The organism is Paracoccus sp. TRP, assembly GCF_000185925.1.
Classification (GTDB): Bacteria; Pseudomonadota; Alphaproteobacteria; order Rhodobacterales; family Rhodobacteraceae; genus Paracoccus; species Paracoccus kondratievae.
Window position 1 is genome coordinate 1 of record NZ_AEPN01000008.1, and the last position, 54986, is coordinate 54986.

Below are 54986 nucleotides of genomic sequence, written 5' to 3' on the forward strand. Positions count from 1 at the left end.
AAGCGGCAGGCCACTTGGGGAATGTCGGTCCAAAGCCCGTGCAGGAAAGAGAGAACTATTCTCTGGCTGCGCCCGACAGGGGAACGTCAATGCTTGCGTGCTAAATGCAGCGGCCGGAATGATACGCCGACCTCATGGCCTGAGCCCCAGGTGCATTCCACGGGCTATCTGACCAATATGCACCAATCTGCCAGGCACGCCGTTGGTCCTGATCCTGATGGCCGCCGACAACACGGCATCCGGATAATACCTTTGTGGTCGCCCGCTTTGCCATCACGGTTCACGATGAAAATGGCAATCCGAGCGCATCCCAGCAGGACGGCAGGCTCATGCAGATAACCTGTTCTTTGGCCCCTGGGCACCAACCCCGCATGACTGAAGGGATATCACTCAGATATCACGGGTCGAGATTATCGGTATGCAGCCCACGACAGACAAACCCCGTCGCCCCGATAGGTTTCTATACCGGGATATTCGAAACGAGTATTGTCTGCTTTACCTGCCGCACGTTCATCGAATGTGCTGGCAGCCAGGAGAGGGTATGGCCCGGACCGCCGACAACGGTTTGCAACCCCTTCACTGGGTCGGCTTGGTCAAGCTTGGCCCGGCCGAATTGGCCGCCAGTCCCAAACTGCACCCTCTCCGCATCCGCGCCGGGGCTTTGGGGAATGGCACACCAGGTCCGGACCTGATGGTCTCGCCTCAGCCCCGGGCGCACAAGCTGGCCAACCGCCATATTCAGCACCACTGTCCTGTGATGTGCTGATTGCAACGGTAAGAAACGCGAACAGGGTCACGGCAACAACCGTGACCCTGCTTTTCAGCTGTGCTTTCGTCTGTCAGGCTTCGCAGGTCACCGCATTGGCGGCGCTACGCTGACGACCCAGCCAGACCAACACCAACCCGGCCGCAGCGGTCAGACCACCTGCAACGGGAACGGCGGCATAGCCCAGCCCCGCGCTGATCACCGCACCACCAAGCGCCGCGCCAATCGCATTGCCAAGGTTGAAGGCCCCGATATTGATCGACGAGGCAAGGCCTGGCGCATCATGGGCGGCTTGCATGACCCGCATCTGAACCGGAGGCACGATCGCAAAGGCCGCCGCACCCCAGATCAGCAAGGTGACCGCCGCACCGACAGGGGTGCTGATAAGCAGGGGCGAAATCAGCATGATCCCCGCCAGCGCGGCAAGAAAGATCGCCGTCGCACCGTCAAGCGACCAGTCGGCAACTTTGCCGCCCAACCAGTTGCCGATGGTAAAGCCCAGCCCGATCAGCACCAGCGCCAGCGTGACGAAACCGTCCGACACTCCGGTCACTTTCGTCAGGATCGGCGCGACATAGGTGTAAAGGGCAAACATCGCGCTTGCGCCCATCACCGTGGTCAGCATCGCGATGACCACCTCGGGCCGGGCCAGCACACGCAACTCGCGCCGCAGTTCAGGCCGCACGCCGGGTGCGCCTTTGGGCAGGGCCATCCACAGCGCCGCAATGGTCAGCAGCCCCAAAACAGCGGTACCGGCAAAGGCCGCGCGCCAGCCGATCTGTTGCCCGATCCAGGTCGCCACCGGCACGCCGCCGATATTGGCAATGGTCAGGCCCATGAACATGGACGCAACCGCGCTTGCCCGTTTTTCAGGGGCAACGACGCTGGCCGCCACCACCGCGCCCAGTCCAAAGAATGCGCCGTGGTTAAGGCTGGTCACCACGCGTGAGATCAGCAGGGTCCAGTAATCCGGCGACAAGGCAGACAGGATATTGCCCAGGGTGAAAATCCCCATCAGGGCCATCAATGCCGTCCGCTTGCCAAAGCGACTGAAAAGCAAGGTCATCACCGGCGCGCCAACCATCACCCCGATGGCATAGGCGCTGACCAGAAGCCCCGCCGAAGGAATCGAGACCCCGACCCCTTCGGCAATTACCGGCAACATCCCCATGGGCGAGAATTCGGTCACCCCGATCCCAAAAGCACCCACGGCCAGCGCCAGCAGCGGCCAGTTGAATTTCTGCGTTGTCATGGCGGTTTCCTTATGCAGCCCAGTCAGGGGCAAGACCTTCGGGGCTGACCAGACGGCCATCGGCACGGGCAAGACCGCCAATCGCCTTTATTTCGTCATCGCTGAGGGTAAAGTCGAAGATGTCGAAATTCTCGGCCACCCGGGCAGGTTTGGCGGTTTTCGACAGAACGATGATCCCCTGCTGGATCTGCCAGCGCAGGCCGACTTGTGCAGCGGTTTTGCCATGTTTCGCACCGATCTGCGAGATCAGCTCATCACCCGGAACCGCGCCGTCGGCCATGCCGAAATAACCCGTCAGGGCGGTACCGGTCTCAGCGGCAAGGCCCAGCATAGCCGACTGATCGAGATATGGGTGAATCTCAATCTGGTTCGTCACAACCGGTGCCTCGCTGACCGAGATCGCCTCACGCAACTGGCTGCGGTTATAATTGCTGACGCCGATGAACCGGGTTTTGCCAGCAGCCTGCACCTCATTCAGCCATTCAATCTGCTGGGCCACCGGGACCGTATTGCCCGGCCAATGTGCCAGCAGCAAATCGACCTGATCAACGCCCAGCTTGTCCAGGCTTTCATCAACCGAAGCGGCAAAGCGATCGGCGCTGTAATTATCGACCCAGACCTTGGTGGTCAGAAACAGTTCGTCCCGTTTTGCACCGGCACTGACCAGCGCCCGGCCAAGCGCGGCCTCGTTCTGGTAGATCTGGGCAGTGTCGAAATGACGGAAGCCAGCTTCAAGCGCGGCGGGGATCACGGCCTCAACCTCGGTGTCCGACATGCGGAACACCCCAAAGCCAAGCGCGGGAATCTCGGCGCCATGGGCTTTCACATATTGCATCGTTCTTCTCCTGTTCATGCTGCCTGGCAACCGAGTGCCTGTCAGACGCCGACCTTCGCACGGCGGGGCGGCTGGATGGTTCTGTTTGATGAACCTGCAGATAGATGCAAAGGCGGTGCTTGATAATCCGCCAGCTTGGCACATTATCTGTGAAGTGATTTCATCAATGGGGACCGGATGGACAACCGCGTGGGCGAGATGCAGGTCTTTCTGCGCGTCGTCGATACTGGCAGCTTTTCCGAGGCGGCACGGCAGATGCTGATGACGCCCTCGACCGTGTCAAAGCTGGTCGCCCGGATTGAGGCGCGACTGGGGGTAAGGTTGCTCGAACGCTCGACCCGCAGACTGTCCGTGACCGACGAAGGCCGCATCTATTATGAGCGCAGCCAATCCCTGCTGGCCGAACTTGATGCCGTCGAGCAAGACCTTTCCCATGGCATGGCGCGCATTTCCGGCACAATACGGGTCACCGCGTCGGTCGGCTTTGGCATGGTCGCGGTCGAGCCTTTGCTTCCCGCCTTTTGGCAAGAGTTTCCCGATATTGTCGTGGACCTGTCGCTGTCCGATGAGATCGTGGATCTGTACATGGACCGCACCGATGTGGCCTTTCGCGTAGGGACGCTGGCGAATTCCAGCCTGACGGCGCGCAAACTTGGCACCGCACCGCGCAAAATCGTCGCTTCGCCCGACTATCTGCGCCGCCACGGCACGCCCGGTACAATCTACGACCTGGCCCATCATTCCTGTCTGGGCTTCAACTTTCGCCGCTCGACCCCGGTCTGGCCGTTGCGCGACAGCGGGCGAATCCTCGACCGTGGTGTCAGCGGGCCTTTGCTTGCCAATAACGGCGAAACAGTGCGGCGGATGGCGCTTGCCGGTATGGGGCTTGCACATATGGGCGAGTTTCACGTGCGCGAAGACCTGCGTTCCGGCGCGCTTGTCGAAGTGCTGTCAGAGGCCGTCGAAGGCGATACCGAGGATGTGCACGCGCTGTTTCTAGGCAGTGAACGGATGCCGCACCGGGTCCGGGCCTTTCTTGACTTCATGACACCAAGGTTGCGGTCATTTCTGGAAATCAAGGCAGCGAATTGAAGCCGCTGCTGCGCCGGTGGCTGTGCAAGGCACCAGGCCCGCTTAAAACCGCGCCCTCATGCAGCGGCCCGGGATGCGAACACCCCCAGCCAATTAGCACCCCACTGCTGGCGGAAAAATACTTGACGCCGCTTGGAAAGTCAGAAAATGACGTAGCGTCAAGATACCCCTGAATTGCGAAGTCGCAGCCGAGAGAAAGAAATTATGTTGATAAGTTACAATTGGTTGCTTAAAATTTCTTCGACTTGGAAATATGCCCCGCCATGGGTTGACATATATGTGATTTGAAGGCCGTTCGGACATTAGATATATATGCCGGCTTCTTGTTCACCCGGCCTCCGCCAGAATGAGTAATTAAATACCGCGGTCACATGAAATTATGTAGCCCGCACTGACGATCATCCTGTCAGCTGAGTCCTGAAACTACCTCTGTCTGAACTTGCACCAATCGATCAGAAGGTTCCCTGCCGCCATGCCTTACACGCTCACGCTGACCTCTTCGCAAAATATTTCCGGCGGGCCGACCACCGAACATCCGGACAGTGATTTCGTCCTGTCCCAGACCTACGACCCCTCGCTGGACACCACCCGGATCACCTTTTCCGACTACAACCAAACTCTGGATGATATGGCGACCGGAGGGAATAATCCGCCCGGCTCAAGCCCGGATCAGAAGTACGAAAACTCGCAAGGTCAGGAAATCGGTCTTGATCAGGTGCAGACAGCCAAGGTCGTTCACGGCGGGGTTGACTATGGCGAAGTCAAAATCATGCTTGGATATAAATCCGAGCTGGATTGGCAGGGCGGCGAAAACGGCAGCTCATCTACACTGATCGTCGGCAATTTTACCATGTTCGCCATCTGGGCCGAACTCACGCCGGGTGATTGGCAGATTATTGGCTATACCGCGACGGGTATATCAATCAGGGAGGCTACCGATCTTGCGCCGGGTTCCGGTGCCACAGGCTCTCCGGACGCGCCGGATAACCTTACGGCAAGCAAGTTGGAAGGAACGCTGGACGGCAAGGTCCAAGGCACGGATGGCGACGATTTAATTGACGCAAATTACACCGGCGACCCCGATGGAGATGTGATCGACGGAGGGGACAATACTGGTCGCTTTGGTGAATCCGGATCAGACGACGATTACATCGAGGCCGGGGCGGGCAACGATACCGTTTACGCAGGGTTGGGAAACGATACTGTTTATGCCGGAGCAGGCGACGACCTTGTATATGGCGGCGAGGGCGATGACACCATATATGGCGGCGACGGGAACGATACCCTGTATGGCGGACCAGGAAACGATCTGTTTTACGGAGGATACGGCAATGACTGGATGGAAGGTGGAGATGGCGACGATATCATAACCGCCGAGTACGGTCAGGACACTGTTTATGGCGGGGCCGGAAACGATTTTCTATTTGCGCAGTACGGAGACCACTATCTGGACGGTGGTGAGGGAAATGATACTCTTTCTTTTCACGGAGGAAACAGCACCTTAACTGGCGGCGAAGGTTTCGACCATTTTTACGTGTATAATGGCCTGGATCCTGCTAATGACTACGTCCTGATCACGGATTTTAATACTGGCACTGGTCAGGACATCCATGACGGCGACCAATCGAACAACGACTTCATCGCCTTGCACCAAGCGGGCTATTCTTACTACAATCTCGATCTCTACAATAAACTGCACGGCACGAATTATAAAAACCCGCTGCAATGGATGCGGGCCGATCAGGCCGATGACGGCACGCTGAACATGCTGGATGGCCAGAACGGCCTGCCCTATCTGAACGTCAGACTTGAAAACAACGGCAGCCCCGTTGCACCCGAAGACCTGACCTTCGACAACACCGGCGTACCCTGCTTTGCTGGCAGCACGTTGATCGAAACCGATCACGGCCAATGCTGCATCGAGGATCTGCGGCCCGGCAACCTTATCCAGACTGCCGATAACGGCATGCAGCCCATCCGCTGGATCGGCTCGATCAAGCTGGATGCCCGCGCACTGGCGGCCAACCCCAAGCTGCGCCCCATCCGCATCCGGGCCGGGGCGCTGGGGAACGGGACGCCGTCCTCGGACCTTGTGCTTTCGCCGCAGCATCGGGTGCTGGTCCGCTCGCGCATCGCACAAAAGATGTTCGGCGCCACAGAAGTGCTGGTCGCCGCCAGGCAATTGCTGCTGCTTGACGGTATCGACATCGCTACCGACCTGACCGAGGTTGAATATTTCCACATGCTCTTTGACCGGCATGAGGTCGTGATCTCGAACGGTGCGCTGACCGAGTCGCTTTATACAGGTGCACAGGCCCTGCAAGCGGTCGGCAAGGCGGCTAGGGACGAGATCTTTACGCTTTTCCCGCAACTGGGTGAGCAAGGGTTTGAACCAGCCCCAGCCCGCCCCCTGCCTTCGGGCCGCCGCGCGCGCAAGCTTGCAAACCGCCATCTGCAAAACCATCGCCCGATGATGTGTTGACCGTAGCCGCACGCCAAATGGGTCACGGCATCCGCCCTGGCCCATTTGGACGGCACGCGATCAACGCTTTAGCAATCAGGCAGGCACGGTTTCGCCACGCAACAGCGGCAGCAGGATGCGGCCCTGATACCCGGTCTGTTGCAGATAGGGCGTGTCGGACAGGATGAACCTGGTTATCCCCTGCCTGGCTTATTCCCGCGGCGAATTGGCAACCTCTTCGGCAGAGCCAACCAGCCAGGTGGTTGCGGCACCGCCTGCTCTGAACTTGCCGGGCGTGGTGTAAAAGCACCTCGCCCCGCTGTTGCAGATCCCCGCTGTTGCAGATCCAGCAACCGCTACTGGCCATGCGCCACAACCCGGCGATGGTCATGCCCGCCAGCCCCCTCGATCGCAGCCATCTGTGCGACCTTTGCCTCGGCATCGCGCCATGCCTCGGCACTGGTGTCGCGGATCAGTGGATACATAGCTCTTGCCATCTGACTATGCACCGCAGCCACGATCCCGTCCCGGTCCACGCCGACATTCCGGCGACATGGCTGCTGAAGATTGGAGAGCAGGAATTCAAGTTAAACCATTCGTTCGCAGGCAACAGCATGAAGCCGGAAATTCTCTGGCCTGTCCTTATGCCATTGCCACAGGTCCTGCCCCAAGGCCAAGGAACTGAAGCCAGTCAGCGTGATTGTTACCGTTCCCGTCCCGCCGATCATCGACCGCAAAACTTTCGAGGCGGTTCAGAAGCTGCTCAAAGCCCGCAATCCCAAGGTCATACCCGCCCGCGTCATCAGTGGCCCAACCATGCTGACCGGCCTGATCCATTGCGCCAAATGCGGCGAGGCCATGACTATCCGCACCGGCAAAGGCGGGCGCTATCGCTATTATGCCTGCTTGATGAAGGCGCGGCGGGGTCCGACCGCCTGCGAGGGCATGGCCGTGCCGATGGAAAGCTGGACGATCTTGTCGTCAATCACCTTGAGAAACAGCTATTTCAGCCTGAGCGGCTGGAAACCGTTCTTGCCGCTGTACTCAACCGCAGGGAGGAACATGCAGGGCGCCGCCGCGAGCATATCGCCGAGTTGAGCAAGCGCGCCACAGAACCGGAACTGCGCCTCAAGCGGCTCTATGGCGCTATCGAGGCGGGCATTGCCGATCTGGACGACCCGGCGCTGAAAGACCGCATCGACGGCCTCAAGGCCACCCGCCTATCGCGTCCTTCACGGGGTCGAAGATGGCCCGGAGGTCGGCGCGGGCTGGAAGGATGTCGGCGAAAAGGCCGGCGACTACACTTCGCTGGTGATCGAGGATCCCGCCTTGCCGCAGCCGATCCGCGTCAACTTTTTCCGGGACGGCAACACAAGACGGCCTGGTCGCTGCATTGGAGCCGCTCCGCGTGGCGGGCGGGACTGAAAGCCATGCGCTATCGCGTCATCTCCGCGTTCAAAACTCTCATCCCGTTATTCGCAGAAAGGCCGTCTCATCCCGTCGTCCCGCTCCGGCGCGCGCAGCGAAGCCTCTGGCCGACGTCGCGCCTTGCCCTTGACCGCAGCGAGCACGCTGGAGGGCGAGCCGAGACAGGGAGATTGTGCAATATGCCGGTCTCATGCTGGCTGGCGTACTCGTGATCACAGCCTGTCCGGTCGCCGTATCGGCGCAGGCCGCACCAGTGGCGGGCGTGAATTCCGTCGATCCCTATGCCGGCTTCATCACCGAAGCCTCCCAGCGTTTCGGCGCTCCCGAACGCTGGATTCGCGCCGTGCTGCGCGCCGAGAGCGCACAATCCCGTCGGCCGGAGCGATGGGGCTGATGCAGGTGATGCCCGAGACATGGGCGGGCCTGCGCGAACGCCATGGCCTCGGCCGCGATCCCTATGACCCCCGCGACAACATCATGGCGGGTGCGGCTTATCTGCGCGCAATGTGGGACCGTTACGGCAATGTCGCTGCAATGCTCGCGGCCTGCAATGCCGGTCCCGGCCGCTACGACGAACATCGCACGACCGGCCGCGCCTTGCCCGCCGAGACGCGCGCCTATGTCACCGCGCTTGCGCCAGTTCCGGGCAGCGCGGTCACACCCGAAACATCCGCGCCAGCACCACCACCGCCGCCCGACTGGCGCGATGCGCCGCTCTTCGTCATGCGTCCGAGCGCCAGGCGAAGCGCCGATCCGGTGCAGACCATCGGCACATCAGGCGACGCTCGTCCGACCGTTCCGGTGCGCGAGCGCCGCGATGCGGAGCCGCGTGACGGCGGCATGTTCATCACGCGGGCCGACGACGGGAGAGCGCCGTGACGATGGCGCTCCCGCGTCTGTTCGCGCTGGTTTCGGTGTGCAGTCAGGCAGGGTCGCGCCTGGCTGCATTTCCAGTTGGAAGGGCGGAAAGGTCAGAAAGGGCGAACGGCCGCCCGTAATTTGCCAGGCGCCCCATCTGCGGGCGCAGTGGTCGTGAGTGGCGCTAAAGTATCGTCCCCGAAACCACGCAGGAGGCGGACGATGGAATTCTTTTGTGGGCTGGATGTCGCGACCGAGGAGACGGCGGTATGCGTCGTCGATAATCATGGCGAGGTGCATTTGACGGTGAAGGTCGCGACCGAGCCGGATGCGCTGTTCGCCGTACTGAAACCGTTTGTGACGCGGCTCAGGCGCGTCGGTCTTGAAGCGGGATCGTTGTCACCCTGGCTGCAGCCGGAGTTGCTGAAGCTCGGCCTGCCAGCGACCTGCCTGGAGACGCAGCATGTACGTGCGGCGATGTCGGCGCAGCGCAACAAGACCGACGAGAAGGACACCCTCGGCATTGCCTATATCATGCGCACCGGCGGGTTCCGCGCCGCGCATGTGAAAACGGAGAGTTGCTACCGGATGCGCCTGCTTCTGACACACCGGCGCAACCTGAAACGCAGGTTTCTCGACCTGGAGAACGCCGTCCGCCATTCGCTCAAGAGTTTTGGGATCAAGCTCGGCGGCGTCTCGCGCAGCAAGTTCGACCAGGCGGTGCGCGAGGCCGCGGCGGATGATCCGTTCATTGCCGAGTTGACGGACGCCATGCTGACGGCGCGGGCGGCGCTGTGGAAGGAGTATTGCCGGCTAAGATGGTGGCGCAGAGCGAACTGCGCCGCCGCTTCATGGCGATCCCCGGCGTCTGACCTGTGATGGCGCTGTCCTTCATGACGGCGATGCCGATGTCGGGCGCGCGCTCTACGAGGCGGCGTCCGGTCTGATGACCCTCTTCAAAGGCAAGGACAAGACCTAGGGCCAGCAGATCGCCAGACGTTCCTGCCAACGCAAAGCGGTGGTGGCGGTAGCACGCAAGCTGGCGGTGATCATGCACGCCATGTGGAGCGACGGAACCTTCTATGTCGGCGATCAGACGGAGGCTGAAACCGACGCGGCCAAGCGCGCGCAGATCAAGGCGCGCAAGCATCTGGGAGCGCACGCATGAACCGATCATCGGCAATTGAAACGCATCGCGTCCGCAAGGTGACGGACGCCATTTGAACACACGAGCTCCGCTCCGGCGGATGAAGACCGATGCAGACCATCAACGACGGAACGCACGATATCTTGTCTGCGGCCGCACCGGACATCAACCGACCGGACCGCGCCCGAGTGCCTGTGACAATGCTTCGTCAGTCCGATGGAAAAATGCGCTGCGACGGTTCGGGCGCTGCCGAGATGCAGCCGGAACACCCCGTCGCAAAGCGCGGACGAGTGCAAGGCGCATCGGAACTCGAAGACTGGAGGAAGCAGCGTGATACCTGCAAGAAAAGCGTATATCTTCGTAACCTGAAGGAAAAACGACGATGGATGCAAAGTCTCGCCAAACACGACCGATTAAGAGGGCAAGATAAAGGAAACCGGCACCGTGCGGCGGCGGTTTCTGGGCAGGCCCTTGTCTGCACACTGTTTTGGGGCGGCGCTGGCGGCACCTTGGTTTTGGACGCCGCGCGTCGCGTCATGGCGCAACGCCTTGGCTTTACAGGGTTTCGGCCGGCACCATGGCCCGAAACCGGGCGGTTTTCGGCATTTCCGGCCGGCGGCGTGTCTTTGAGCGCCGATGATGAATTTCGCTTCCGACCGAAGCCCGGCCGCATCCGATCCGACACGCCGAAGGCCGGCAAGACCAGAAGTTTTTTCACGCAGGTCAAGATGATTACCCGCCAGCATCAGGCGGCCTCTCGTCGCGGTCATCGTCGTCATCGTTGCCCCGCTCCAGATCGGCGGCGACCACGAAGGGCGGCAAGGCCACGCGCTCCGCCAAGGGGCCGGGCCTGAAACGGGGAAGCGGCGCGGCCTTCGTCCGTGCCCGCACCTTGTCGGGCGGATGGAAACACAGCGCTCGGGGAATCCGCCGCGTCGTCATCAAGACCCGCAGCCACGGCGCAAGCGTGTAGCTCAGGAACTCGCGGCCCTTCTGTTCCGAGTTGCTCCATGTCGCACGTTCCAGATCGCCCAGCATCGGGCTGGGGATGTTGAAGGCGCGGGCGATCTCCTGAATCTGGAACTTGCGGTTTTCCAGAAACTGCGCGTCCGTCGAGTTGAAGGTGAACGGGGTGAAATCCATCCCGTCGAAAAGAATCGCCGTGCGGCCATGATCCTCGTCCTCATGCGCCGTGCGCCACGCATCCCGCGCCGCCTTCACCGCTTCCTCGCCCATACCTTTCGGGATCTTCAGCGCCCCCGAGGGACGGGCACCGCGCGTGAACAGTTTGCCCGCGTGACGATCCAGAGCAACCGCGATCCCGATGGCCTCTCGCGCCAGCGACAGCGGGCAGCGGTCAAGCGGCGGCAGAAGGTGGATCACATCGCGGGCCGGGATCGGGCGATTGTTGAGCCGATAGCGGCGTTCGCCGGTCTCAAGGTCGAGGTCGAATTGCAGGAAGCTCGGGCGATAGCGGATGATCTCCCGCTCCTCTCCATTGGCCCGGTTGACCCATGCCAGCCCGCCAGCATCGCTCATCAGGGCATCACGGACGATCTGGCGGATCAGCTCAAAGCCGGTCATCCAGTCGTCTGCCTCATCGCGCAGCAGCGCCAGCACCGGATGCTCAGGCACGTCGATTTCGGTCTGGCCCTCGATCCGCTTCACCGTCACGTCGAGCGAGGCAACGGCTTCCGAAATCAGCTGGATCGCATTGGCAACCGCAGGGACGCGCAGCGCAGCCGAGGTGCTGACGACGATCCCGGTCGTGGTCGCCTCCGCGCCGAATACCTCAACCAGCGCCGCGTCAGGCGATGCCAGCGATTTCCTCTCGGGCGCGAAGGTCTTGCGCAGGGTGGTCCAGATGCTCATGGACCAGTTTATGCGACCGGCAATGGCGGTGACGGAAGCTGGCAAAACCATGCAAAGTGCAGAAATGTGTCGCAAACTTATGCATCAGCGACCACGCCGCCATGCCAGCAACTGGCCCCTTTCAGCAAACCACCGGCCCATGGGCCTGCGCACGGGCATGCCACTGTCCAGATCTGCGGCCCAACGGCGGGCAGTATCGACTGAAACGTCCAGGCATGCTGCGATGGCTCGCATACCCCATAACGGCCGGTTCAGCTTCAAAACTGAATCTATGCGCTACCGATCCAGTGGTGGTTGATCGTTTTTTGCCTGTTTCGCCAGCATGTTTTTCTGCCTTCCCGTCATCTGCCCTCTCCATCTCATTGACCTGAAATCAGAAAGCCTACTTCCCGCAAATGTAGCGCCCGGCCCCCCCGCCGGTCCCCGCTAAAGGCCCAAAGCCCAGACCACCCCCCGGACAAGAACCGGCACCCGCCAGTCACCCGCGCAACGTTCCGCCTCAAGGATCGCTTGGATATAGCTGGCACCGTCCCAAAGCACCGTCTGGCCGCCATCATCCTCAATCAGCAGGACCATGAACCGAGCCGGACAGGCAGTAGGCGCTCCGAGTGGGATCAGCGCATCACGGCAAGCGCGGCCCGCTTGCCGACAGGCCAACAAACTCGATCCGGTCAGGGCCGCAAAGCGCAGCATGTGTCATACTCTCACACCCCGCACCCCGCACCTGCGCCACGGTCAGCCAACGCCAGCAGAACCAGCTTGGCCGATGGCTTCAAACCTCGCTGCTGGAACGCCCGGTTCATCGCTACATGGCTCATGCCAGGCACCGGATTTCTGGTTTACAGTAAAGCGCATCGTTCCCGCTATGCCCTCTTTCTGTCCCCCGCTCCTGAAAGACGCTTTCTTCGCAGGGTCAATGCGCTTAGCGTTTTCGCGCATATCCCTGCACTTTTCCTTTCTCTCTGGTTTTTCGGCCCGGCGACGCCTATTTCATGCGTCATGCAAGGAAAGACCGCTGCGATGAAAGACCTGACCAACTCCGAAGCCGATGCTCTGATCGCGGATATGGGCCGCAAAGCGCGCGAAGCCGCCTCGGTGCTGGCCGAAGCCACGGCCGAGCGTAAGCACGCCGCCCTGATCAGTGCCGCCGATGCAATCCTGAAGGCCGGGGATGCGATCCTCGACGCCAATATTCTGGACATGCACCACGCCGGGGAAAAAGGTCTGTCGCCAGCCATGCTGGACCGGCTGAAGCTTGATCCCGACCGCATCCGCGCCATGGCCGATGGCCTGCGCTCAGTCGCGGAACAGTCCGACCCGGTCGGACGGGTTCTTGCAGAATGGGACCGGCCGAACGGGCTGCATATCCAGCGCGTGGCGACCCCTTTGGGTGTCATCGGCGTGATCTATGAAAGCCGGCCGAACGTCACCGCGGATGCGGCGGCGCTGGCGCTAAAGGCTGGCAATGCCGTGATCCTGCGCGGCGGATCCGAAAGCCTGAACAGCGCGACTGCGATCCATCAGGCGCTGGTTACCGGCCTGCGCCAGGCCGGTCTGCCCGAGACAGCGGTCCAGATGGTGCCGACCCGCGACCGCGAAGCGGTGGCCGCAATGCTGCGGGCGCAAGAGTTCATCGACGTAATCGTGCCGCGCGGCGGCAAGGGACTGGTCGGACTGGTCCAGCGCGAGGCCCGCGTGCCGGTTTTCGCCCATCTCGAAGGTATCTGCCATGTTTATGCCGACCGCGACGCCGATCTTGAAAAAGCTCGCCGCGTGGTTCTGAACGCCAAAACCCGGCGCACCGGCATTTGCGGCGCAGCTGAATGCCTGCTGATCGACTGGCAGTTCTACACCAAACACGGCACAGTCCTGGTCCAGGATCTGCTGGACGCCGGGGTCGAGGTGCGGGCCGAAGGTGAACTGGCAAAGATCCCGGGTACGATCCCCGCCGAGCCTTCGGATTTCGGGCAAGAATTCCTCGACAAGATCATCGCCATCAGACTGGTCGATGGTGTGGAAGAGGCGATCGCCCATATCCGTCGCTTTGGCTCGGGCCATACCGAGTCGGTCCTGACCGAAAATGACGCGACCGCCGAACGCTTCTTCAAAGGGCTCGACAGCGCCATTCTGATGCGCAACGCCTCGACCCAGTTCGCCGACGGCGGCGAATTCGGTATGGGTGCTGAAATCGGCATCGCCACCGGCAAGATGCATGCGCGCGGGCCTGTGGGGGCAGAACAGCTGACCAGCTTTAAATATCTGGTCATCGGTGACGGCACCGTCCGCACCTAAAGAAAACACAAGGGATGCGCTGACTTATGGCGCATCCCTCAGGTATTTTCCAGCATAAGCCCGTACAGCTCAGCCGGTCAGAACGAGATCTCACCCCCGATATCGTCCAACTCCCACTTGAGGGGACGGGCGGCGGCGCGCGCGCAGGCCGAGAGCAGCATGAAATGCACCTCTGACGCGGCTGGTTCGGGTCGTTCCCGGCCGGTTGTCAGGTCAAGCCACGACCACAGCGCCGGGTCCTGACGCACGCGGCTGGCCTCGGCCATCAGTCGCCAGCCCTGCGCGCCCCGGCAGACAAGCACACTGCCGCCCCAGGGCAAGGCAGTCTCAAAGCACATCAGCCCCAGCAGGATCATACGCGCCTCCATCCGGGGCAGGTCGCCCCCGGCCTCAAGGCGGATGCGCAACCGGCCACCTTTTTCGTCCGCGGCCAGCAGTGACGCCAGTTCGGGCACGCCCACGCGCTGGTTCGGCTTGGCATGACCAAAGGCCATGCGGAACCAATGCAGCCTCGCCCGTGCGGCATCGACGCTATCGGCGATAAGTTGCATCTCTGCGCTGGCCCCGATGCCCGGATAAGCGCCCGAAAGCTGCAACAACTCCAGCCCGTTCCCGATCGCGCCAAAGGGCGAGACGATGTCATGGCACATCCGGGCAGCGACCAGCGTCGCCAGATATTCGGGTGATAGCGCCTCGGATGGGTCGGGCACGTGGCGGATTGTCAGATCATCCATGGGGAATTAGCCTGCATCATGGTTGTAAAAAGGGCGCGAGATGAACGAAATCCTTGAGCCGGGCATGATCGTACGCCACCCGGGGGCGCCCGAATGGGGGACCGGACAAGTCCAGTCGCGGATCGGAGATCGCATCACCATCAATTTTGCTAATGCCGGCAAACAGGTAGTCAACGGCAAACATATCCATCTTGAACTCGTCACCACTGACCCATTCGACCAATAAGGCTAGACTAATTCAACTTTAGCGCGAGTCAATCGCCACAACCGGTTATCCTGTGATTAGCCGCGCTAAGCGGTTGCAATGTCTCGTGCTCCCGCCTAGACACGGGCCCTGATACAAAAGGCGGGGTTCCAAGCCGTAACCATGACGCCAGAAACGTCTTATTTCTCAACCCGTCTCGCCACGGACGAAGCTGATCTGCTGGCAGCGCAGCGCCTGCGCTATCGCGTCTTTGTCGAAGAGCTGGGCGGAGACGGTGCTCTGGTCGATCATCAGGGCCGATTCGAACGTGACGAGTTCGACCCCGTCGTCGATCATCTGGTGCTGGTCGATGCTCGCCGTTCGCGCGATGATCTGGACCATGTGGTCGGAGCATATCGCCTGCTGTCGGGCGAGCGGGCAGAAAGCTTTGGCCGCTTTTACTGTGATAGTGAATACGACCTGGCACCGCTGCGTACCTCGGGCCGGTCGCTGCTGGAACTGGGCCGCTCATGCGTTGATCCCGCATATCGCGGCGGATCTGGCATGTTCCTGATCTGGAACGCGCTGGCCGAATACGTGCTGGCGCGCGAGATCGAGATCCTGTTCGGCGTTGCCTCATTCCACGGCACCGATATCGGGGCGCTGGCCCAGTCGCTGAGCTGGCTGTATCATCACCATCTGGCGCCTGAAACGATCCGCCCCCATGCCCGTGCCGATGGCTATCATGCCATGGACCTGATCCCGGCCGACCAGCTTGACCGCCGCACCGCGATGAAGGCGATGCCGGCGTTGATCAAGGCTTATCTGCGGCTTGGCGGCATGGTCGGCGAAGGCGCATGGCTTGATCACGCCTTTAATACAACTGATGTCTTTCTGATGGTGGACACCAAGGCCATGTCGGAAAAGCACCGTAAATTCTACGAGACCCGCCCACGGCCATGAGCGAGGGCAACCGTGCCACATGGCGGGACACGGTGCCGCCGCCTGCCCTGCCGCGCCCCGGCGCCATGGGTTGGCTGCGCGTTGCATTGCGCGGCGGCGGGATCATCCTTGTCCTATTGATCGGTGTCCTGCTGATCGTACCCCTGCGAACAGCCGAGCGGCTGTTCACCGGCCCGCGCCGCCCCCTGACCGGGCCATGGGTTCAGGGCGTCTGCCGCATCTGCCTGTGGATCCTGGGACTGAAATGGCGCTGCATCGGCCAGCCCTTGCGCGGCCCGGGCGCGGTGGTGGCCAACCACTCAAGCTGGCTTGATATCTTTGTCCTGAACGCGGCCATGCCCGTGTTCTTTGTCTCAAAGGCCGAGGTCGCGGGCTGGCCGGGCATCAATATCCTGACCCGGGTCACGAATACGCATTTCGTCACCCGCGACCCCAAACTGGCACGCGAACAGGCCGAGGAATTTGCCGCCCGCACCCGCGCCGGCCACCGCCTGCTGTTTTTCCCCGAAGGGACCAGCAGCGACGGGCAGCGTGTGCTGCCCTTTAAACCGACGCTGTTTCAGGGCTTTCTGGACCCTTCGCTACCCGAGGATCTGGCGATCCAGCCGATGAGCGCGACCTATCACGCGCCGCAAGGCCGCGATCCGCGCTTTTATGGGTGGTGGGGCGACATGGATCTGGGGCCGCATCTGCTGGCGGTGCTGGCGCAGTCTCCGCAAGGCTCGGTCACCGTACGGCTGCACGATCCGATCCCGGTCGGGGGTGAGACCCGCAAGACATTGGCCGCCAAGGCCGGGACTGCCGTCCGCGAGGGTTTCTCGCAGGGCTGATCCCGGCCTGGCAGGTGGCAAACTTACAGCGGCCAGAACAGCGGGATGGTCAGGCAGGCGACAATGCCGCAGATGATGTCCAGAGGCACGCCGACCTTGACGAAATCGCTGAAGCGATAGCCGCCGGGGCCATAGACCATCAGATGGGTCTGATAGCCGATGGGCGTGGCAAAAGCGACGGTGGCCGAGAACATGACCGCCACCACATAGGCACGTGGATCATGGCCAAGCGACTTTGCCAGGGCAATCGCCACCGGGGTCAAAAGCACGGCGACCGCATTGTTCGACAGCACCTCGGTCATCACAAGCCCAAGGAAATAGACCGCGATAAGCGTCGCAAAGGGCGGCAGGCCCTGCAACAGGGGCGAAATAACCTCGACCACCAGGTTGACAGTGCCGGTATGCTCCATCGCCGCTCCGACCGCCAGCATGGCAAAGATCATCGCCATCAGCCGCGCATCGACAAAAGAGAACGCCTCTTCGGCATCGACGCAGCGGGTGATCAGGATCAGCGCCGCGGCGACAAAGGCCAGCGCCATGATCGGTGCCGTATCCACCGCCGCCAGCGTCACGACCGCAAGCAGGCACAGAATGGCAATCGGAGCCTTTGAGCGCCGGAACGGCCGCGCCGAGGGGCGCGAGACGTCGACCAGCTCCATATCTGCGGCGAGGCGGGCGATATCTTCGGGCGCCCCCTCCAGCAGCAGCGTATCGCCAACCTGCACCACCAGATCATCAAGCTGGCGACCGATGTTCTGGCTGCGGCGATGCGCAGCAAGCACATAGACGCCATAGCGACGGCGCAAACGCATGTCGCCCAGACGCCGCCCGACCAGCCGCGCACCGGGCGAGATCAGCACCTCGACCGTTTCAGTCGCAACCGAGCTGAGCTTATCGACCATCTGGAAGTTCTTGTTGGCCTGCATCTCAAGCAGTTCAGCCATTTCCGAACGCAGCACGACGCGGTCGCCCGGCTCAAGCACCACCTCTTCCAGATTGCGGCGCAGCGAGGCATCGCCCCGCAGCACGTCGATCACCCGCACCGAATCACGCTTGAAGATCGGCGCGGTCAGGACCGGCTGGCCGACAAGGCTGGAATCCTCGGGGACGGCGACTTCGGTGAAATATTTCATCTCACGCCTGGTACCCAGAAATCCGGCAAGCGAGGTACGCTCGGGCAAAATTTTCCAGCCGATCAGCACGAAATAGGCAATCCCGGCAAGGGTGATGGCGATGCCGACCGGTGCGATCTCGAAGATGGTAAAGGGGGTCATCCCCGCTTCGCGCGCAACACCATCGACCAGCAGGTTGGTCGAGGTCCCGATCAGCGTGATCATCCCGCCCAGAATGGTGAAATAGCTGAGCGGCATCAGGAATTTCGACGGCGAGGTGCCAAGCTGCACCGCCAGCTGGATAAAAATCGGGATCATCACCGCCACGACGGGTGTGTTGTTCATGATCGCAGAGGCGACAATGACAAAGCCAAACAGCCCGCACAGGGTCAGCCGGGGATGCTTGTCAGCCCGCGCCGTGACCAGCCGCGACATGATCTCAAGCGCACCGGTCCTGAGAAGCCCCCCCATGATCAGGAACATGAAGGCGATCGTCCAGGGCGCCGAGTTCGACAGCACCGAAGCTGCGTCCTTGACCGGCAACAGACCCAAAATCATCAGCACCGCCGCAGTGCCGATGGCAATGACCTCTGGCGGGCGGCGTTCGCGGATAAACTCGATAAACATGACCGTCACGATAATCAGCATCGTGACAGCCGCAGTGGAGCCGGTCAGTTCAAAACCCAACATGCCAACCTGTTTCCATAGCGCCGCGAAATCACGGCCCTTTCGATGGGAGATAGAATTATTTTCCCCGCCGCGGCAAGTTAAAGCGCCGGAAACAGACGCGGATCAGACAGAGGGTTGCGTAACTGCCAGCCTGCCACCCTGACGCACCGGCTCGACCGCCACGGCTTTACCCGTGCGGTCGTCGGTGGTGACCAGAACGCCCGACAGCGTCGCCTCGCCCTCGGCGGGGGCGAAACGCTCGGACACCATTCCGGTCAGAAAGCGGCGCAGCGGCTCGGCCTTATCCATGCCGATCACGCTGTCATAATCGCCGCACATCCCGGCATCGGTCTGATAGGCCGTGCCGCGATTGAGGATCATCGTATCGGCAGTCGGCACATGGGTATGGGTGCCGACGACCAGACTGGCGCGGCCATCGCACCAGTGACCCATCGCCATCTTTTCGCTGGTAGCCTCGGCATGGATGTCGACCACGCTGGCCTGTACGAGCCCGCCCAGCGGATGCGCCTTGAGCACCGCTTCGATGGCCGAGAACGGATCATCAAAGGGCCGCTTCATGAAAACCTGCCCCAGCACCTGCGCCACCAGAACCTTGCGGCCCCGCGTCGCCTCAAAGACCCGGGCACCCCGGCCAGGGGCGGCCTTTGAGTAGTTCAGCGGCCGGATGATGCGCGGCTCTGCCTCGATAAAGGACAGCATCTCTTTCTGGTCGAAAGCATGGTCGCCCAGAGTGATGCAATCGGCACCGGCATCAAGGATCAGCTTGGCATGACCTCCGGTCAGTCCCATGCCGCCTGATGCGTTCTCACCATTGACGATGGTGAAATCGACACCCAAACGTTCCTTGAGCGGGCCAAGCCCCTCAGCAACCGCGCGCCGGCCCGCGCGCCCCATTACATCGCCAAGATAGAGAATACGCATGGCTGAATGGGTTAGGCGAAAGCCGAGGTGGGCTCAAGCCCCGTCGGCCGCATGATGGCGGGAACTATAGCAGCCATGCGCCCAACACCGCCCCTGCAAGGGCAACGACCGCGCCCAGCACGACGCCACCCCAAAAGCCGCGCCCCTTGCCCGGCTGCGCAGGCGCTGGGGTTTCGCGCAGCAGTTCGGGCATCCGACGCTCAAGAAACTCGGGCAAAAGCGGGGCAAAGCGGCCCAGCACCTGCACGGCGCGGGTCAGATCGCGCGCAGCCGCCCGAGGGCCGAGATTGTCGCGGATATAGCTTTCAACCACTGGCCGCGCGACCTCCCACATGTTGATCTGCGGATCAAGCGAGCGCGCGACCCCTTCGACCACCACCATCGTACGCTGCAGCAGCAGCAGTTCGGTCCGGGTGGCCATGCCGAAACGTTCGGTGACCTCGAACAGATAGGCCAGCAGATTGGCCATCGAGATGCGGCTGGCATCGGCGCCAAAAATCGGCTCGCCCACCGCACGCAGGGCACGGGCGAACTCTCGGATGTCGCGGTCGCGCGGGACATAGCCCGCCTCGAAATGCACGCGCGCCACCCGCTCATAATCGCGGCGGATAAAGCCCATCAGGATCTCGGCATAGACCCGCCGGGTATACTCGTCGATCTCACCCATGATGCCGAAATCATAGATGACGATATCGCCATTGCCTGCCACCTTCAGGTTGCCCTGATGCATGTCGGCATGAAAATAACCGTCGCGCAGCGCGTGGCGCAGAAACAGCTGCAACACTCGCCCGCCCAAGGCTGGCAAGTCATGGCCGGCCTCTTTGAGCGCAGCGATATCGCCCATCGGAATGCCCTCGGCCCAGTCGGTCGTCAGCACACGCCGGGCGCTGAGATGCCAGTAAGGGACAGGTACGGCCATGCCCTCATCGCCCGAGGTATTCTCGGCGAACTCCGAGGCGGATGCGGCCTCCAGCCGCAGGTCCAGCTCTCCGGCGACAACCGATTCGAAATGGCTGATAACGTCGCGCGGGCGCAGACGACGGGTCGCGGGCGACAGCGCCTCGATCATCGCAGCGGCGAAATGGAACGCGTCGATGTCACGGCGGAAGGCCGCCTCGATGTCCGGACGCAGCACCTTGACCGCGACCTCGCGTCCGTTGTCGATGCGCCGCGCGCGATGAACCTGCGCGATCGAGGCCGCAGCCACAGGTTCAGAGAATTCACTGAACAGCGTCCCGACCGGACGGCCAAGATCGGCAGCGACGGTGCGCAGCGCCTGATCCTGTGAAAATGGCGACAGCCGGTCCTGCAGCATGGAAAGCTGATTGGCCAGTTCGATCCCCACCACATCGGGGCGGGTCGAGAGGATCTGGCCGAATTTCACATAGGCCGGCCCCAGCGCGGTAATCGCGCGGGTAACAGGTGGCAGGTTCGGATCGCCCTTGTAGCCAAGCCAGGCAAAGGGCCAGCCAAGGATACGCGCCGCGACCCGGATATGGGCGGGTGCATTCATCGCATCCAGCGCAACCTTCATCGCGCCGGTACGCTCGAACGTGGCGCCGGTACGGATCAGGCGCCAGATGTTATGCGGCCCGCGCATTCAGAGCTTCCAGCCGGAATGCAGAGCGGCGATTCCCATGGACAGGTTGCGCCATTGCACACGGCCGAAGCCCGCCTCACGGATCATCGCGGCAAAGCTTTCCTGATCCGGAAAGCGGCGGATCGATTCGACCAGATACTGATAGCTGTCGCGGTCGCCTGCGACGACCTGGCCCATCACCGGGATCACGTTGAAGGAATAGCGGTCATAGAGCCATTGCAGCATCGGCACCGGCATCTGGCTGAATTCCAGCACCATCAGCCGCCCGCCGGGCTTGAGCACGCGCCGCGCCTCGGCCAGCGCATCGGGAATGCGGGTGACGTTACGAATGCCGAAGCTGATCGTGTAGCGGTCAAAGCTGTTATCGGCAAAGGGCAGCTGCATCGCATCGCCCGTGACCCAGGCAAGACGCTCGGCAAGCTTGCCGGCCTCGGCGCGCTTGCGCCCCTCGACCAGCATCGATTCGGTCATGTCACAGACAGTGACGCGTGCCCCCGGCGCACGTTCGAGAAAGCGAAAGGCGATATCCCCGGTGCCACCCGCCACATCCAGCAGGTGCTGACCGTCGCGCGGCGCCAGCCAGTCCATCATCGCCGTCTTCCACAGGCGATGAACGCCGGCGCTCATCAGGTCATTCATGACATCATAGCGCGAGGCGACGCGCGAGAAGACGCCATGGACCAGCCCGGCCTTGTCCTTTTCGGCCACGGTGCGAAAGCCGAAATGGGTATTCTTTGGCTCCTCAGGGATCATGTCGCTTGTCCATCCGTCGTTTCGCGCCCAGATAGTCCTAAAGTGCGCCGCGCGCCATAGCAGGGGACGCGGCCGCACCATGCGACGAACAGGAAGAAAATGCCAGAACTGCCAGAGGTCGAAACCGTCCGGCGCGGCCTTGAGCCGCATCTGACAAACCGCATCATCACCCGCGCCGAGGCCCGCCGCCCCGATCTGCGCCGTCCCCTGCCCCCCGATATGGTGCAGGTGCTGACCGGTGCGCGGGTGACGGGTCTGCGCCGACGCTCAAAGTATATCCTTGCCGATCTTGAGGATCGCGGCAGCCTGCTTTTGCATCTGGGCATGTCGGGGCGGATGCTGATCGAGGGGGAAAGTCAGGGCGACTTTCATCGCGACCCGGCGATTCTGCCGCGCCACGACCATGTCGTGCTGTGGACCGAGGAGGGCACGCGCATCACCTTTAACGATGCGCGGCGATTCGGCCTGATTGATCTGGTCGCCCCGGGAGAGAGCCACCCGCTACTAGCCCATCTGGGGCCCGAACCGCTGTCGGACACCTTTACGCCAGAAAAGCTGTTACAGGCCCTTGCCGGGCGGCGCATGCCGATCAAAGCGGCGCTGCTTGATCAGCGAATCGTGGCTGGGCTTGGCAATATCTATGTCTCGGAGGCGCTTTACCGTGCCGGTATCGACCCGCGCCGCCTGGCAGGCGCGGTCGCTGAGGCCGAGATAGCGGCGCTGGTCAATCATGTCCGGGCGGTACTTGAGGAAGCAATCGCCGCAGGCGGTTCATCGCTTCGCGATCACCGGCAGGCGACGGGAGAGCTTGGCTATTTCCAGCATTCCTTTCGCGTCTATGACCGCGAGGGGGCTCCCTGCCCGACCCCTGGCTGTACCGGCGCCATCGCCCGGATCGTGCAATCGGGACGGTCGAGCTATTTTTGCCCGGTCTGTCAAAGGTAAAGCCGCCTGCGGCGGCTGCCTCCGGCGGGGATATTTGCAGCACGGAAGAGCAATGCTGGTCTTGCCACTGTGCTTTTGCTAGAACTCGCGGTCAGCTTGTTTGCAAAAGGCGAAGAGTCGATGGCTTACCAGACCCTCACCGTTGAGATCGACGACTATGTGGCGCTGATCCGATTGAACCGGCCAGAGGCATTGAATGCGCTGAACTCACAGCTGCTGGACGAGCTGGGCGATGCCCTGGCCGAGGCCGACCGGAATGAAAAAGTGCGCTGCATCGTATTGACCGGCAGCGAAAAGGCTTTTGCCGCAGGGGCCGACATCAAAGAGATGGCCAGCAAGAGCTTTGTCGATGTTTATACGGGCGATCTTTTCGGCGCGCAGGTTGATCGCATCACCGCGACGCGCAAGCCGATCATCGCGGCCGTCGCAGGTTATGCCCTAGGGGGTGGCTGTGAACTTGCCATGGCCTGCGACTTTATCATCTGTGCCGATAACGCGAAATTCGGTCAGCCCGAGATCAATCTGGGCGTGATCGCCGGTATCGGTGGCACCCAGCGACTGACCCGTTTTGTCGGCAAGTCGAAGGCCATGGAAATGCACCTGACCGGCCGGTTCATGGATGCGGCCGAGGCTGAGCGCTCGGGCCTGGTGAGCCGGGTGGTTCCAGCAGCAAAGCTGATCCCTGAGGCCCTGACCGCCGCCAAGAAGATCGCCGAGAAGTCACAAATTGCCATCATGGCCGCGAAAGAGGCTGTGAATCGCGCTTATGAAACCACTTTGCGCGAGGGTATCCTGTTTGAGCGGCGTTGCTTTTTGTCGCTCTTTGCAACCGAGGACCAGAAGGAAGGTATGGCCGCTTTTCTGGAAAAGCGTGAGCCGCAGTTCCGCGACAAGTGATTCCCGCTTGGCATTTGCACCGGTCCGCTGTATAGGCCCGGGCTTACATGCGCGTGGGCCCGCTTAAGGCAAGAATCATGTCCGCCTGATCAGGCGGTGCCGTGGGCTTTTGCGTAACCGAGATACGAGATTTGGAGACACAGAACCCATGGCAAATACGCCTCAGTCGAAAAAGCGCGCGCGTCAGCTTGAGCGCCGGACCGCCATCAACAAGGCACGCCGCTCGCGGATCCGCACCTTCCTGCGCAAGGTCGAAGAGGCCATCGCCAGCGGCGATATCGAAGCAGCTCGCGAAGCCCTGCGCGTCGCTCAGCCTGAGCTGATGCGTGGCGTGACCAAAGGCATCGTCCACAAGAACACCGCGGCGCGCAAAATCTCGCGTCTGGCCGGCCGCGTGAACGCCCTCGCTTCGGCCTAAGCCGCTGCGGCATTTTGGCAACTCCTGATAGAGATGCCCATAGGCGCGTCCAGCCCGGATGCGCCTTTCTTTATGGCCGAACACCAGTTTCCGTTTGAATTTTCAGTAACTTGACGGTCCGTCACGGCGCTGTCGCGGTTCTGTGAGATTCGATCGGCCAAAGTGGCTGTCAAGCGAGAAGATCGGTTGCTGGCCTGCTGTGGTTCTTGCTAGCTTGTTCCCTGCGATTCACGTCGCACCTGGGGGACATGCTCTGAAGTGTCGGTCTGCCACCGACATTCAGAGGGCAGCGGGATCAAATTGAGATCCGCTACCGACAATGCGCAAGCCGGCTGCCACCGGTATGCGTTGCGTGTCTGGAAGTTCCGGCCGCCTGACGGCCCATACGTCGCCTTGGCGGCGGGGGTCTTTTGTTGCCGGATTTCATGCGTTCAGGTGCGGCTTTGAATCGTCTCACGCCGGAAAATGCCGGCGGCATGTGGGGACAAGAGACGGAACTGGGCGAGATGGACAGACTTTGGGGGCAGGCGCGTGAAGAACTTCAGAAGATCGTCGGAGCCGACTGTTTCTCGACCTGGATCGAGCCTCTGCGTCTGACCGGCGTCGAGGACGGCACCGCCACCATCGCCAGCCCGACCCGTTTCCTGTCCGACTGGGTTTCGCGTCACTACAGCGACGACATCCTCAAGGTGCTCGACCGTATGGGTGGCCCGGTGCAGCGGCTGCAGTTCGAGACGCGCAGCCAGACCGCCCGGCAAGCCGCTGCCCCTGCGGTCAAGCGCCCGTCACAGCCCCGCACCCAAAGCGACGAAGAGCTGACCGCACCGCTCGACAGCCGCTTTACCTTTGAAAATTTCGTCGTCGGCAAGCCGAACGAGCTGGCCCATGCCGCCGCGCGCCGCGTGGCCGAAGGCGGCCCGGTGACTTTTAACCCGCTGTTTCTTTATGGCGGCGTCGGGCTGGGCAAGACCCACCTGATGCACGCCATCGCGCGTGAAATTCAGGTCCGCCGCCCCGAAGCGCGGGTACTTTATCTCTCGGCTGAACAGTTCATGTACCGCTTTGTGCAGGCGCTGCGCGACCGCACCGTGATGGACTTTAAGGAGCTGTTTCGCACCGTCTCGGTTCTGATGGTCGATGATGTGCAGTTTATCGCCGGCAAGGATTCCACGCAGGAAGAATTCTTCCACACTTTCAATACCCTGGTCGATCAGGGCAAGCAAATCGTCATCTCGGCCGACCGCGCCCCGGGCGAGATCAAGGACATGGAAGAGCGTATCAAGTCGCGCCTGCAATGCGGTCTGGTCGTGGACCTGCACCCGACCGATTACGAGCTGCGGCTGGGCATCCTGCAAAGCAAGACCGAATCGTTCCGCAACCAATATCCGGGCCTGCAGATCGCGCCGGGCGTGCTGGAGTTTCTGGCCCATCGTATCACCTCGAATGTCCGCGTGCTTGAAGGCGCGCTGCAGCGGCTATTCGCCTTTGCCAGCCTGATGGGGCGCGAGATCAACCTGGACATGGCGCAGGAATGCCTTGCCGACATCCTGCGCGCCAATGATCGCAAGGTCTCGATTGAGGAAATCCAGCGCAAGGTGGCCGAGCATTACAACATCCGCCTTGCGGATATGATCGGCCCCAAGCGGGTGCGTACAGTCGCCCGGCCGCGGCAGATCGCCATGTATCTGGCTAAACAGATGACCTCGCGCAGCCTGCCGGAAATCGGGCGCCGCTTTGGCGGGCGCGATCACACCACCATCATGCATGGCGTGAAAAAGATCGAGGAATTGCGCAGCGCGGACCGCAGCCTTGCCGAGGACATCGACCTGCTGCGCCGTTTGCTAGAGGCCTGAACGCATCTGCTTGACCCGACGCGGAATTGTGCCACATTGGCGCCCCGCGACGAAAGATGCGGAAAATGGCCTGAAGATATTAAGGGTGGACCATGAAATTCTCGATCGAACGTGCCGATCTGGTGAAGGCCGTATCCCAGGCCCAGTCCGTCGTCGAAAGGCGCAATACCATTCCGATCCTCGCCAACGTGCTGATCGAGGCAACGCCCGAGGGTGTGAGCTTTCGCGCCACCGATCTGGATACCGAGATTGTGGACCGCGCCGCCGCGCAGGTCGAGCGGCCGGGCGCGACCACCGTCTCGGCCGGGATGCTGAACGACATTGCCCGGAAACTGCCCGACGGATCGCTGGTTCAGGTCAGCCTTGACTCGACCTCGGCGCGGCTCTCGGTGCAGGCAGGACGGTCGAACTTCAGCCTCGCCACCCTCCCGCGCGAGGATTTTCCGGTCATGTCCTCGTCGGAATACAGCGCCAATTTCTCGGCCCCTGCGGCCGTGCTGCGCCGCCTGTTCGACAAGTCGAAATTCGCGATCTCGAACGAGGAAACCCGCTATTATCTGAACGGCGTCTTCATGCATGTCGCCCAGACCGAGGATGGTCCCAGCCTGCGTTGCGTGGCGACCGATGGTCACCGGCTGGCCCGGATCGACGCTCCGCTGCCCGCCGGTGCCGATGAGATGCCCGGCGTGATCGTGCCGCGCAAGACCGTGGCCGAGCTGCGCAAGCTGCTTGAGGATGACGAAGCTGATATCGCCGTCTCGGTCAGCGAGACCAAGGTGCGCTTTGCGACTCCGACCATCACGCTGACCTCAAAGGTCATCGACGGCACGTTCCCCGACTATAGCCGGGTGATTCCCGCCTCGAACGCCCGCAAGCTTGAGGTTGATGCCAGTGACTTTGCACGCGCGGTGGACCGCGTGGCAACGGTCAGCAGCGAACGTTCGCGCGCGGTCAAGCTGTCGCTGGACGAGGACCGGCTGATCCTGTCGGTCAATGCGCCCGACGCCGGTGCCGCCGAAGAAGAGCTGCCGGTTGCCTATGGCGACGAACCGCTGGAAATCGGGTTTAACGCCAAATACCTGCACGAGATCGCCAGCCAGATCGAACGTGAGAACGCCGTCTTTCTGTTCAACGGCTCGGGCGACGCGGCGCTGATCCGCGAAGGCGGGGATACCTCAGCCGTTTATGTCGTCATGCCGATGCGCGTGTGACGCTGGCCCGCCTGCACCTGTCCCAGTTTCGCAGCTGGGCCAGGCTGGAAATCGAGGCCGACCACCGCCCCGTTGCCATCCACGGACCCAACGGGGCAGGCAAGACCAATATCCTTGAAGCAATCTCGATGCTCTCGCCCGGTCGGGGTATGCGTGGCGTGGCGCCCGGTGATCAGGCCCGTAAAGGGCCGGAAATCGGCTGGCAGATCCGTGCCGGAATCGGGGATCATCAGGTCCTGACCCGCGCCCTGCCCGGCCAACCCCGCGAGGTGGTGATCAACGACAAGCCCGCGACCCAGCTTGCGCTTGGCCGTCTGATGCGGGTGATCTGGCTGACCCCTGCCATGGACCGGCTGTGGACCGAGGCACCCGAACAGCGGCGCCGGTTTCTTGATCGGGTGACGCTTAGCTTTACACCCTCGCATGCCGAAGATGCGCTTGGCTATGAAAAGGCTATGCGCGAACGTAATCGCCTGCTGCGTGAAGGGATACGCGATGCCGCCTGGTATCGCGCGCTTGAGACACAGATGGCAGAGACCGGTGCAACAGTAACCCGCAACCGGCTGGATGCGATCGACCGGATCATGGCCGCGCAAAAGGGGGCCGAGACCGCCTTTCCCGCGGCCCGCCTGACCCTGCTTGCGGGTGAGGGGCATGGCTGCGACACCGATCCCGACGCTATTGCCGCCCGACTTGCGGAAGGGCGCAGCCGCGACATGGCCGCAGGCCGCACGCTGACCGGCCCGCATCGCGCCGATCTTGGCGCATATTGGGGACCACAGGAGATGCCCGCCGCCCTGTCCTCGACCGGCGAGCAAAAGGCGCTGCTGTTGTCACTGATCCTCGCCAATGCCCGGGCACTGGCCGGGGAAAGTCCGGTCCTGCTGCTGGATGAGGTCGCGGCCCATCTCGACGCTGACCGCCGCGCCGCGCTTTATGATGAGATTTGCGCATTGCGCGCCCAGGCCTGGCTGACCGGCACCGGCCCGGAATTGTTCGAGGCCCTGCGCAGCCGGGCACAATTCCTTGCAGTCACGCGCGAGGGTGACACCTCGCATCTGACCGAAAGCTGACGCGCTAAAGTGCGGCCTTCACCTCGTCCGCCAGCCGCTGGGCCAGATCGTGCGCGATGTCATAATGTCCGCGCCAGTCGTCCACGGCCTCGCCCAGATAAGCCCGTCTGGCATGATCGAGCATTTCGGCATCAGCAGAGGCAAGCTGCCTGATCGCCCAAACCGCCGCGCGGTCTTTTGAAAGAAAATCCCCCGTTCGGGCCGTTCGCCACATCCGCGCCAATGTCAAAAGCACATTCCGGGTATCGTCCTGCAGAGCCGAAAGCAGCCCCGGCAGCAAGTCACCCATCGCCGCCCGGATGGCATCTGCTTTAACCTCGGGCAGCAGCGCGTTGGCTTCGGGGCCGATCAGCGGCAGGGCCTCTTGCCGCGCCTGCGCAAGGATCAGCGTATATTCCGCGTCCCTTTCAGGAGTGGGCAGCCTGCCCGCACGGAACCCATCGCGCAACCACTCGCCATAGACAAAGTCAGCCTGCGCGTGAAACCTCAGACCGGCAAGGTCAGGCTTGGCGAAAAAGATCACCTCAAGACAACGCGGCCCACCCGGTGGGGCCGGATAGCTGGCCGAAAGATCCAGCAGGGATGACAGCAATGCCCTGCGCTGCTTTTCGGTCAGGCTGCGCTTCAGGACGCCAAGCAGGTCGACGTCACTATTGGGTCTAAGCCCCTGAGCAACCGCCGAGCCATGCAGGTAAAGCGCCAGCAGATCCGGACCCAAAGCCTCTCCCAGCCGCGACATCAGGGTCAGGACCTGCTGGCGCGACCGGGCATCAAGGCTTGTCAGCACAGTCTGCATCCGCCCAGGCGCTGGCCTCTGCATCGCCGACCACCAGATCGACCAGCTCAAAACGGGTGACATCCACAATCCCAAGGTCCGAGATCCGCAGCTCGGGGATCACCACCAGCGCCAGCAGCGAATGCTGCATATAGGCGTTGTTCAACGTACAGCCGCAATCCTGCATGGCCTTGACGATCCCTTGCGCGGCATCGGCCATTTCGGGCGCTGGACGGTCGGACATGAGGCCGGCGATGGGCAAGGCCACGCTTGCCAGCTCGGCACCGTCGCGGAACACCGTGACGCCGCCGCCGATGCGGGCCAGATGATTGGCCGCCGCCGCCATGTTCTCGCGGCATGTGCCGACGACGATCATGTGATGGCTGTCATGCGCCACGGTCGAGGCCACCGCCATCCGTCCTTGATAGCCAAAGCCCGAGACAAACCCGTTCACCACCCCGCCGGTGCCGCGATGACGCTCGACCAGCGCGATGTGACAGGTCCCGCCCTCTGGCTCGATCACCCCTTCGCGGATCGGCAGTTCGGCGGTCAACGCGCGGGTCGGGGCCTGATTTTCGACCACGCCGATCACGCGGACAAGCGCGCTGTCGCCCTGGGCGCGGACCTCAAAATCCGCAGCCGCGATGGTCTTGCCCAGATGCACCGATTGGCGCGCTGTCTCGGGCCAGTCGATGCGCGGGCAGTCAACCAGCAGGCGGCCGTCTTCGGCGACCAGCTGCCCTTGCGCAATCACCGCCTCGACCGGCAGGCTGTGCAGGTCCGAGGTCAGGATCACATCCGCCCGACGTCCGGGGGTGATACTGCCCAGTTCACGCTCCAGACCGAAGTGGCTGGCGCTGTTGATGGTCGCCATCTGGATGGCGATCAGGGGGTCGCAGCCGCAATCAATCGCATGGCGCACAACCCGGTTCATATGCCCGTCGTTTACCAGCGTGCCGGAATGGCTGTCATCGGTGCACAGGATGAAAAAGCGTGGATCCAGTCCCTTTTCAGTGATCGCGGTGATCTGGCTTTCCACATCATACCAGGCCGAGCCAAGCCGCATCATGCATCCCATACCCTGACGCACGCGGGCGATCCCCTGCGCCTCGGTCGTCGTCTCGTGATCGTCATTGGCGCCGCCCGCGACATAGGCATGAAAGGGCCGTCCCAGATCGGGGCTGGCGTAATGGCCGCCAACCGTCTTGCCGGCGGCGCGGGTGGCGGCGATCTCGGCCAGCATCTGCCGGTCGCCCGAGGCGACACCGGGAAAGTTCATCATCTCGCCCAGACCGATGATGCCTTCCCATCCCATCGCCTGCGCGACCTCACCTTCGGTAATCGGCTGGCCCGTCGTCTCAAGCCCCGGAGCCGAGGGCGCGCAGCTTGGCATCTGGGTGAACATGCTGATCGGCTGCAACAGCGATTCGTCGCGCATCAGCCGCACACCTTCCAGACCCAGCACATTGGCGATCTCGTGCGGGTCGTGGAAAATCGTTGTCGTACCATGCGGGATCACTGCTGCGGCAAAGCCTGCGGGCGTCAGCATCCCCGATTCGACATGCATATGGGCGTCGATAAGCCCCGGCACCATGAATCGCCCACCGGCCCCGATCACCTGTGTTCCGGGCCCGATCGAGGGGCTTGCGTCGGGGCCGACATAGGCCACCCGCCCATCGGCCACGGCAATATCTGTATCGGGGATCACCTCGCGCGTGTGGACGTTGACCCATTTTCCGCCCCGGATCACCAGATCCGCGGGCGCACGCCCCGCCGCCACCTCGACCAGCCGGGCCTGAGCCTCGATCCACGGTTTCAACATGCCTGTCTCCTTGTTAGTCGCCCCCAGATTGCGGCAGGGTAGCGCAGAAGGAAAGGCGGCATGATGGAATGGAGCGGCGAAGCCAGCGTGATGACACAGCAAAGGCACGGCGAAAATGCCGTGATCCTGACCGTGCTGACGCGTGAGGCAGGGCTGATCCGGGGCCTTGTGCCGGGCGGGGCGAGTGCACGCCGCGCCGCAATGCTGCAACCGGGCAACCGCATCAGCCTGCGCTGGCGCGCCCGGCTAGAGGATCAGCTGGGCACTTTCAGCGTCGAACCCGCGCGGGCGAGGCCGGGCCTGCTGAACGGGGCCGATGCACTGGCCGGGGTGAATGCGGTCACGGCCCTGCTTGCCTATGCCCTGCCCGAACGCGACCCTCATCCCCGGCTTGCCGATGCGACCGAGGCTTTGCTTGACCTGATCGACGCGGGCAGTGACTGGGCCGAGGTCTATCTGCATTGGGAAATGCGCCTGCTCGACGAGCTGGGCTTTGGCCTTGACCTGACAAGCTGCGCGGTGACGGGCGCACGTCAGGGACTGGCCTATGTCAGCCCGCGTTCGGGTCGCGCAGTTTCGGCGCAGGCTGCGGGGGAATGGGCGCCGCGCCTTTTACCGCTGCCCGCGATGCTTGGCGGGCAAGGAAATGGCGGGCTGGCCGATGCACTGGCAGTTACCGGGCATTTCCTCGCCACCCGGCTGGCCGAAGTTCACGCGGGCAAGCCATTGCCGCCTGCCCGCGCCCGCCTGGTTGCGCGTCTTACTGCGTCGCCACCCGCCAACGGATGGTGACATCGGGGCCGGTCATCACCAGCTCATCCCCGTCGCGCCGGGCCTCGCGTACCGCGCCAAGCGCCTTGAAAAAGGCACCCTCGCCTCCTTCCTGCAGGCAAGCGCGACGGGTGGTCGCCAGTGCCCCAAGATCCAGCGCCGGTAGTTCAGCGCGGTTCTGGCCGGTAAACATGTTGCACGGGCCCTGACCCGAAACAGCCCCGTCCTCGCCGATATTCAGGCTGGGTGTGCCCGAGACCTCGACCCCCTCGATGGCGACCAGAGTGTATTCGCCGGGGATCTTGGCCTTATCCGAATCGCCGCTACAGGCCGCCAGCACCAGCAGGACGGCGGGGATCAGTTTACGCATCATGCTTGCTTTCGGCGGGACCGTCATTCCTTGCGGTAGCCGGGCTCAAAGGTCAGATAGGTCGGCCCTTTGATCGTCAGCACGCCGCCTTCATAGGTGATGCCATTCGCAGCCGAAAGCGCCTGCAGATAGCGCGACTCAAGCCGGCCGGCATTGCCCGAACAGGCCATCCGGGTGGTGGTCAGCGGCCCAACGGCAAAGGCCGGCGGTTCGGCCGTCTGGCTGGCCGAGTAGTGGTTGCAAGGCGCCCGCCCCGAGATCGAGCCATCCGCTGCAATGGTCAGGTCGACGTTACGCTGCGGCACGGTATCTGCACCGATCCCGACCAGCACATAGGGACCGGCGGGGATATTCGCGCCGGGGGTCGGAGGGGTCGTCGGCTCACAAGCAGCCAGGCCAAAGAGGGCGGCGGTCGCCACAGCAATCATCGGGATACGGGTCATATGGGCAGCTCCATCAGGTCACGTTGGCGCCATAATGCCTTAACGGCCCCGTCTGTCCAGCCGCAGGGGGAAATTCATCCTAGTCGAGTAACCTGCGTGCAATAACCTGTGCCTGTATCTCGGCCGCTCCTTCAAAGATATTCAGGATACGTGCGTCGCACAGCACCCGGCTGATCGCATATTCCAACGCAAAGCCGTTCCCGCCGTGGATTTGCAGCGCATTATCCGCCGCTGCCCAGGCAACGCGCGCGCCAAGCAGCTTGGCCATGCCCGCCTCAAGATCGCAGCGCCGCCCATGATCCTTTTCCCATGCACTGAAATAGGTCAGCTGCCGGGCGATCATGATTTCGACCGCCATCATCGCCAGCTTGTCGGAAACACGGGGAAACTCGATCAGCGATTTGCCGAACTGCTTGCGATCAAGGGCATATTGCATGCCAATCTCGCAGGCCGATTGCGCAACGCCGACCGCACGGGCGGCGGTCTGGATGCGCGCGGATTCAAAGGTCTCCATTAACTGCTTGAAGCCGCGCCCGGGCACGCCGCCCAGCAGGTTCTCGCCCTTCACGCGGAAACCGTCAAAGCCCAGTTCGTATTCCTTCATGCCGCGATAGCCGAGCACCTCGATCTCGCCTCCGGTCATGCCGGGGGTCGGGAATGGATCGTCGTCAGTGCCCGGCACTTTCTCGGCCAAGAACATCGACAGGCCGCGCCAATCGCTTGTGTCGGGCTCGGTCCGGGCCAGCAGCGTCATGACATGGGTGCGCTGCGCATGGGTGATCCAGGTTTTGTTGCCGGTGATCACCCAGTCATCGCCGTCCCTGACCGCCCGGGTGCGCAGGCTGCCAAGGTCGCTGCCGGTGTTCGGTTCGGTAAAGACCGCAGTGGACAGCACCTCGCCCGAGGCAAGCTTAGGCAGCCATTTCGCCTTTTGCTCATCCGTGCCACCGCAAAGGATCAGTTCGGCAGCGATCTCGCTGCGGGTGCCAAGGCTGCCCACGCCGATATAGCCGCGCGACAGTTCCTCGGTCACCACCACCATCGAGGCTTTCGACAGGCCAAGCCCGCCGAATTCTTCGGGAATGGTCAGGCCAAAGACGCCAAGCTCGGCCAGTTCCTGAATGATCTCCATCGGGATCAGCTGGTCCTTGAGGTGCCAGTCATGGGCGTTCGGGATCACCCGGTCTTCGGCATAGCGACGGAACTGATCGCGGATCATTTCCAGATCCTCATCAAGTCCGGTGGCCCCAAAGGTGGCGCGGCCGTGATTGTCCTGCATCAGCCGCGCAAGCTCGGCCCGTGCCGGGGCGGTATTGCCACCCATCAGCGTGCGCAACGCCTCGCCCGGCTGCCAGTCCAGCCCAAGGTCCGACAGACGGGCAAATTCGGTCTGGCTCATCGGGATGCCACCGGCGATCTGGGTCAGGTATTCGCCCATGCCGATTTGCAGAATCAGCGCCTCGACGCGACCGAACCCGCCTGCCTGCGCCAGACGGCCCGCCCAGCCGGTAAGCTGCCGCAGCGATTCGATATAGGTCGCAAGCCATGAGGCCGCATGGGCCGCATGCTGGTGCCGCTCAAGCAGGGCGGGATCAGGCTTGCCCGAAGGCGCGACCAGCGCCCGCAGCGCCTCGATGGCGTGGGATTGCAGCGATTCGAGTTCGGGCAGCGCCCCCTCGGCAAGGGCAAGCAGGGCAGAAGGCGTATCAGCTGGCATCGCGGGCAGGTCCTTCATGGCAGACTCCATCATGCGGCGTTGCGGCATGACTAGCGCCTTTGCAGTCGCAGCGCAACTATCATGCGCCCATACAGCCAAATACGAACTAAAATGACCCTTATAATTTCAGTCTGCACATCAGAAGAACTGGACGATTCCACCCCATGCCAAGCCTTGCCCGGGACCAATACGCTTTATCTGGCAGATAAGCGGTCGAACTCGCTGCTCAGAACCATGCCGGGTCTATTGACCCACGAATGGGACCGGGGCCGTGTTGGCGGGCAGAGGCGTGCCCCAGATGTGGGGCGCGTCCTTCATCAACATCCGCGCCTCGATCTGATCAAGGCGACGGCGCGCGGCTTCGACATCGCCTGCGGTTTCGGACAGGATCTTTTGCCACAGGCGCAGGGCTGACACCGGACTCCATGGCAGCGCCGCCTGCGCCAGCCAGCGGCGCAATTCCGGCGGCAGGCGGTCGTATTGCGCAATCGGGCAGGACCTGCGACGGCGGCGCAGCGAGGTAGCAAGATTGGCGCGCATCAGTGCAGTCGCCGCCTGTCATCAGGGTCTATCGCCGGATCAAGTGCCAGAAACAGCCGCGCCTGTCCGGTGCCCTTGATCGGCGGAGAGCGGTGCAAAAGCCGCGTCACCTCCTCTCCCGGCCAAAGAGTGCCGCGCATGATCGCCACCTCTCCGCTTTTCATCCTGGTGACAGGGATGATATTGCCCTCGGCGTCCTCACGCGCGAACTGCGTCCCCGGCCCGCGATAGCTACAGACCAGCCGCGACGGCATCCGGTCGATGTGATAGCGGCGGCAGGCGTCCGTCGTCACCGCCTCAAGCCGCAGATGCAGCACCGGGCTAGCCGCCACCTGGGCAAAGACCAGTGCCAGCGCCGCGATGTCGCCGGCGAACAGATCGCGCATCTCACCCCGCGGCAGGCCAGAAATGTCACAGGCGGTATGAACAGCACTTTCCACCGAACGCAGCTCAACCACCGACCGCAGGGCGGGCAGTTGCTCCAAAGGGATCTCATCAACCCAGCGGGCAAAGCCGGGCGACAGGCTGCGCCGCCAGATTGCCGCCCCGATCCCCGCATCGGCGACCCGCGGCAAGATCAGCCCATTCGGGGATTCGGCGATCATACGGGCCTCGACCAGCGCGGAGGTGCGCAGCGAATGCAGCGTGGATTCCGTCATGCTCGAGCCCTGTTTTCAAGCGACACGGCGCTGGCCCCATTGCGGAAAGGGATCAGGCAGATCGGCCCATGCTTCGGGAATAAAGCCCTCATCCTCGACCAGTGCACCGTCGAGCGCACGGGTGATTGCCACCGGGTCCATGCCCGCACCGATAAAGACCAGCTCTTGTCGACGGTCGCCCCACGGGTCCTGCCAGTTCCGCGTCAGTTCGGACAGGCTGTCGGGATGCACGGGCCAGCGCTCCCGCGGAACCGAGGCCCACCATGCCCCAAGCGGCGTCACACTGGACATCGCGCCGGCAAGGCTGAATTCAGCCGCCCAATCGGGGCGCGAAGCGATCCAGAAATGCCCTTTTGCCCGGATCACCCCCGGCAAATCACCGTTGAGCACCCGATAGATACGTTGCGGATCGAATGGCCGCCGCGCGCGATAGACAAAGGATGAGATGCCGTATTCCTCGGTTTCGGGCACATGATCGGCAAAGCCGTAAAGCTCTTTGGCCCACATCGGATGCATATGCGCCCGGTCGAAATCGAACAGGCCGGTGTCAAAGATCGCGTCCGCAGCCACGCGGCTGAAATCCGTCTCGATCAGCCTTGCGTCAGGGTTCAGCGCCCGCACGATCTTGCGCGCCTGATCCAGCCGTACCGGCCCCGCATCGCTGACCTTGTTCAGCACCACCACATCGGCAAATTCGATCTGGTCGGTCAGCAAGTCGACCAAGGTTCGATTGTCCTGATCGCCCAGCGTCTCGCCCCGGTCAGCAAGAAAATCATGGCTGGAGAAGTCTTTGGTCAAGTTCACGGCATCAACCACGGTCACCATGGTATCCAGCCGCGCCACGTCCGACAGACTGTCGCCGTTCTCGTCGCGGAAATCAAAGGTGGCGGCAACGGGCAGCGGTTCGGCAATGCCGGTCCCCTCGATCAGCAGGTAGTCAAAACGGCCTTCACTGGCCAGTCGGCGGACCTCGACCAGCAGGTCATCGCGCAGGGTGCAGCAGATGCAGCCGTTGGTCATCTCGACCAGCCGTTCTTCGGCGCGGTTCAGTTCGGCGCCGTCGCGGACCAGATCGGCGTCAATGTTCACCTCGGACATGTCATTGACGATGACAGCGACGCGGCGGCCCTCACGATTGTTCAGGACATGGTTCAGAAGCGTGGTCTTGCCCGCCCCCAGAAAGCCGGACAGGACGGTGACAGGCAGGCGGGCATCGCCAGAATGCTGGCTGGTCGGCATGGCGTCCTCTTTATGTAATGTTATTACATTTCTTATTAGAGGCAAACGCCACCGACCGCAATCCCCTTGCAGCGATCACATGATGCAAAAATCCCTGAGCCCGGCCGCAGAACGCCGACCGGTCACCGGGTCAGGATCTGAGGAAAGGCCCGCCTTGGACGGTCAGCGCCCCTCGTCGATCTTTGGCAGGAACCAGGCCAGCAGCCCGGCCAGAGGCAGGAACGAACACAGCTGATAGACTGTCCCGACCCCATAGCTGTCGGCAAGCGTACCCAGAATCGCCGCCGCGATCCCGCCAAGGCCAAAGTTCAGCCCATAAAACAGCCCGCCGATCAGACCGATCCGACCCGGCATCAGCTCCATCGCATAGATCAGGATCGAGGCGAAAGCGCTTGCCATGATCAGGTTGATCGCGACCGTCAGCACTCCGGTCCAGAAAAGATCAGCATAAGGCAGGATCAGGGTCAGTGGCAGGGGTCCCAGCACCGAAATCCAGATGATGCGATAGCGGCCGATACGGTCGCCGATGATGCCACCAACCAGCGCCCCCACCGCCGAGGCCAGCAGAAAGATGAAAAGCATCATCTGCGACGACCGGATCGACAGGCCAAAGCGATCCATCAGGTAGAAGGTATAGAACGAACGGAAGCTTTCGTTATAGGCGTTCTTGGAAAACATCAGCAGCGTCAGCACCACAAGCCCGATCCCGATGGTCAGGGGGGCGTAATGGGCCTGGGGGGTGGCACCCCTTTTCGTCGCCGCCCTGTTGGCGACGAATTCGGCGCTGATCTCGCGCTGGCGGCTGCCGATCCAGACCAGCATCATCATCGCGATCAGGGCAGCAACCGCAAAGATCGCAAGGCTCGGCTGCCCCCAGGGTACGATGATCAGCGCGGCAAAGACCGGGCCCAGGGCCCCGCCCGCCTGTCCGCCAACCTGAAAGATGCCCTGCGCAAAGCCCTGCCGCCCGCCTGCGGCGTAACGGGCCATGCGCGTCGCCTCGGGGTGAAAGATCGACGAGCCGATGCCGATCAGCGCCACTGAAATCAGGATGATCTGATAGCTATGGGCATAGGCAAGACTAACCAGTCCCGACAGGGTGAACATCATCCCTGCCACCGGCGAATAGGGGGCCGGGTGGCGGTCGGTCACCATCCCGATCACCGGCTGCAACAATGAGCCCGCGATCTGAAAGGTCATGGTGATCATGCCGATCTGCGTAAGCGACAACCCGTGCTCGGCCTTCAGGATCGGATAGGCGGCAGGGATCAGCGATTGCATCAGGTCGTTCAGCAAATGCGCCAGACCCAGAACCAGCAGCACGGTCACATGGGTTCTGGCCCGGGGGGCGGCGGTCAGCGTAGCGCTAGTCATTACGACGATCCTGGGCTTTTTTTCAGAGAGAATACGGCGATGGTCAGGCCGATTCTGCGCCTATCTGATGCCACAATCGCCCCGCTTCGCAAGAGCCCAAAGGCTTATGCGCCCTTTCTTTGCCGATCCAGCGCCCCGCGCGACAACCGGTCAAGCAGGACCGCCACCGCGACGATTGCAAGGCCGGCGCGCAGGCCCAGCCCCATCTCCATCCGCGTCAGGCCGCGCGTCACCTCGGCGCCCAGACCGCCCGCTCCGACCAGCCCGGCCAGCACGACCATGGCAAGGGACAGAAGGATGCATTGGTTCAGACCGACAAGCAAAGTAGGCCGAGCCGCGGGAAATTCGATCTTCCACAGGATCGCGCGGGGTTTGGCGCCGATCGCCTGACCAAGTTCTTTCAGATCGTTTGGCACAGTGCGGAACGCCAGAGTGGTCAGACGCAGCATCGGTGGAATGCCGTAAACGATGGTGGCGATGATCGCAGGCACCCGCCCAAGGCTGAAGATCATCACGGCCGGGATCAGATAGACCCATGGCGGCACGGTCTGCATGACATCAAGGATCGGACGCAGTGCCGCCTCGACCCCCGGCCGGCGCGCCGCAATGATGCCCAGAGGAAAGGCGATGGCGACCGCGATCAGCACCGCTACAAGGACCAGCGCGATGGTCTGCATCGAGGCCTGCCACAGCCCGGTCAGCCAGCAAAAGCCAAGGCAGCACCCTGCAAGGACTGCTACCCGCAGCCCGGCGGCCATAGCGGCCAGCACCACAACCGCTGCAACAAGCCCCGCAGGCGGCAAGGCCAGAAAGGCCGCCTCGATGGCGCTTAGCACCGCCTCGATCACCTGGGTTATCAGCGCGAAAAACGGGTGAAAGCTGGCGTTCAGCCAATCGACAGCGGGTGCCAGAAAGGCTCCGGGATTGAAACTCATTTCGTCCTCGCTGCAGCCTGGGTCACACGGTCCAGCACCATCGTCAGCACCACGATGGCAATCGATGCGTTGATCGAGGTGGCAATATCCAGCGTGCGGATGGCGCCATAGATGGTTTCGCCAAGCCCGCCCGAACCGACGATTCCCGCGATGACCACCATGCCAAAGGCCATCATCAGGCTTTGGTTAACTCCGGCCATGATCGAGGGTACGGCAAAGGGCAACCGGATTTTCAAGAACATCTGCAAGGGCGTCACGCCTGTTGCATGGCCAAGCTCGATGAACTCGCGCGGGGTCTGGCGGATACCCAGTGCCGTCAGGCGGATCGCCGGAGGCATGGCCACGATCACCGTGGCAATAAGCGCTGTTGCCGGCCCATAGCCCAAAAGCGCAATCGAGGGCAGCAGGTAGATATAGGGCGGCAGGGTCTGAACCAGATCCAGTGCCGGGGTCAGCAGCTTTTCCAGCCGCGGCAGCAGTCCGGCCAGCACGCCCAACGGCAGGCCAGTCGCCAGCGCGATAACGGTGGCCGCAATGACCAGCGCAAGCGTGCTCATGGTTTCGGGCCATAGCATCATCGCTGCGCAAAGCGCGAGTGCTGCGGCCGTGACCACTCCGGGAACCAGTCCCAGCACCCGCCAGGCCAGCAACCCGGCAAGGGCAGCGATGACATAAAAGGGCGGCAGCATCAAAAGCCCAAGCACACCGGCATATAGCCCTTCGAGCACGAGCCGGCAAAAATCAAAGACAAAGCTTGCATGATCGGCAAGCCAGAACAGCGCATTATCAACCTGCGCATCAAAGGCCGAGACGAGTTCTTCCATGGCCAATCCCTCTTTTATGGCCAACCGCTCAGGCCGCGCGAGCCTCGGTTTCGCCCCTGACCCCCAGCAGCAGATCGCGGATGGTGACGATGCCCAGCAGGCGGCCGCCCTCTTCTACCGCGACGGCATCGCTGCCCGTGCTGGTAATCAGACCGATCAGCGCGTCGATATCGGCATCAGGCGAACAGCGTGGCAGACCGTCCGTCACGCCCTGCCAGCGGACCAAGGGCTGCATGACCGAATGCGCGCGGATCAGGTGCAACCGCGAGATACCGGCAACGAAATCCGCGACATATTGGTCCGCGGGGTTCACCACAATCTCTTCTGCGGTGCCGGTCTGGATGATGATCCCGTCCTTCATGATCGCGATACGGTCGCCGATGCGGATCGCCTCATCTAGATCATGGGTGATAAAGACCGCCGATTTGCCAAGATCTTTGGTCAGCTGCCGGAATTCATCCTGCAGCTGGCGCCGGATCAGCGGGTCAAGCGCGCTGAAAGGTTCGTCCATCAGGATGATTTCGGGGTCCGAGGTCAGCGCGCGCGCCAGCCCGACGCGCTGCTGCATCCCGCCCGACAATTCAGCCGGAAAGCGCGCTTTCCAATCCGACAGCCCGACCTTGGCCAGCGCAGCCTCGGCAGCGCGGTTGCGCTGATCTCGCGGGACGCCCTGCACCTCAAGCCCAAAGGCAGCGTTTTCCAGCACAGTGCGCTGAGGCAACAAGGCGACCGACTGAAAGACCATGCCGATATGGCGCGCACGCATCTGGCGCAGCTCGGCAGCGTCCAGCGCGGCAATGTCACGCCCTTTGACCATGATCCGGCCAAGACTTGGCTCGATCAGCCGATTCAGCAGCCGGATCAGCGTCGACTTACCCGAGCCTGACAGGCCCATGATGCAGAAAATCTCGCCCCGGCGGACCTGTAATGAGGCGTTCGAGACACCAACCACACAGTTATATTGCCGCAGGATATCCTGTTTGGTCAGATCGCGTTCGGCGATGGCGCGAATAGCCTCGTCACTGCGGTCGCCAAACACTTTCCAGACCGACTGGCAGTCGATCAGAGCCTCGGTGCTTTCCATGTTTTCCCTGTCGCTTTTTCCTGATGCCGCAGCGGCCCGGCCAAAGGGCCGCCGGGCAGGGATCAGTAGGACTTGATGCTTTCCCAGCGCTTCAGCCGGTCCTCATGCGAGGCGGTCCACTCTGCAACCGCCTGATCCATGGTCTGGCCATCGTTCACCGCCGCATTTATCCGGGCGATCTCTTCGATGGGGATGTAAACGCTACCGATGATCTCGCGCGCTTCGGGATTGGCTTCGGCAAAACCCTTTTGCGCGATCCAGTAATAGGATTGCGGCGGCGCGAAAATGCCTTTGGGATCGGCAAGGAACCTGGTGTCGAACTTCAGCGCCATCCAGGTCGGTTCCCACAGGGTGACGGCGATCCACTCCTTGCGGTCCACCGCCGATTTCAGGGCGGCGGTCATGCCCGCGGTGCTGCCCTCAACCAGTTGCAGTTTCAGCCCATAGGCGTCGATCGCATCGGATGCCTCACGCATCAGGCCCGCTCCCGGCTCGATCCCGATGAGGCGGCCGCCGAACTTGTCGGCGTTCTCATTCAGCTCTTCGACGGAATCGATGGTGACGTATTTCGGCACCGCGATGCCCTGATAAAGCCCGTGCGAAACCGGAGACAGTTTCTCAAGCCGGTTCTTGTTGCGGTTCCAGTAGTCATGGGCGACATAGTCGATCTGCGAGGCCATGATCTGTACGTCGCCCTTGGTCAGCGCCGCATAGGCGATGCCCCACTCGGAAAACTCGGTCACCTTGACGGTGTAACCTTTGTCCTCAAGCACCTTTTTGGTGATGCCGGTGATCGGGGTCAGGTCCTCCCATGACAGGGTCCCCATGCGAATCACCTTTTCCTGAGCGATGACTTCGGACGCCAGCCCCAGAGCCAGCGCGCCGGCAAGGACTGCTTTGAATAACCTGCGCATTTTCGTTCCTCCACTGATTGGATCGTTGTCGGTCCAGGTCGCGGACATGAGGCGTCCCTTGCCACGACGCACGACGCAGCAGTCTTTGCCCGGACTCATGTGTTTCGAGACGGGTTGCGATTTCCGGTGGGTTCAGAAGTGGCCTTACGTCAGGACGCCCCCATCCTGAATAAACTCATTTATCCATTCGCACCGGCACTTGAGCAAACGAGATTTTGCTTTGGTCGGGCATTAGAAAATCTACGGCGGGCCGCCAGCGGCATCAGCCTGCCTGTTCCTTCAGCACGGTCAGCACATGTTCCACAAACCCCGCCACATCCGGCCGCTTCAGAGATTTCTTTTTGCAATTCAGAAAGTTGCCGCGACCCGCCGTGATCGGCGCAGGGTGGGCGAATGTCAGCCGCCCCTCATCGATCAGCGCCCGGACCATATGATGCCAGCCCAGCATCACCCCCTCGCCCCGCAGCGTGGCGTTCATCAGCAGACTGACCTTGTTCGTCGACAGGCTGGAAGGGGCCTTGGCCCATTCAGCGCCCTGCGCGCGGAACCATTCTGCCCAGCCAAGCGGCTGCCAGCCGATGGCATCCGCACTCCAATGTCGGTCATGCAGATGCAACAGGTTGACGCGGTTCAGTGCATCGGGGTCCTCAAATGGTCCGTGTTCGGCCAGAAATGCCGGGGTACAGACCGGCTGGGGAATTTCCTGAAAAAGGAAATGCAGCTCTTCGCCGACCTCGCAACGCTCGTTGCCGCATAAGAACGAGATATCCACCTCAGAGTAATTGCGCAGCGTGTCATCGGAATCCGAGGCCAGCACCACAAATCCGATCTCGGGGTGGCGGGCGCGGAAACTGTCGATCAGCGGCTGCAACCAGAACAAGGCCATGGCGTCGGTGGCCGAAATGGTCACCGTTCGCGGTCCCTCATCGCCGGTCAGAACCGAAACTGCGGCGCTGATCGTATCAAGTCCGGCTGTAACTGCCGCATAAAGGCTGGCGCCTTCGGGCGTCAGTTCCAACGCATTGTGCCTGCGGATGAACAGCGCAGTATCAAGCGCCCGCTCAAGCAGCCGGATTTGCTGGCTGACCGCGCCTTGGGTCACGTTCAGCTCGCGCGCAGCAAGGGTAAAGCTCAGATGCTTGGCCGCCACCTCGAACGTGGCGAATGAGCCAAGCGAAGGCAGGTAGCGGCGCTTGATCGGCGGCATGGCAGCGACATGTCCAGTTGAACGGGACGTCATTCTAGCCGCGCGCGCCATTCTTTCCAGCGCATATAAGCGTTCGCGCCGACCGTGTCTAAAGGATGGGGCGGCAGCCTGTCCGGCTGGGCCTCGGCGGTGAAAAAGCGGGTCACGGCGCTTGTCAGGCCGCATAGCATTTCGGCCGCGCCGATCCCGGTCAGGGTACTGCGCGTGGTGCCCAGCCCGTTATCCACACAGGCCGCGTACAGCCCCGGCTCAAGCTCACGCATGACCGAAACGCCATTTCGGGACAGGCACAGATGGCCCGACCAGCAATATTCAAAGCGCACACCCCTTAGCATCGGGAAACGCGCCTCGAATTTCTGCCGCATATGGCGGACAAGGCGGGCAAGGTCGCGGGTGCTGGTCTGCATCCGGGGCCGGTAATAGCCACCTTGCCGGATAACGATACGATGGCCGCCCTGTGCCGGACCAATGCGCCGCACTGTCGTCCCCATAGGATCCGAGGGCGTCGCCCCCCAGCATTCATGTCCGCCAAGCGCGCGCAGATGATCCGCCGACAGCTCTTCGGTCATGCAGGCGTTCAGCATGATGTGCATCAGCCGTCCGCGCTGAAAGCCAAAGCTTTCCAGATGGCCGTTATTCGCCATGATCACCCGCTCGGCGCGGACCTCGCCCCGTGCGGTCAGCAGCCGCCAGCCCTGTGCCCCATTCTCGATGCAAAGAACCGGCGATTGCTCAAAAATGCGAATGCCCGTACGTTCAAGCCCCAGGGCAAACCCGCGTACATAACCTGCCGGCTGGATCATCGCAGCGCCGGGGGTGTAAAGCCCGCCGTGATAATAATCGGTGCCCGTGATTTCGCGCATGGCGCTGGCGTCCAGCATCTCATGCGCCTCGCCCAGATCGCGCAGGTGGCGGGCGTAGCTTTCATTCGCAGCCATCCCCACCGCCGAGGCAGCGGCGTTGATCTTGCCGCTGCGCTGAAACCAGCCCTCAGGGATGGCGTATTCCGCCACCGCCTGCGCGGCAAAGTCGATCGCATGCCGGTTCAGCTGGGTTAATTGCCGATCCCGGCTTTCACCCGAGCCCGCATAATCTGACGAGGTCAGCTCATGCGGCAGGTCGATCATAAAGCCCGAGTTGCGCCCGGTTCCCCCTTCCGCGATCCGCGCCGCCTCAAGGATTACCACGTCCAGTCCCGGATCAATCTGATGCAGGCGGCGGGCGGCGGATAGCCCCGCGAACCCACCGCCGACAATGGCGATATCGCAGCCAGTCACCCCCTCAAGCCGTGCACGCGGCGCGGCCCGAGACAGGATGGCATTCCACCCGGCCGGACCGTTAAAGACCGGGGTGCGAAGGGCCTCGTGCCTTGCCATCCTAGTCAAGGGCCGTATCGGCGTGATCGGTCAGGTCCAGCCAGATCGTCTTAAGCTGGGTGTACTGGTCATGGGCGTGGATCGAGTTGTCACGTCCACCAAAACCCGACTGCTTGTAGCCGCCAAAGGGGGTCGCGATGTCGCCCTCGCCAAAGCTGTTCACCGTCACGGTACCCGCGCGCAGCATCCGCGCCCCACGCAGCACCCGCTTGCCATTGGCAGTAAAGATCGAGGCGGCGAGCCCGTAATCCGTGTCGTTCGCGACGGCTATGGCTTCCTCAAAACTGTCCACGGTTATAACCGTCAGGATCGGGCCAAAGATCTCTTCTGCCGCCAGTCTGGAATCACGCGGAGCCTCGACGATGGTCGGTTCGATGAAGCCATCAGCCACGATCTTGCCGCCCATCAGAATGGTTTCCTGCCCGGCTGCCTCCAGATAGGCGCTGACCTTGCCAAAATGCGCCGGGCTGACCAGCGCACCCACCCGTACCTGCGGATCAAGGGGATCGCCCACGATCCATTCACGGGCATGGGCGCGCACCCGCTCAAGCAGCCGGTCACGGATGCCGCGCTGAACGATCAGACGCGAGGCGGCCGAGCAGTTCTGGCCCATGTTCCAGAAAGCCCCGTTGACGACATGGGCAGCAACCGCATCCAGATCTTCGGCATCATCCAGCACGATACAGGGGTTCTTGCCACCCAGCTCAAGCACCACCTCTTTCAGGTTGCTATCGGCCGAATAGTGCAGGAACCGCCGCCCGGTCACGGTCGAGCCGGTAAAGCTGACCATATCCACATCCGGGTGGCGGCCCAACGGCTCGCCCACATCGGCACCACTGCCGGTCACAACGTTCAGCACGCCACGCGGCAACCCGGCCTCGACCGCCAGTTCCGCAACACGCAGCGCGGTCAGCGTGGTCTCGGCAGCAGGTTTGACCACGACCGAACAACCGGCAGCCAGCGCCGGGCCGATCTTCCACGCCAGCATCAGCAGCGGAAAGTTCCAGGGCAGAACCAATCCGACCACACCCACCGGCTCACGCACGATCATGGCGATATGATCGTCAGAAGCCGGCGCGACCTGATCATAAATCTTATCGATCAGCTCGGCATGCCAGCGGATGACATGGATCGTTTCGGGCACGTCCACCGTTTCGCAGTCATAGATTGTCTTGCCGCTGTCGATGCTTTCCATCACCGCCAGTTCGCACGCGTTACGCCCGATCAGGCGGGCAAGACGCAGCAGAATCTCTTTGCGCGCGCCGGGATGCAGGCGTGACCAGCGGCCATCCTCGAAAGCCTCGCGGGCCTTTTGCACCGCCAGATCAACATCCTCGGCACCACAGGCGGCAACCTCGGTCAAGGTCTCGCCGGTCGCGGGGTTCACGGTGGCAAAGGTCCGGCCCGAGATGGCCGGCCGGAAAGTGCCGTCGATAAAGGCGTTCTGCGGCAGGCTCAGCGCCCCGGCGATAGCCTTATATTCCTGATTGGTCAGCAGACCGGTCATCTCAGTTTCCCTCCGTGATCGCCTTGACGGCGGTTTTCAGTGAGCGGATCACCTGTTCCAGAGCGCGCTTTTCATCCTTGTTCAGCCCCTTCAGCGGCGGGCGCATCGTGCCAGCACGCAGGCCGGTCGTCTCGACCCCATGTTTGACGCATTGGATGAACTTGCCGCCCTGTTCGAGCACGCGCATGAGCGGCAGCATCGCCGACATGATCTGGCGGCCACGGGTGAAATCCCCCCGGACGACGCATGCTTCGTACAGCGCGACATGCTCTTCGGGCAGGAAGTTCGAGCCGGCGCAGATCCAGCTGCGCGCACCCCATGCAAAGAATTCCAGCGCCTGATCATCCATGCCGCAGGACAGCTGGATATGCGGATAATCGCGCGCCAGCAGATGCAGCCGGTTGATATCGCCAGAACTTTCCTTGATGCCAATGACGTTGCGCGAACGCCCGACACGATCAAGAAACTCGCGTCCCATCTCGACGCCCATGCGGCCGGGATAGTTGTAAAGCACGATCGGCAGATCCGCCGCCCGGTCAATGGCAAGCGCATTCAGCGCATTCTCACGCTCGGTCGGGACCGAATAAGGCGGCGTGCCCAGCAGCAGCCCGTCCGCCCCCATCTGACGCGCGCCCTGCGCCAGCGCAATCGAGTCGGGCGTGCGCATGGCACCGGTGCCGACAAGGACCGGCAGGCGACCCGCCGCGCGCTCAAGGATAAAGCGCGCAAGATCCAGTCGCTCTTCGACGGTCTCGGCATAGTTCTCGCCGGTAGAGCCGCCCGAGATCAGGCCGTGTACCCCCGCCGCAACCAGCCGCTCGACCAGATCAGCCAGCGCGTCATAGTCGATCGAGCCATCGGCGTGAAACGGGGTGATCAGCGGCGTGTAGATACCTTCCAGCACCATCCGGGGCGTCATGTCGCGGCCTCCATTTTTCCTGTAGGATGGCTGCTTGATAAGGCCCCGCCGGACAGCACGGCAAAGGAGAATATTCAGGCCCCTGGCATTAGAAAAAATAGGGCCAGCAGGCGCCCGGCCATGGCGTTGCAGGGGCGACATGTTGATGAAACACCCCCTCTGCTGCTAATAATCATGGCTGCAATGACAACAAAACTCTGCAGGCAGCAGAAGGGGCAGTACATGAAATTTCCGCGCAGGACATTGCGGCTTGGCGTCGCCGTGGCCTCGGCGCTGCTCGTATTGAGCGGCTGTTCGGGGTTCCGTCGCCACAGCGAACTGGAGTGCATGGAGCGCGCCATGTATTTCGAATCCAACCGCTCAAGCCGGGACGGCATGATCGCGGTTGGCAGCGTGGTGATGAACCGGGTGCGGTCGGACAAATTCCCGAACTCGGTCTGCGGCGTCGTCGGGCAAAAGGGTCAGTTCGCCCGTGGCATCATGACCCGCAAGATGAACCCACGAGAGATGCCCAAGATCAAAGAGGCCGCCCGCTCGGTCATGCGCGGCGAACGCCATCCGCTGATCGGGGACGCCACGTTCTTTCACACGGCCGGGCACCGCTTTTCCTATGACAACATGCATTACGTGCTGGTGACAGGGGGCAACGCCTTTTACGAAAAGCGCAAAAGTGCCTTTGTAACCCGTCCCGTACCCCCGCCGCCGATCGAAGGTATCACCGGCCGGTAAAAAATAAAGAACCGGCCCCGGTCCAATGCCGGGGCCGGTCAGGTGCCGCCCCGGCGAACCGGGACAGCTGGCGGGGACTTCAACGCGAGCGCTCTTTGAGGCCACCGGTATGCGGGTCGATTTCCTCGAAATGGCCGTGAACCTCGATATCGTCCAGCAGCCCCTTCCACAGCGAGGCGCATAGCCCGACCATCACGACAAGGAAGGGCGCAGCGGCAATGATCGAGGCGGTTTGCAACCCGTCAAGCCCGCCCATCACCAGCAGAACCGAGGCCGAGGCGCCCGCAAGCACGCCCCACAGCACGACGATGCCGGCGCGCGGATGGGTGGTGCCGTAACTGGACAGCATCCCCATCACGACCGAGGCCGCATCCGCCCCCGAGACGAAAAAGATCGCGACCAGGAACATCGCCACGACCGAGGTAAGCCCGGCCATCGGATATTGCTCCAGCATCGCAAACAGCGACACGGCCTCGCCCTTTTCGGCAATCGCCCCGACCAGCCCGCCGGGGCCGCTGATCTCAGAGAACAGCGCGCTGCCCCCCATGACGGTGAACCAGACAAAGGTCACCGCACTGGGGATCAACAGAACGCCTACGACGAATTCACGGATCGTGCGCCCACGCGAAATGCGGGCAATGAACACGCCGACAAAGGGGGCCCATGAAATCCACCATGCCCAGTAAAAGATCGTCCAGCTTGCCAGCCATTTGCTGTCGCTAAAGGCCGAGGTGCGGAACGACATCGAGATCAGATCGCTGAAATAATAGCCCAGCGACTCGATCAGCGTGTCGAGGATAAAGACCGTCGGACCCAGCAGCGCCAGAAACAGCAACAGCACCACGGCGATGACCATGTTCATGTTGCTGAGAAACTGGATGCCCTTGCCGACGCCCGAGACGGCCGAGAGGATGAACAGCACCGACAGCACCGCGATGATCGCCAGTGCGATGGCCGGGGATTCTCCGGTCTGCCACAGATAATTCATGCCGCTGTTGATCTGCTGCGCGCCAAGCCCCAGCGAGGTGGCGGTACCAAACAGCGTGGCGATGATCGCCAGCACGTCGATCATGCGCCCGACCGGCCCATGGATGCGGTCACCAAGCAGCGGGTGAAAGACGCTCGACACCAGCGTGGGCAGGTCGCGGCGATAGCTGAAATAGGCCATGGCAAGGCCCGCCATCGCATAGATTGCCCAAGGGTGCAGCGCCCAATGGAAATAGGCATATTGCATGGCGACCAGAGCCGCCTCTTTGGTCTGTGGCGCGGCAAGGCCATGGGGCGGGTTGGCGTAATGGCTGATCGGCTCGGCCACGCCCCAGAACATCAGCCCGATGCCCATGCCGACGCTGAACATCATGCAAACCCATGAACGCGTCGAGAATTCGGGCTGTTCGTCATCATGGCCAAGCTTGATGCGGCCAAAGCGGCTGAAGGCCAGAAACAGCGAGAAGGCCAGAAAGAAGGCCGTCGAGATAACAAAGCTCCACCCAAAGACCCGGATGATCCAGTTCAGGGTGGCCCTGGCGACCACGGCCAGGCTGTCGGGGCCTAGAACGCCCCACATCACAAAGCCTCCTGCGACCGCAATGGCCGGCCAGAAGACGCCAATGTTAATTCCCCTTTCGGGTTTCGTCTGCATTTACGATCTCCTCCGCAGTCTCCTCCAAGACTCGTTAAGGCGTCCGGCGCTGGGGATGCGCCGGGGCCGTCAGGCTCTCGCACAAAATGGAGGTCCGCATGACCCGGTCGTTGACAAGGCGGCACGCGTTTCACGCAGCCAGATCATGGCTTTGTTCCGATACGGCTTTTGCTCTGTGGCAGCGAACAATTCGTTGGCTTGGGCGAGTATCCTACGCTGGGTAAGATGTGACATGAGGCCCGCCGCAAAGAGCACTCAACCGACATGTTGAGAGGCAAAAACGTCCAGATCGCGACAATTGCATTTAAGCTTGGTCAACAAAAAACCACCCTCGAAGCCTTTGGCATTGCTGATTTTCCGCCCCAAGAGCAGGCCCGGCGGGGGCTGCAACAGAGGCGGCCGGGCGATTCTGCCTGAGGTTGATGCGGCATTGCAGGGTCTGACCCTGCTGGCGCTTCATCTCATAAAAAAACGCCTGCCCCGCAAGGGGGGCAGGCGTAAGGATACAAAAGGGACGTCAGACTCTTTCCAGCGCGATGGCGATGCCCTGACCCACACCGATGCACATGGTCGAAAGCGAGCGTTTGCCACCGTTCAGCGCTAGCTCAAGCGCAGCGGTGCCGGTGATCCGCGCACCCGACATGCCCAGCGGGTGACCCAAGGCAATGGCGCCGCCATTGGGGTTCACGCGCGGGTCATCCCCGGCGATGCCAAGCTCGCGCAGCGTGGCGATGCCCTGGGCGGCAAACGCTTCGTTCAGTTCGATGACGTCGAAATCGGCAGGGGTCAGGCCCAGCCGCTGCATCAGCTTGCGGCTTGCCGGGACCGGGCCGATGCCCATGATCCGGGGCGGGACGCCCGCCGTTGCCCCACCCATCACCCGGGCGATGGGCGTCAGGCCATGGGCCTTGACCGCCGCCTCAGATGCCAGGATCAGGGCGGCCGCCCCATCGTTCACGCCCGAGGCATTGCCTGCCGTGACCGAACCATTGGGAAACAGCGGGCGCAGCTTGGCCAGCGCCTCGGCCGTGGTGGCACGGGGGTGTTCGTCGGTATCGACGACCACAGGCTCGCCCCGGCGCTGAGGGATCGTAACAGCAGCAATCTCGCGCGCCAGACGGCCATTGGCGATGGCAGCCGCCGCCTTTTGCTGCGAGCCCAGCGCCATGGCGTCCTGCGCCTCGCGGCTGATGCCGAATTCATCGGCGACGTTCTGGCCGGTCTGAGGCATGGAATCGGTACCGTAAGCCACATCCATCTCCGGGTTCACGAAGCGCCAGCCGATGGTGGTATCGTGAATCTCGGCATGGCGGGAAAAGGCGCTTTCGGCCTTGGGCAGCACAAAGGGCGCGCGCGACATGGACTCGACCCCGCCCGCGATCATCAGGCTGGCCTCTCCTGCCGCGATCTGGCGCGCAGCGACCAGCACCGCGTCCATGCCCGAACCGCAAAGCCGGTTGATGGTGGTGCCTGGCACCTCGATGGGCAGACCAGCAAGCAGCGCTGACATACGCGCGACGTTGCGGTTATCCTCGCCCGCCTGATTGGCGCAGCCATAGATCACGTCATCCACCGTCTGCCAGTCCACATTGGCGTTCCGCTGGATCAATGCGCGCAGGGGAACCGCGCCAAGATCGTCCGCACGCACCGAGGACAAAGCCCCGCCGAAACGGCCGATCGGCGTGCGGATATAGTCGCAGATAAAAACAGCATTCATATTCAAAGCTCCGGTACGATCAGATCGGCGATTTCGCCATCTACATGCAAGCGCGCGCCGGTCACAGCCTGCAATTCGTCCAGCGAGATCGCAGGCAGCTTTTCACGCAGCACGAAATGGTCATTTTCGATATCAACCACAGCAAGCGAGGTATAGACGCGCGTCACGCAGCGAACCCCGGTCAGCGGCAGGGTGCAGCTTTCGACAAGTTTTGGCATGCCATCCTTGGTGACGTGATCGGTCAGGACGGCGACACGTTTCGCGCCATGGACCAGATCCATCGCGCCGCCAACAGCCGGCACGCCACGCGGTCCGGTGGACCAGTTCGCCAGATCACCGTTCTGCGCCACCTGATAGGCGCCAAGGATCGCGACATCCAGATGCCCGCCCCGCACCATGGCGAAACTGTCGGCATGGTGGAAAAACGCCGCCCCGGGATTAAGGGTGATGGCCTTTTTACCAGCATTGATCAGGTCCCAATCCTCTTGTCCGGCGGGCGGGGCCTCGCCAAAGCCAAGGACGCCGTTTTCGGTATGGAACACCGCCTGACGGCCGGGGGGCTGGAACCTGGCCACCATCTCGGGAAAGCCGATGCCCAGGTTCACATAGGCACCGTCAGCGATGTCCTGCGCCGCGCGCCAGGCGATCTGGGCGTTGGAAAGCCTGGTCGTCATGCCTCCACCTCGGGATAGACCGCATTGGCGCGGTTCAGCGCCTCTTCCTGCGCGGGGTTTGCGACTTCGACGACGCCATCGACAAATATGCCCGGCGTCACCACATGTTCAGGATCAATGCCGCCCGGCGCGACCACCTGTGTCACCTGCACGATGGTTCGTGCCGCCGCCATCGCCATCAGGGGCGAGAAATTGCGTGCCGCCATGCGATAGGTCAGGTTGCCGTGATGGTCGCCAAGTTCGGCCTTGATCAACGCCACATTGGCCTTGAGCCAGCGTTCCTGGACATAATGCCTGCCCTCGAACTCTGCGACCGGCTTGCCCTGCGCCAGATCGGTGCCATAGGCGGTCAGAGTGTAAAAAGCCGGAATACCCGCGCCACCGGCCCGGATCCGTTCGGCCAGCGTGCCCTGCGGGACGAGTTCCAGCCCGATCTCTCCGGCAAGGTATTTCTCGGTAAAGACACGCGGATCAGCCGAGCGCGGGAAAGAACAGACCATCTTGCGCACCATTCCCTGCTTGATCAGCGCAGCAATACCGACATGGCCGTTGCCAGAGTTGTTGTTGATGACCGTCAGGTCACGGGGGCTGCCGGTCGCCAGACAGCGGTCAATCAGCGCATGGATCAGCTCGATCGGCGCGCCCGAGCCGCCGAAACCGCCGATCATCACTGTTGCGCCGTCCGGGATGTCGGCAACCGCCTCGGCCAGACTGGGGATGCGTTTGTCCATGTGTCCTCTTCTGCAGGTACGGACAGGTTGTTGCCCATAGAGCCACCGGCGGGCCAGAGATTCCGTGCGGATGTTGACATTTGTTCAAATTGTGGAAAATCCTGTGCGCATGGTGAACAAAACTGACTTTATCGCCTCGCTTGCCAAGGGGCTGAAGGTGATCGAAGCCTTTCGGGCCGAGCAACCGCGCCTTTCAATCACCGAGGTCGCCGAGGCGACCGGCCTTGACCGTGCGACCGCGCGGCGCTGTCTTTTGACCCTGCACGAGCTTGGCTACGCCGATTACGACGGCAAATTCTTTACCCTGACCCCGCGTGTCCTGCGTCTTGGCATGGGAGCAATGGCGGCAATTCCACTGGCGCAACTGGTGCAGCCCTGGCTTGACCAATTGTCCGAACAGATCGGCCAAAGCACCTCGGTCTCGATCCTCGACGATACCGAGATCGTCTATCTTGCCCGTGCAGCACAGCGACGGGTCATGTCGATCGGGCTGATGCCGGGCTCGCGCCTGCCGGCGCATTGCACCTCAATGGGGCGGGTGCTGTTGGCCGCCCTGCCCGAGCCCGAGGCCCGCGCCATTATCGAACGTTCTGACCTGACCCCGCGCACACCCTTTAGCCTGACCGCGCCGGCTGAGATTATGGCCCGTCTTGGTCAGGTCCGGGCCGAGGGCCATTCGCTTAACGATCAGGAGGTCGAGCTGGGGCTGCGCTCGCTTGCCGTGCCGCTGTACAATATTCATGGCCGGGTGGTCGCGGCACTGAACACCGGCGTGGCTGCGGTCCATGCCTCGGCGCAGGAAATGGCCGCGCTGTACCTGCCGCCCCTGCTGAAGGTGCAAGAGGGGCTGCGCCGCGTCCTGCGCTGACCGATTATTCCACATCATGGAATGATAAGCGCGCGGAACCTTGCTTTTACAAATCCGGGTGCAGAATTTCCCTTGCGTTCCGGCAAGAATCGTTCAGAAATCTGCATCAGACAAGGCGGCTACCGCGTCCATATGGTGGATCGGTGTCAGGGGAGGGGAGGCCCCCGCCGCCATGGGAGGGACAAGATGCAACTGACCGACACCCAGCCCGAGGGAGAGTTGGCCCTAGGCGGTATCGAGGCGCTGGCCGAGCCAAAGCGCGCCGAGCGTTGGATGCGCCCGGTTGAAATCATCGCTGCCGGCCTTTTGGTGGTGATGATGGTCACCGTGCTGGCCAATGTCTTTTTTCGCTATGTGCTGACAAAGCCGCTGATCTGGGGGGATGAGGTCGCCTCGATCAGTTTCATCTGGATGGCGATGCTGGGCGCGGCTCTGGCGGTGGACCGGCACGAGCATATGCGGCTGACCGTATTCCTGCCGCTGCTGCCCGGACGGGTGGCACGCGTGGCCGAGATCGTGGGGCAGGTTCTGGTCTGCATCCTGCTGCTGCGGCTTTTGCCGGTAGCGGTGGAATATGCCTATGAGGAAAGCTTTGTCCGCTCTCCCGCGCTGGGGCTGCCGATGTCATGGCGCGCCTCGGCCCTGCCTGCCGGGATCGGGCTGATGACATTTCTGTCGCTGCTTGCGGTGCTGCGCACCCGTGAATGGCGGATAATCGGGGCCACGCTGATCGTAACGGCGGCGGCAGTCGCGGTGCTGTGGTATGCACGCCCTGCCCTTTTGTCGCTGGGCAACTGGAACCTGCCGATCTGGCTGGGGCTGCTGGTCGCGGTGCTGCTGTGCATAGGGGTGCCCATTGCGTTCTGCTTTGCGCTGGGAACGCTTGCCTATCTAACATTTGCCAGCCACGCGCCGATCTTTGTGATGATGGGCCGCATCGACGAAGGCATGTCCTCGCTGATCCTGCTGTCGGTCCCGGTCTTTGTTCTGTTGGGCTGCATTCTTGATGCAACCGGCATGGGCAAGGCCATCGTGAACTTTCTTGCCTCGCTGCTTGGCCATGTGAAGGCGGGGATGAGCTATGTGCTGCTCGGCTCGATGTTTCTTGTATCGGGGATCTCGGGTTCAAAGGTCTCGGACATGGCGACGGTTGCCCCGGCGCTGTTTCCCGAAATGCGCCGCCGCGGCCATTCCGCGCCCGAGATGACGGCGCTGCTGGCGACTGGCGCAGCCATGGCCGACACGGTCCCGCCTTCGATCGTGCTGATCGTGCTTGGCTCGGTCGCGGGGGTGTCGATTGCGGGGCTGTTCACCTCGGGCTTTGTCATCGCCATGGTGCTGCTGGTGGTGCTTGCCGTGCTTGCGCGCTGGAAAGCCCGGGGCGAGGATATGTCGGGCGTCAAACGCGCAACCCCGGTGCTGATCGGCAGGGCGCTGCTGATTGCTGCCCCGGCTTTGGTCCTGCCCTTCATGATCCGCAGTCTTGTTGCCAGCGGCGTTGCGACAGCGACCGAGGTATCGGCCATCGCAGTCGTCTATGCCTTTATCATCGGGGTCGTGCTTTACGGCGGCATCCCGCTGCGCCGCGTGGGCGCGATGCTGGTCGAGACTGCCGCCATGTCGGGTGCAATCCTGCTGATCCTTGGTGCAGCCTCGGCCATGGCCTGGGCGCTGACACAATCGGGCTTTGCCCGCGACCTGATGACCGTGGTTACCGGTCTGCCGGGCGGCTGGGTCGTGTTCATGCTGGCCTCGATCGCGATCTTTCTGATCCTTGGCTGCGTGCTGGAAGGGCTGCCGGCCATCGTGCTGCTGGCGCCGATCATGTTCCCCATCGCCCGAGGGCTTGGCATTCACGACATCCATTACGCCATGGTCATCGTCACGGCCATGAACATCGGCCTGATGGCACCGCCCATCGGCATCGGCTTCTACATCGCCTGCAAGATCGCCAATGTGCCC

The 54986-nt window shown here is 62.4% G+C and carries 53 protein-coding genes and 2 pseudogenes (1 of these 55 running past the window's edge); 23 read left to right on the forward strand and 32 right to left on the reverse strand.

Features of this window, described 5'->3' with window-relative positions; all coding sequences use genetic code 11:
• Positions 1-541: 541 nt before the first annotated feature.
• Positions 542-766: a Hint domain-containing protein gene (locus tag PARACOCCUSGL_RS22375; RefSeq protein ID WP_010394508.1), complete on the forward strand. Its 225-nt coding sequence runs from the start codon at positions 542-544 to the stop codon at positions 764-766.
• A 73-nt stretch (positions 767-839) separates the two neighbouring features.
• Here PARACOCCUSGL_RS22375 and PARACOCCUSGL_RS0106675 read toward each other — a convergent pair whose 3' ends face one another.
• Complete coding sequence (locus PARACOCCUSGL_RS0106675) at positions 840-2018, reverse strand: MFS transporter (protein ID WP_010394510.1); 1179 nt, start codon at positions 2016-2018, stop codon at positions 840-842.
• Between the two features lie 10 nt (positions 2019-2028).
• Positions 2029-2853, reverse strand: coding sequence for an aldo/keto reductase (locus tag PARACOCCUSGL_RS0106680; RefSeq protein ID WP_010394512.1), 825 nt, complete (start codon positions 2851-2853; stop codon positions 2029-2031).
• 177 nt (positions 2854-3030) lie between these two features.
• On the opposite strand from PARACOCCUSGL_RS0106680, the gene PARACOCCUSGL_RS0106685 reads away from it, so the two are divergent.
• Positions 3031-3945 carry a LysR family transcriptional regulator gene (locus PARACOCCUSGL_RS0106685; RefSeq protein ID WP_010394514.1) on the forward strand — a complete coding sequence of 305 codons (915 nt, stop codon included), beginning with the start codon at positions 3031-3033 and terminating at the stop codon, positions 3943-3945.
• Positions 3946-4417: 472 nt separating this feature from the next.
• Positions 4418-6427: a Hint domain-containing protein gene (locus PARACOCCUSGL_RS21405; RefSeq protein ID WP_010394516.1), complete on the forward strand. Its 2010-nt coding sequence runs from the start codon at positions 4418-4420 to the stop codon at positions 6425-6427.
• 335 nt (positions 6428-6762) lie between these two features.
• Here PARACOCCUSGL_RS21405 and PARACOCCUSGL_RS22580 read toward each other — a convergent pair whose 3' ends face one another.
• On the reverse strand, positions 6763-6891 hold the full coding sequence (locus PARACOCCUSGL_RS22580) for a hypothetical protein (RefSeq protein WP_010394518.1): 129 nt from the start codon (positions 6889-6891) through the stop codon (positions 6763-6765).
• A 331-nt stretch (positions 6892-7222) separates the two neighbouring features.
• Between PARACOCCUSGL_RS22580 and PARACOCCUSGL_RS22240 the strand changes: the two genes are divergently transcribed.
• From PARACOCCUSGL_RS22240 to PARACOCCUSGL_RS20355, 5 genes and pseudogenes are all read left to right on the forward strand, one after another.
• On the forward strand, positions 7223-7504 hold the full coding sequence (locus tag PARACOCCUSGL_RS22240; RefSeq protein WP_202796772.1) for a zinc ribbon domain-containing protein: 282 nt from the start codon (positions 7223-7225) through the stop codon (positions 7502-7504).
• Positions 7505-7663: 159 nt separating this feature from the next.
• A pseudogene (locus PARACOCCUSGL_RS22380) lies at positions 7664-7831 on the forward strand (DUF736 family protein); the annotation flags it as partial.
• Between the two features lie 175 nt (positions 7832-8006).
• Positions 8007-8228, forward strand: a complete 222-nt coding sequence (locus PARACOCCUSGL_RS22675; protein WP_369750408.1) for a hypothetical protein — start codon at positions 8007-8009, stop codon at positions 8226-8228.
• 8 nt (positions 8229-8236) lie between these two features.
• Positions 8237-8713: a lytic transglycosylase domain-containing protein gene (locus tag PARACOCCUSGL_RS20350; RefSeq protein ID WP_369750409.1), complete on the forward strand. Its 477-nt coding sequence runs from the start codon at positions 8237-8239 to the stop codon at positions 8711-8713.
• A gap of 201 nt (positions 8714-8914) precedes the next feature.
• A pseudogene (locus tag PARACOCCUSGL_RS20355) lies at positions 8915-9860 on the forward strand (transposase).
• Positions 9861-10252: 392 nt separating this feature from the next.
• Here the strand turns inward: PARACOCCUSGL_RS20355 and PARACOCCUSGL_RS0106715 are convergent.
• From PARACOCCUSGL_RS0106715 to PARACOCCUSGL_RS21980, 3 genes are all read right to left on the reverse strand, one after another.
• The gene (locus PARACOCCUSGL_RS0106715; RefSeq protein WP_138918305.1) at positions 10253-10618 is read right to left on the reverse strand and encodes a hypothetical protein; all 366 of its coding nucleotides are present in this window, start codon (positions 10616-10618) and stop codon (positions 10253-10255) included.
• A complete protein-coding gene (locus PARACOCCUSGL_RS20360; RefSeq protein WP_010394530.1) occupies positions 10572-11711 on the reverse strand; it encodes a phage portal protein in 1140 nt (379 codons plus the stop codon). The genes PARACOCCUSGL_RS0106715 and PARACOCCUSGL_RS20360 overlap by 47 nt, the downstream gene beginning before the upstream one ends.
• A 426-nt stretch (positions 11712-12137) precedes the next feature.
• The gene (locus tag PARACOCCUSGL_RS21980; protein WP_158004469.1) at positions 12138-12287 is read right to left on the reverse strand and encodes a hypothetical protein; all 150 of its coding nucleotides are present in this window, start codon (positions 12285-12287) and stop codon (positions 12138-12140) included.
• Between the two features lie 444 nt (positions 12288-12731).
• Here PARACOCCUSGL_RS21980 and PARACOCCUSGL_RS0106730 point away from each other — a divergent pair, with 444 nt between their 5' ends.
• Complete coding sequence (locus tag PARACOCCUSGL_RS0106730) at positions 12732-14003, forward strand: glutamate-5-semialdehyde dehydrogenase (protein ID WP_010394533.1); 1272 nt, start codon at positions 12732-12734, stop codon at positions 14001-14003.
• A 77-nt stretch (positions 14004-14080) separates the two neighbouring features.
• On the opposite strand, the gene PARACOCCUSGL_RS0106735 is transcribed toward PARACOCCUSGL_RS0106730, so the two are convergent.
• On the reverse strand, positions 14081-14737 hold the full coding sequence (locus PARACOCCUSGL_RS0106735) for a histidine phosphotransferase family protein (protein WP_010394535.1): 657 nt from the start codon (positions 14735-14737) through the stop codon (positions 14081-14083).
• Positions 14738-14777: 40 nt separating this feature from the next.
• Here PARACOCCUSGL_RS0106735 and PARACOCCUSGL_RS0106740 point away from each other — a divergent pair, with 40 nt between their 5' ends.
• The 3 genes from PARACOCCUSGL_RS0106740 to PARACOCCUSGL_RS0106750 all read left to right on the forward strand — a co-directional run bounded on the left by PARACOCCUSGL_RS0106740 (position 14778) and on the right by PARACOCCUSGL_RS0106750 (position 16714).
• Positions 14778-14963, forward strand: coding sequence for a DUF3553 domain-containing protein (locus tag PARACOCCUSGL_RS0106740; protein WP_010394536.1), 186 nt, complete (start codon positions 14778-14780; stop codon positions 14961-14963).
• Positions 14964-15104: 141 nt separating this feature from the next.
• Positions 15105-15884: a GNAT family N-acetyltransferase gene (locus PARACOCCUSGL_RS0106745; RefSeq protein WP_010394538.1), complete on the forward strand. Its 780-nt coding sequence runs from the start codon at positions 15105-15107 to the stop codon at positions 15882-15884.
• The gene (locus tag PARACOCCUSGL_RS0106750; protein WP_010394541.1) at positions 15881-16714 is read left to right on the forward strand and encodes a lysophospholipid acyltransferase family protein; all 834 of its coding nucleotides are present in this window, start codon (positions 15881-15883) and stop codon (positions 16712-16714) included. The genes PARACOCCUSGL_RS0106745 and PARACOCCUSGL_RS0106750 overlap by 4 nt, the downstream gene beginning before the upstream one ends.
• A 23-nt stretch (positions 16715-16737) precedes the next feature.
• On the opposite strand, the gene PARACOCCUSGL_RS0106755 is transcribed toward PARACOCCUSGL_RS0106750, so the two are convergent.
• The 4 genes from PARACOCCUSGL_RS0106755 to ubiE all read right to left on the reverse strand — a co-directional run bounded on the left by PARACOCCUSGL_RS0106755 (position 16738) and on the right by ubiE (position 21790).
• Positions 16738-18516 (reverse strand): SLC13 family permease, encoded by a 1779-nt coding sequence (locus PARACOCCUSGL_RS0106755; protein ID WP_010394544.1) that lies wholly within the window; start codon positions 18514-18516, stop codon positions 16738-16740.
• A 102-nt stretch (positions 18517-18618) separates the two neighbouring features.
• On the reverse strand, positions 18619-19437 hold the full coding sequence (locus PARACOCCUSGL_RS0106760; RefSeq protein WP_010394546.1) for a TIGR00282 family metallophosphoesterase: 819 nt from the start codon (positions 19435-19437) through the stop codon (positions 18619-18621).
• 64 nt (positions 19438-19501) lie between these two features.
• Complete coding sequence (gene ubiB / locus PARACOCCUSGL_RS0106765; protein ID WP_010394547.1) at positions 19502-21037, reverse strand: 2-polyprenylphenol 6-hydroxylase; 1536 nt, start codon at positions 21035-21037, stop codon at positions 19502-19504.
• On the reverse strand, positions 21038-21790 hold the full coding sequence (gene ubiE, locus PARACOCCUSGL_RS0106770) for a bifunctional demethylmenaquinone methyltransferase/2-methoxy-6-polyprenyl-1,4-benzoquinol methylase UbiE (protein WP_010394548.1): 753 nt from the start codon (positions 21788-21790) through the stop codon (positions 21038-21040).
• A 99-nt stretch (positions 21791-21889) separates the two neighbouring features.
• Between ubiE and mutM the strand changes: the two genes are divergently transcribed.
• From mutM to recF, 6 genes are all read left to right on the forward strand, one after another.
• Positions 21890-22735, forward strand: coding sequence for a bifunctional DNA-formamidopyrimidine glycosylase/DNA-(apurinic or apyrimidinic site) lyase (gene mutM / locus PARACOCCUSGL_RS0106775; RefSeq protein WP_010394549.1), 846 nt, complete (start codon positions 21890-21892; stop codon positions 22733-22735).
• 120 nt (positions 22736-22855) lie between these two features.
• Entirely contained in the window at positions 22856-23632 is a 777-nt protein-coding gene (locus tag PARACOCCUSGL_RS0106780) for an enoyl-CoA hydratase (protein ID WP_010394550.1), read from the forward strand.
• Positions 23633-23780: 148 nt separating this feature from the next.
• Positions 23781-24050 carry a 30S ribosomal protein S20 gene (rpsT, locus tag PARACOCCUSGL_RS0106785; protein ID WP_010394551.1) on the forward strand — a complete coding sequence of 90 codons (270 nt, stop codon included), beginning with the start codon at positions 23781-23783 and terminating at the stop codon, positions 24048-24050.
• 506 nt (positions 24051-24556) lie between these two features.
• Positions 24557-25903: a chromosomal replication initiator protein DnaA gene (dnaA, locus tag PARACOCCUSGL_RS0106790; protein ID WP_029371701.1), complete on the forward strand. Its 1347-nt coding sequence runs from the start codon at positions 24557-24559 to the stop codon at positions 25901-25903.
• A 92-nt stretch (positions 25904-25995) separates the two neighbouring features.
• Positions 25996-27114, forward strand: coding sequence for a DNA polymerase III subunit beta (dnaN, locus tag PARACOCCUSGL_RS0106795; RefSeq protein ID WP_010394553.1), 1119 nt, complete (start codon positions 25996-25998; stop codon positions 27112-27114).
• Complete coding sequence (gene recF, locus PARACOCCUSGL_RS0106800; protein WP_010394556.1) at positions 27111-28187, forward strand: DNA replication/repair protein RecF; 1077 nt, start codon at positions 27111-27113, stop codon at positions 28185-28187. Before dnaN ends, recF begins: the two co-directional genes overlap by 4 nt.
• A gap of 4 nt (positions 28188-28191) precedes the next feature.
• Here recF and PARACOCCUSGL_RS0106805 read toward each other — a convergent pair whose 3' ends face one another.
• Together PARACOCCUSGL_RS0106805 and PARACOCCUSGL_RS0106810 are read right to left on the reverse strand one after the other, a co-directional pair.
• The gene (locus PARACOCCUSGL_RS0106805; protein ID WP_010394557.1) at positions 28192-28983 is read right to left on the reverse strand and encodes an aminoglycoside adenylyltransferase domain-containing protein; all 792 of its coding nucleotides are present in this window, start codon (positions 28981-28983) and stop codon (positions 28192-28194) included.
• Positions 28958-30784: an adenine deaminase gene (locus PARACOCCUSGL_RS0106810; RefSeq protein WP_010394558.1), complete on the reverse strand. Its 1827-nt coding sequence runs from the start codon at positions 30782-30784 to the stop codon at positions 28958-28960. Before PARACOCCUSGL_RS0106810 ends, PARACOCCUSGL_RS0106805 begins: the two co-directional genes overlap by 26 nt.
• 63 nt (positions 30785-30847) lie before the next feature.
• Here PARACOCCUSGL_RS0106810 and recO point away from each other — a divergent pair, with 63 nt between their 5' ends.
• Positions 30848-31576: a DNA repair protein RecO gene (gene recO / locus PARACOCCUSGL_RS0106815; protein WP_029371702.1), complete on the forward strand. Its 729-nt coding sequence runs from the start codon at positions 30848-30850 to the stop codon at positions 31574-31576.
• Here the strand turns inward: recO and PARACOCCUSGL_RS0106820 are convergent.
• From PARACOCCUSGL_RS0106820 to PARACOCCUSGL_RS0106890, 15 genes are all read right to left on the reverse strand, one after another.
• Positions 31545-31925 carry an META domain-containing protein gene (locus PARACOCCUSGL_RS0106820; protein WP_040601826.1) on the reverse strand — a complete coding sequence of 127 codons (381 nt, stop codon included), beginning with the start codon at positions 31923-31925 and terminating at the stop codon, positions 31545-31547. The two genes, recO and PARACOCCUSGL_RS0106820, sit on opposite strands and share 32 nt — an antisense overlap.
• 23 nt (positions 31926-31948) lie before the next feature.
• Positions 31949-32368: an META domain-containing protein gene (locus PARACOCCUSGL_RS0106825; protein WP_010394561.1), complete on the reverse strand. Its 420-nt coding sequence runs from the start codon at positions 32366-32368 to the stop codon at positions 31949-31951.
• Positions 32369-32447: 79 nt separating this feature from the next.
• Positions 32448-34103 carry an acyl-CoA dehydrogenase family protein gene (locus tag PARACOCCUSGL_RS0106830; protein WP_010394562.1) on the reverse strand — a complete coding sequence of 552 codons (1656 nt, stop codon included), beginning with the start codon at positions 34101-34103 and terminating at the stop codon, positions 32448-32450.
• Positions 34104-34328: 225 nt separating this feature from the next.
• On the reverse strand, positions 34329-34625 hold the full coding sequence (locus tag PARACOCCUSGL_RS0106835; RefSeq protein WP_010394563.1) for a DUF6525 family protein: 297 nt from the start codon (positions 34623-34625) through the stop codon (positions 34329-34331).
• The gene (locus PARACOCCUSGL_RS0106840; protein ID WP_010394565.1) at positions 34625-35284 is read right to left on the reverse strand and encodes a DUF1826 domain-containing protein; all 660 of its coding nucleotides are present in this window, start codon (positions 35282-35284) and stop codon (positions 34625-34627) included. The genes PARACOCCUSGL_RS0106835 and PARACOCCUSGL_RS0106840 overlap by 1 nt, the downstream gene beginning before the upstream one ends.
• A gap of 15 nt (positions 35285-35299) precedes the next feature.
• The gene (gene zigA / locus PARACOCCUSGL_RS0106845) at positions 35300-36523 is read right to left on the reverse strand and encodes a zinc metallochaperone GTPase ZigA (RefSeq protein WP_010394567.1); all 1224 of its coding nucleotides are present in this window, start codon (positions 36521-36523) and stop codon (positions 35300-35302) included.
• A gap of 162 nt (positions 36524-36685) precedes the next feature.
• On the reverse strand, positions 36686-37897 hold the full coding sequence (locus tag PARACOCCUSGL_RS0106850; RefSeq protein WP_010394568.1) for an MFS transporter: 1212 nt from the start codon (positions 37895-37897) through the stop codon (positions 36686-36688).
• Positions 37898-38001: 104 nt separating this feature from the next.
• On the reverse strand, positions 38002-38832 hold the full coding sequence (locus tag PARACOCCUSGL_RS0106855; protein ID WP_010394569.1) for a proline/glycine betaine ABC transporter permease: 831 nt from the start codon (positions 38830-38832) through the stop codon (positions 38002-38004).
• Positions 38829-39656, reverse strand: coding sequence for a proline/glycine betaine ABC transporter permease (locus PARACOCCUSGL_RS0106860; protein WP_010394571.1), 828 nt, complete (start codon positions 39654-39656; stop codon positions 38829-38831). Before PARACOCCUSGL_RS0106860 ends, PARACOCCUSGL_RS0106855 begins: the two co-directional genes overlap by 4 nt.
• 28 nt (positions 39657-39684) lie before the next feature.
• On the reverse strand, positions 39685-40740 hold the full coding sequence (locus PARACOCCUSGL_RS0106865; RefSeq protein WP_010394573.1) for a glycine betaine/L-proline ABC transporter ATP-binding protein: 1056 nt from the start codon (positions 40738-40740) through the stop codon (positions 39685-39687).
• 62 nt (positions 40741-40802) lie between these two features.
• On the reverse strand, positions 40803-41654 hold the full coding sequence (locus PARACOCCUSGL_RS0106870) for a glycine betaine ABC transporter substrate-binding protein (protein ID WP_010394576.1): 852 nt from the start codon (positions 41652-41654) through the stop codon (positions 40803-40805).
• 262 nt (positions 41655-41916) lie between these two features.
• The gene (locus PARACOCCUSGL_RS0106875) at positions 41917-42861 is read right to left on the reverse strand and encodes a LysR substrate-binding domain-containing protein (RefSeq protein WP_010394578.1); all 945 of its coding nucleotides are present in this window, start codon (positions 42859-42861) and stop codon (positions 41917-41919) included.
• A gap of 29 nt (positions 42862-42890) precedes the next feature.
• Positions 42891-44237 carry an FAD-binding oxidoreductase gene (locus tag PARACOCCUSGL_RS0106880; RefSeq protein ID WP_010394580.1) on the reverse strand — a complete coding sequence of 449 codons (1347 nt, stop codon included), beginning with the start codon at positions 44235-44237 and terminating at the stop codon, positions 42891-42893.
• Position 44238: 1 nt separating this feature from the next.
• A complete protein-coding gene (locus PARACOCCUSGL_RS0106885; protein WP_010394582.1) occupies positions 44239-45744 on the reverse strand; it encodes an aldehyde dehydrogenase in 1506 nt (501 codons plus the stop codon).
• A 1-nt stretch (position 45745) separates the two neighbouring features.
• Positions 45746-46663, reverse strand: coding sequence for a dihydrodipicolinate synthase family protein (locus tag PARACOCCUSGL_RS0106890; protein ID WP_050804172.1), 918 nt, complete (start codon positions 46661-46663; stop codon positions 45746-45748).
• A gap of 222 nt (positions 46664-46885) precedes the next feature.
• On the opposite strand from PARACOCCUSGL_RS0106890, the gene PARACOCCUSGL_RS0106895 reads away from it, so the two are divergent.
• On the forward strand, positions 46886-47392 hold the full coding sequence (locus tag PARACOCCUSGL_RS0106895) for a cell wall hydrolase (RefSeq protein ID WP_010394586.1): 507 nt from the start codon (positions 46886-46888) through the stop codon (positions 47390-47392).
• A gap of 79 nt (positions 47393-47471) precedes the next feature.
• On the opposite strand, the gene PARACOCCUSGL_RS0106900 is transcribed toward PARACOCCUSGL_RS0106895, so the two are convergent.
• A complete protein-coding gene (locus PARACOCCUSGL_RS0106900; protein WP_010394588.1) occupies positions 47472-49034 on the reverse strand; it encodes a BCCT family transporter in 1563 nt (520 codons plus the stop codon).
• A gap of 264 nt (positions 49035-49298) precedes the next feature.
• On the opposite strand from PARACOCCUSGL_RS0106900, the gene PARACOCCUSGL_RS21985 reads away from it, so the two are divergent.
• Positions 49299-49451: a hypothetical protein gene (locus tag PARACOCCUSGL_RS21985; protein ID WP_010394590.1), complete on the forward strand. Its 153-nt coding sequence runs from the start codon at positions 49299-49301 to the stop codon at positions 49449-49451.
• A 100-nt stretch (positions 49452-49551) separates the two neighbouring features.
• Here the strand turns inward: PARACOCCUSGL_RS21985 and pcaF are convergent, their stop codons facing one another.
• Genes pcaF through PARACOCCUSGL_RS0106920 form a run of 3 tightly spaced genes read right to left on the reverse strand, consistent with a single transcriptional unit; the run spans position 49552 to position 52156 of the window.
• Entirely contained in the window at positions 49552-50751 is a 1200-nt protein-coding gene (gene pcaF / locus PARACOCCUSGL_RS0106910) for a 3-oxoadipyl-CoA thiolase (RefSeq protein ID WP_010394594.1), read from the reverse strand.
• 2 nt (positions 50752-50753) lie between these two features.
• Entirely contained in the window at positions 50754-51425 is a 672-nt protein-coding gene (locus PARACOCCUSGL_RS0106915; RefSeq protein ID WP_010394596.1) for a 3-oxoacid CoA-transferase subunit B, read from the reverse strand.
• The gene (locus PARACOCCUSGL_RS0106920; protein ID WP_010394599.1) at positions 51422-52156 is read right to left on the reverse strand and encodes a 3-oxoacid CoA-transferase subunit A; all 735 of its coding nucleotides are present in this window, start codon (positions 52154-52156) and stop codon (positions 51422-51424) included. Before PARACOCCUSGL_RS0106920 ends, PARACOCCUSGL_RS0106915 begins: the two co-directional genes overlap by 4 nt.
• 109 nt (positions 52157-52265) lie before the next feature.
• Here PARACOCCUSGL_RS0106920 and PARACOCCUSGL_RS0106925 point away from each other — a divergent pair, with 109 nt between their 5' ends.
• Together PARACOCCUSGL_RS0106925 and PARACOCCUSGL_RS0106930 are read left to right on the forward strand one after the other, a co-directional pair.
• Positions 52266-53024, forward strand: a complete 759-nt coding sequence (locus PARACOCCUSGL_RS0106925; RefSeq protein WP_029371704.1) for an IclR family transcriptional regulator C-terminal domain-containing protein — start codon at positions 52266-52268, stop codon at positions 53022-53024.
• A gap of 186 nt (positions 53025-53210) precedes the next feature.
• On the forward strand, positions 53211-54986 hold the 5' portion of the coding sequence (locus PARACOCCUSGL_RS0106930; protein ID WP_010394603.1) for a TRAP transporter large permease subunit. Its footprint extends 102 nt past the window's final position; only the first 1776 of its 1878 coding nucleotides appear in the window; the start codon lies at positions 53211-53213; its stop codon lies beyond the right edge, outside the window.

Excerpts from the sequence above, each read along its gene's own strand:
- PARACOCCUSGL_RS22375 (WP_010394508.1), top strand. The coding sequence starts at position 542 with ATGGCCCGGACCGCCGACAACGGTTTGCAACCCCTTCACTGGGTCGGC.
- PARACOCCUSGL_RS0106675 (WP_010394510.1), bottom strand. The coding sequence starts at position 2,018 with ATGACAACGCAGAAATTCAACTGGCCGCTGCTGGCGCTGGCCGTGGGT.
- PARACOCCUSGL_RS0106680 (WP_010394512.1), bottom strand. The coding sequence starts at position 2,853 with ATGCAATATGTGAAAGCCCATGGCGCCGAGATTCCCGCGCTTGGCTTT.
- PARACOCCUSGL_RS0106685 (WP_010394514.1), top strand. The coding sequence starts at position 3,031 with ATGGACAACCGCGTGGGCGAGATGCAGGTCTTTCTGCGCGTCGTCGAT.
- PARACOCCUSGL_RS21405 (WP_010394516.1), top strand. The coding sequence starts at position 4,418 with ATGCCTTACACGCTCACGCTGACCTCTTCGCAAAATATTTCCGGCGGG.
- PARACOCCUSGL_RS22580 (WP_010394518.1), bottom strand. The coding sequence starts at position 6,891 with ATGTATCCACTGATCCGCGACACCAGTGCCGAGGCATGGCGCGATGCC.
- PARACOCCUSGL_RS22240 (WP_202796772.1), top strand. The coding sequence starts at position 7,223 with ATGCTGACCGGCCTGATCCATTGCGCCAAATGCGGCGAGGCCATGACT.
- PARACOCCUSGL_RS20350 (WP_369750409.1), top strand. The coding sequence starts at position 8,237 with ATGCCCGAGACATGGGCGGGCCTGCGCGAACGCCATGGCCTCGGCCGC.
- PARACOCCUSGL_RS0106715 (WP_138918305.1), bottom strand. The coding sequence starts at position 10,618 with ATGACGACGATGACCGCGACGAGAGGCCGCCTGATGCTGGCGGGTAAT.
- PARACOCCUSGL_RS20360 (WP_010394530.1), bottom strand. The coding sequence starts at position 11,711 with ATGAGCATCTGGACCACCCTGCGCAAGACCTTCGCGCCCGAGAGGAAA.
- PARACOCCUSGL_RS21980 (WP_158004469.1), bottom strand. The coding sequence starts at position 12,287 with ATGGTCCTGCTGATTGAGGATGATGGCGGCCAGACGGTGCTTTGGGAC.
- PARACOCCUSGL_RS0106730 (WP_010394533.1), top strand. The coding sequence starts at position 12,732 with ATGAAAGACCTGACCAACTCCGAAGCCGATGCTCTGATCGCGGATATG.
- PARACOCCUSGL_RS0106735 (WP_010394535.1), bottom strand. The coding sequence starts at position 14,737 with ATGGATGATCTGACAATCCGCCACGTGCCCGACCCATCCGAGGCGCTA.
- PARACOCCUSGL_RS0106740 (WP_010394536.1), top strand. The coding sequence starts at position 14,778 with ATGAACGAAATCCTTGAGCCGGGCATGATCGTACGCCACCCGGGGGCG.
- PARACOCCUSGL_RS0106745 (WP_010394538.1), top strand. The coding sequence starts at position 15,105 with ATGACGCCAGAAACGTCTTATTTCTCAACCCGTCTCGCCACGGACGAA.
- PARACOCCUSGL_RS0106750 (WP_010394541.1), top strand. The coding sequence starts at position 15,881 with ATGAGCGAGGGCAACCGTGCCACATGGCGGGACACGGTGCCGCCGCCT.
- PARACOCCUSGL_RS0106755 (WP_010394544.1), bottom strand. The coding sequence starts at position 18,516 with ATGTTGGGTTTTGAACTGACCGGCTCCACTGCGGCTGTCACGATGCTG.
- PARACOCCUSGL_RS0106760 (WP_010394546.1), bottom strand. The coding sequence starts at position 19,437 with ATGCGTATTCTCTATCTTGGCGATGTAATGGGGCGCGCGGGCCGGCGC.
- ubiB (WP_010394547.1), bottom strand. The coding sequence starts at position 21,037 with ATGCGCGGGCCGCATAACATCTGGCGCCTGATCCGTACCGGCGCCACG.
- ubiE (WP_010394548.1), bottom strand. The coding sequence starts at position 21,790 with ATGATCCCTGAGGAGCCAAAGAATACCCATTTCGGCTTTCGCACCGTG.
- mutM (WP_010394549.1), top strand. The coding sequence starts at position 21,890 with ATGCCAGAACTGCCAGAGGTCGAAACCGTCCGGCGCGGCCTTGAGCCG.
- PARACOCCUSGL_RS0106780 (WP_010394550.1), top strand. The coding sequence starts at position 22,856 with ATGGCTTACCAGACCCTCACCGTTGAGATCGACGACTATGTGGCGCTG.
- rpsT (WP_010394551.1), top strand. The coding sequence starts at position 23,781 with ATGGCAAATACGCCTCAGTCGAAAAAGCGCGCGCGTCAGCTTGAGCGC.
- dnaA (WP_029371701.1), top strand. The coding sequence starts at position 24,557 with ATGGACAGACTTTGGGGGCAGGCGCGTGAAGAACTTCAGAAGATCGTC.
- dnaN (WP_010394553.1), top strand. The coding sequence starts at position 25,996 with ATGAAATTCTCGATCGAACGTGCCGATCTGGTGAAGGCCGTATCCCAG.
- PARACOCCUSGL_RS0106805 (WP_010394557.1), bottom strand. The coding sequence starts at position 28,983 with ATGCAGACTGTGCTGACAAGCCTTGATGCCCGGTCGCGCCAGCAGGTC.
- PARACOCCUSGL_RS0106810 (WP_010394558.1), bottom strand. The coding sequence starts at position 30,784 with ATGTTGAAACCGTGGATCGAGGCTCAGGCCCGGCTGGTCGAGGTGGCG.
- recO (WP_029371702.1), top strand. The coding sequence starts at position 30,848 with ATGGAATGGAGCGGCGAAGCCAGCGTGATGACACAGCAAAGGCACGGC.
- PARACOCCUSGL_RS0106820 (WP_040601826.1), bottom strand. The coding sequence starts at position 31,925 with ATGCGTAAACTGATCCCCGCCGTCCTGCTGGTGCTGGCGGCCTGTAGC.
- PARACOCCUSGL_RS0106825 (WP_010394561.1), bottom strand. The coding sequence starts at position 32,368 with ATGACCCGTATCCCGATGATTGCTGTGGCGACCGCCGCCCTCTTTGGC.
- PARACOCCUSGL_RS0106830 (WP_010394562.1), bottom strand. The coding sequence starts at position 34,103 with ATGAAGGACCTGCCCGCGATGCCAGCTGATACGCCTTCTGCCCTGCTT.
- PARACOCCUSGL_RS0106835 (WP_010394563.1), bottom strand. The coding sequence starts at position 34,625 with ATGCGCGCCAATCTTGCTACCTCGCTGCGCCGCCGTCGCAGGTCCTGC.
- PARACOCCUSGL_RS0106840 (WP_010394565.1), bottom strand. The coding sequence starts at position 35,284 with ATGACGGAATCCACGCTGCATTCGCTGCGCACCTCCGCGCTGGTCGAG.
- zigA (WP_010394567.1), bottom strand. The coding sequence starts at position 36,523 with ATGCCGACCAGCCAGCATTCTGGCGATGCCCGCCTGCCTGTCACCGTC.
- PARACOCCUSGL_RS0106850 (WP_010394568.1), bottom strand. The coding sequence starts at position 37,897 with ATGACTAGCGCTACGCTGACCGCCGCCCCCCGGGCCAGAACCCATGTG.
- PARACOCCUSGL_RS0106855 (WP_010394569.1), bottom strand. The coding sequence starts at position 38,832 with ATGAGTTTCAATCCCGGAGCCTTTCTGGCACCCGCTGTCGATTGGCTG.
- PARACOCCUSGL_RS0106860 (WP_010394571.1), bottom strand. The coding sequence starts at position 39,656 with ATGGAAGAACTCGTCTCGGCCTTTGATGCGCAGGTTGATAATGCGCTG.
- PARACOCCUSGL_RS0106865 (WP_010394573.1), bottom strand. The coding sequence starts at position 40,740 with ATGGAAAGCACCGAGGCTCTGATCGACTGCCAGTCGGTCTGGAAAGTG.
- PARACOCCUSGL_RS0106870 (WP_010394576.1), bottom strand. The coding sequence starts at position 41,654 with ATGCGCAGGTTATTCAAAGCAGTCCTTGCCGGCGCGCTGGCTCTGGGG.
- PARACOCCUSGL_RS0106875 (WP_010394578.1), bottom strand. The coding sequence starts at position 42,861 with ATGCCGCCGATCAAGCGCCGCTACCTGCCTTCGCTTGGCTCATTCGCC.
- PARACOCCUSGL_RS0106880 (WP_010394580.1), bottom strand. The coding sequence starts at position 44,237 with ATGGCAAGGCACGAGGCCCTTCGCACCCCGGTCTTTAACGGTCCGGCC.
- PARACOCCUSGL_RS0106885 (WP_010394582.1), bottom strand. The coding sequence starts at position 45,744 with ATGACCGGTCTGCTGACCAATCAGGAATATAAGGCTATCGCCGGGGCG.
- PARACOCCUSGL_RS0106890 (WP_050804172.1), bottom strand. The coding sequence starts at position 46,663 with ATGACGCCCCGGATGGTGCTGGAAGGTATCTACACGCCGCTGATCACC.
- PARACOCCUSGL_RS0106895 (WP_010394586.1), top strand. The coding sequence starts at position 46,886 with ATGAAATTTCCGCGCAGGACATTGCGGCTTGGCGTCGCCGTGGCCTCG.
- PARACOCCUSGL_RS0106900 (WP_010394588.1), bottom strand. The coding sequence starts at position 49,034 with ATGCAGACGAAACCCGAAAGGGGAATTAACATTGGCGTCTTCTGGCCG.
- PARACOCCUSGL_RS21985 (WP_010394590.1), top strand. The coding sequence starts at position 49,299 with ATGTTGAGAGGCAAAAACGTCCAGATCGCGACAATTGCATTTAAGCTT.
- pcaF (WP_010394594.1), bottom strand. The coding sequence starts at position 50,751 with ATGAATGCTGTTTTTATCTGCGACTATATCCGCACGCCGATCGGCCGT.
- PARACOCCUSGL_RS0106915 (WP_010394596.1), bottom strand. The coding sequence starts at position 51,425 with ATGACGACCAGGCTTTCCAACGCCCAGATCGCCTGGCGCGCGGCGCAG.
- PARACOCCUSGL_RS0106920 (WP_010394599.1), bottom strand. The coding sequence starts at position 52,156 with ATGGACAAACGCATCCCCAGTCTGGCCGAGGCGGTTGCCGACATCCCG.
- PARACOCCUSGL_RS0106925 (WP_029371704.1), top strand. The coding sequence starts at position 52,266 with ATGGTGAACAAAACTGACTTTATCGCCTCGCTTGCCAAGGGGCTGAAG.